The sequence below is a fragment of the Serratia proteamaculans genome, from assembly GCF_004684015.1.
Taxonomy (GTDB): domain Bacteria; phylum Pseudomonadota; class Gammaproteobacteria; order Enterobacterales; family Enterobacteriaceae; genus Serratia; species Serratia proteamaculans_F.
This window is the reverse complement of sequence record NZ_SRIA01000010.1, coordinates 401,287-458,957: the sequence shown is the minus strand read 5'-3', so window position 1 is coordinate 458,957 and position 57,671 is coordinate 401,287. Positions and strand designations below refer to the sequence as shown.

At 54.9% G+C, this 57,671-nt stretch carries 45 protein-coding genes (2 of these 45 only partly in view); 13 read left to right on the top strand and 32 right to left on the bottom strand.

Annotated features, from left to right (window positions below; genetic code table 11):
- Positions 1–1,329: the 3' portion of a 2-oxoadipate dioxygenase/decarboxylase HglS gene (gene hglS, locus E5C26_RS08750; protein ID WP_135315932.1), read on the top strand. The gene continues 78 nt to the left of window position 1, outside the view; 1,329 of the gene's 1,407 nt are visible here — the last part of the coding sequence; the start codon falls outside the window, past its left edge; the stop codon is at positions 1,327–1,329.
- A 1-nt stretch (position 1,330) separates the two neighbouring features.
- On the opposite strand, the gene lpxK is transcribed toward hglS, so the two are convergent.
- From lpxK to ansB, 9 genes are all read right to left on the bottom strand, one after another.
- Complete coding sequence (gene lpxK / locus E5C26_RS08745; protein WP_135315931.1) at positions 1,331–2,311, bottom strand: tetraacyldisaccharide 4'-kinase; 981 nt, start codon at positions 2,309–2,311, stop codon at positions 1,331–1,333.
- Positions 2,311–4,059, bottom strand: a complete 1,749-nt coding sequence (gene msbA, locus E5C26_RS08740) for a lipid A ABC transporter ATP-binding protein/permease MsbA (protein ID WP_135315930.1) — start codon at positions 4,057–4,059, stop codon at positions 2,311–2,313. The genes lpxK and msbA overlap by 1 nt, the downstream gene beginning before the upstream one ends.
- Before the next feature lie 35 nt (positions 4,060–4,094).
- Entirely contained in the window at positions 4,095–6,359 is a 2,265-nt protein-coding gene (locus E5C26_RS08735) for a ComEC family protein (protein WP_206194247.1), read from the bottom strand.
- A gap of 277 nt (positions 6,360–6,636) precedes the next feature.
- A complete protein-coding gene (ihfB, locus tag E5C26_RS08730; protein WP_004942652.1) occupies positions 6,637–6,921 on the bottom strand; it encodes an integration host factor subunit beta in 285 nt (94 codons plus the stop codon).
- Between the two features lie 62 nt (positions 6,922–6,983).
- Positions 6,984–8,663, bottom strand: a complete 1,680-nt coding sequence (rpsA, locus tag E5C26_RS08725) for a 30S ribosomal protein S1 (protein WP_012006139.1) — start codon at positions 8,661–8,663, stop codon at positions 6,984–6,986.
- 181 nt (positions 8,664–8,844) lie between these two features.
- Positions 8,845–9,534: a (d)CMP kinase gene (gene cmk / locus E5C26_RS08720; protein ID WP_012006138.1), complete on the bottom strand. Its 690-nt coding sequence runs from the start codon at positions 9,532–9,534 to the stop codon at positions 8,845–8,847.
- A 276-nt stretch (positions 9,535–9,810) separates the two neighbouring features.
- A complete protein-coding gene (gene aroA / locus E5C26_RS08715; RefSeq protein WP_135315928.1) occupies positions 9,811–11,097 on the bottom strand; it encodes a 3-phosphoshikimate 1-carboxyvinyltransferase in 1,287 nt (428 codons plus the stop codon).
- Between the two features lie 115 nt (positions 11,098–11,212).
- Positions 11,213–12,298: a 3-phosphoserine/phosphohydroxythreonine transaminase gene (gene serC, locus E5C26_RS08710; protein ID WP_135315927.1), complete on the bottom strand. Its 1,086-nt coding sequence runs from the start codon at positions 12,296–12,298 to the stop codon at positions 11,213–11,215.
- Positions 12,299–12,580: 282 nt separating this feature from the next.
- On the bottom strand, positions 12,581–13,627 hold the full coding sequence (gene ansB / locus E5C26_RS08705) for an L-asparaginase 2 (RefSeq protein ID WP_135315926.1): 1,047 nt from the start codon (positions 13,625–13,627) through the stop codon (positions 12,581–12,583).
- Positions 13,628–13,775: 148 nt separating this feature from the next.
- Here ansB and ycaO point away from each other — a divergent pair, with 148 nt between their 5' ends.
- The 4 genes from ycaO to pflA all read left to right on the top strand — a co-directional run bounded on the left by ycaO (position 13,776) and on the right by pflA (position 20,237).
- On the top strand, positions 13,776–15,539 hold the full coding sequence (ycaO, locus tag E5C26_RS08700) for a 30S ribosomal protein S12 methylthiotransferase accessory factor YcaO (protein ID WP_135315925.1): 1,764 nt from the start codon (positions 13,776–13,778) through the stop codon (positions 15,537–15,539).
- 461 nt (positions 15,540–16,000) lie between these two features.
- Positions 16,001–16,861: a formate transporter FocA gene (gene focA / locus E5C26_RS08695; RefSeq protein ID WP_135315924.1), complete on the top strand. Its 861-nt coding sequence runs from the start codon at positions 16,001–16,003 to the stop codon at positions 16,859–16,861.
- Positions 16,862–16,915: 54 nt separating this feature from the next.
- Positions 16,916–19,198, top strand: coding sequence for a formate C-acetyltransferase (gene pflB, locus E5C26_RS08690; RefSeq protein WP_135315923.1), 2,283 nt, complete (start codon positions 16,916–16,918; stop codon positions 19,196–19,198).
- 298 nt (positions 19,199–19,496) lie between these two features.
- Positions 19,497–20,237 carry a pyruvate formate lyase 1-activating protein gene (pflA, locus tag E5C26_RS08685; RefSeq protein WP_012006131.1) on the top strand — a complete coding sequence of 247 codons (741 nt, stop codon included), beginning with the start codon at positions 19,497–19,499 and terminating at the stop codon, positions 20,235–20,237.
- Positions 20,238–20,288: 51 nt separating this feature from the next.
- Here pflA and E5C26_RS08680 read toward each other — a convergent pair whose 3' ends face one another.
- The 19 genes from E5C26_RS08680 to lrp form a co-directional block, all read right to left on the bottom strand.
- Complete coding sequence (locus E5C26_RS08680; protein ID WP_135315922.1) at positions 20,289–21,434, bottom strand: MFS transporter; 1,146 nt, start codon at positions 21,432–21,434, stop codon at positions 20,289–20,291.
- Positions 21,435–21,649: 215 nt separating this feature from the next.
- On the bottom strand, positions 21,650–22,576 hold the full coding sequence (locus tag E5C26_RS08675; protein ID WP_135315921.1) for a pseudouridine-5'-phosphate glycosidase: 927 nt from the start codon (positions 22,574–22,576) through the stop codon (positions 21,650–21,652).
- On the bottom strand, positions 22,573–26,409 hold the full coding sequence (locus E5C26_RS08670; RefSeq protein ID WP_135315920.1) for an amino acid adenylation domain-containing protein: 3,837 nt from the start codon (positions 26,407–26,409) through the stop codon (positions 22,573–22,575). Before E5C26_RS08670 ends, E5C26_RS08675 begins: the two co-directional genes overlap by 4 nt.
- Before the next feature lie 392 nt (positions 26,410–26,801).
- On the bottom strand, positions 26,802–27,497 hold the full coding sequence (locus tag E5C26_RS08665; RefSeq protein WP_135315919.1) for an HAD family hydrolase: 696 nt from the start codon (positions 27,495–27,497) through the stop codon (positions 26,802–26,804).
- 20 nt (positions 27,498–27,517) lie between these two features.
- Positions 27,518–27,742, bottom strand: coding sequence for a tautomerase PptA (gene pptA / locus E5C26_RS08660; protein WP_135315918.1), 225 nt, complete (start codon positions 27,740–27,742; stop codon positions 27,518–27,520).
- Between the two features lie 23 nt (positions 27,743–27,765).
- Positions 27,766–28,416, bottom strand: coding sequence for a uracil phosphoribosyltransferase (upp, locus tag E5C26_RS08655; RefSeq protein ID WP_135315917.1), 651 nt, complete (start codon positions 28,414–28,416; stop codon positions 27,766–27,768).
- A gap of 127 nt (positions 28,417–28,543) precedes the next feature.
- Positions 28,544–28,960: an NUDIX hydrolase gene (locus tag E5C26_RS08650; RefSeq protein ID WP_135315916.1), complete on the bottom strand. Its 417-nt coding sequence runs from the start codon at positions 28,958–28,960 to the stop codon at positions 28,544–28,546.
- Positions 28,961–28,972: 12 nt separating this feature from the next.
- Positions 28,973–30,154 (bottom strand): questin oxidase family protein, encoded by a 1,182-nt coding sequence (locus E5C26_RS08645; protein WP_135315915.1) that lies wholly within the window; start codon positions 30,152–30,154, stop codon positions 28,973–28,975.
- Complete coding sequence (locus E5C26_RS08640) at positions 30,144–30,587, bottom strand: DMT family transporter (RefSeq protein WP_012006122.1); 444 nt, start codon at positions 30,585–30,587, stop codon at positions 30,144–30,146. The genes E5C26_RS08645 and E5C26_RS08640 overlap by 11 nt, the downstream gene beginning before the upstream one ends.
- Positions 30,588–30,598: 11 nt before the next feature.
- Positions 30,599–31,057 carry a DMT family transporter gene (locus tag E5C26_RS08635; RefSeq protein WP_012006121.1) on the bottom strand — a complete coding sequence of 153 codons (459 nt, stop codon included), beginning with the start codon at positions 31,055–31,057 and terminating at the stop codon, positions 30,599–30,601.
- 252 nt (positions 31,058–31,309) lie between these two features.
- A complete protein-coding gene (dmsD, locus tag E5C26_RS08630) occupies positions 31,310–31,927 on the bottom strand; it encodes a Tat proofreading chaperone DmsD (protein ID WP_135315914.1) in 618 nt (205 codons plus the stop codon).
- Positions 31,928–31,976: 49 nt separating this feature from the next.
- Positions 31,977–32,837 (bottom strand): DmsC/YnfH family molybdoenzyme membrane anchor subunit, encoded by an 861-nt coding sequence (locus E5C26_RS08625; RefSeq protein WP_135315913.1) that lies wholly within the window; start codon positions 32,835–32,837, stop codon positions 31,977–31,979.
- Between the two features lies 1 nt (position 32,838).
- Positions 32,839–33,456: a DMSO/selenate family reductase complex B subunit gene (locus tag E5C26_RS08620; protein WP_135315912.1), complete on the bottom strand. Its 618-nt coding sequence runs from the start codon at positions 33,454–33,456 to the stop codon at positions 32,839–32,841.
- A 10-nt stretch (positions 33,457–33,466) separates the two neighbouring features.
- Positions 33,467–35,920, bottom strand: coding sequence for a selenate/tellurate reductase subunit YnfE (gene ynfE / locus E5C26_RS08615; RefSeq protein WP_135315911.1), 2,454 nt, complete (start codon positions 35,918–35,920; stop codon positions 33,467–33,469).
- Between the two features lie 269 nt (positions 35,921–36,189).
- Positions 36,190–37,482, bottom strand: coding sequence for a serine--tRNA ligase (gene serS / locus E5C26_RS08610; protein ID WP_135315910.1), 1,293 nt, complete (start codon positions 37,480–37,482; stop codon positions 36,190–36,192).
- Between the two features lie 110 nt (positions 37,483–37,592).
- Positions 37,593–38,936: a replication-associated recombination protein A gene (locus tag E5C26_RS08605; RefSeq protein WP_135315909.1), complete on the bottom strand. Its 1,344-nt coding sequence runs from the start codon at positions 38,934–38,936 to the stop codon at positions 37,593–37,595.
- A gap of 7 nt (positions 38,937–38,943) precedes the next feature.
- On the bottom strand, positions 38,944–39,555 hold the full coding sequence (gene lolA, locus E5C26_RS08600; protein WP_135315908.1) for an outer membrane lipoprotein chaperone LolA: 612 nt from the start codon (positions 39,553–39,555) through the stop codon (positions 38,944–38,946).
- Positions 39,556–39,915: 360 nt separating this feature from the next.
- Positions 39,916–43,491 carry a DNA translocase FtsK 4TM domain-containing protein gene (locus E5C26_RS08590; protein WP_135315906.1) on the bottom strand — a complete coding sequence of 1,192 codons (3,576 nt, stop codon included), beginning with the start codon at positions 43,489–43,491 and terminating at the stop codon, positions 39,916–39,918.
- Between the two features lie 120 nt (positions 43,492–43,611).
- Positions 43,612–44,106 (bottom strand): leucine-responsive transcriptional regulator Lrp, encoded by a 495-nt coding sequence (gene lrp / locus E5C26_RS08585; RefSeq protein ID WP_004928318.1) that lies wholly within the window; start codon positions 44,104–44,106, stop codon positions 43,612–43,614.
- 667 nt (positions 44,107–44,773) lie between these two features.
- Here lrp and trxB point away from each other — a divergent pair.
- From trxB to infA, 7 genes are all read left to right on the top strand, one after another.
- A complete protein-coding gene (trxB, locus tag E5C26_RS08580; protein ID WP_135315905.1) occupies positions 44,774–45,745 on the top strand; it encodes a thioredoxin-disulfide reductase in 972 nt (323 codons plus the stop codon).
- A 79-nt stretch (positions 45,746–45,824) separates the two neighbouring features.
- Positions 45,825–46,712 (top strand): LysR family transcriptional regulator, encoded by an 888-nt coding sequence (locus tag E5C26_RS08575; RefSeq protein WP_135315904.1) that lies wholly within the window; start codon positions 45,825–45,827, stop codon positions 46,710–46,712.
- A gap of 96 nt (positions 46,713–46,808) precedes the next feature.
- Complete coding sequence (gene gstA, locus E5C26_RS08570) at positions 46,809–47,426, top strand: glutathione transferase GstA (protein WP_135315903.1); 618 nt, start codon at positions 46,809–46,811, stop codon at positions 47,424–47,426.
- 176 nt (positions 47,427–47,602) lie between these two features.
- Positions 47,603–49,369, top strand: a complete 1,767-nt coding sequence (cydD, locus tag E5C26_RS08565; RefSeq protein WP_135315902.1) for a heme ABC transporter permease/ATP-binding protein CydD — start codon at positions 47,603–47,605, stop codon at positions 49,367–49,369.
- A 2-nt stretch (positions 49,370–49,371) separates the two neighbouring features.
- Entirely contained in the window at positions 49,372–51,108 is a 1,737-nt protein-coding gene (cydC, locus tag E5C26_RS08560) for a heme ABC transporter ATP-binding protein/permease CydC (protein ID WP_135315901.1), read from the top strand.
- Positions 51,109–51,138: 30 nt separating this feature from the next.
- Positions 51,139–51,864 carry a leucyl/phenylalanyl-tRNA--protein transferase gene (aat, locus tag E5C26_RS08555; RefSeq protein WP_135315900.1) on the top strand — a complete coding sequence of 242 codons (726 nt, stop codon included), beginning with the start codon at positions 51,139–51,141 and terminating at the stop codon, positions 51,862–51,864.
- Between the two features lie 106 nt (positions 51,865–51,970).
- Complete coding sequence (gene infA / locus E5C26_RS08550) at positions 51,971–52,189, top strand: translation initiation factor IF-1 (RefSeq protein ID WP_002211347.1); 219 nt, start codon at positions 51,971–51,973, stop codon at positions 52,187–52,189.
- Between the two features lie 212 nt (positions 52,190–52,401).
- Here the strand turns inward: infA and clpA are convergent, their stop codons facing one another.
- Together clpA and clpS are read right to left on the bottom strand one after the other, a co-directional pair.
- Positions 52,402–54,681, bottom strand: a complete 2,280-nt coding sequence (gene clpA, locus E5C26_RS08545; protein WP_012006106.1) for an ATP-dependent Clp protease ATP-binding subunit ClpA — start codon at positions 54,679–54,681, stop codon at positions 52,402–52,404.
- Between the two features lie 27 nt (positions 54,682–54,708).
- Positions 54,709–55,029: an ATP-dependent Clp protease adapter ClpS gene (clpS, locus tag E5C26_RS08540; RefSeq protein WP_004928347.1), complete on the bottom strand. Its 321-nt coding sequence runs from the start codon at positions 55,027–55,029 to the stop codon at positions 54,709–54,711.
- A 359-nt stretch (positions 55,030–55,388) separates the two neighbouring features.
- Here clpS and cspD point away from each other — a divergent pair, with 359 nt between their 5' ends.
- Positions 55,389–55,610 carry a cold shock-like protein CspD gene (gene cspD, locus E5C26_RS08535; protein ID WP_012006105.1) on the top strand — a complete coding sequence of 74 codons (222 nt, stop codon included), beginning with the start codon at positions 55,389–55,391 and terminating at the stop codon, positions 55,608–55,610.
- A gap of 74 nt (positions 55,611–55,684) precedes the next feature.
- Here cspD and macB read toward each other — a convergent pair whose 3' ends face one another.
- Both macB and macA read right to left on the bottom strand, forming a co-directional pair.
- Positions 55,685–57,631, bottom strand: coding sequence for a macrolide ABC transporter ATP-binding protein/permease MacB (gene macB / locus E5C26_RS08530; RefSeq protein ID WP_135315899.1), 1,947 nt, complete (start codon positions 57,629–57,631; stop codon positions 55,685–55,687).
- On the bottom strand, positions 57,631–57,671 hold the 3' portion of the coding sequence (macA, locus tag E5C26_RS08525) for a macrolide transporter subunit MacA (RefSeq protein WP_240775937.1). The gene runs 1,075 nt beyond the window's last position; 41 of the gene's 1,116 nt are visible here — the last part of the coding sequence; its start codon lies beyond the right edge, outside the window — the gene reads right to left on this strand; the stop codon is at positions 57,631–57,633. Before macA ends, macB begins: the two co-directional genes overlap by 1 nt.

The following is a 57,671-nucleotide window of genomic DNA, read 5'->3' as shown; positions in this document are numbered from 1 at the left end:
GAGGTACCTTTGTATGGCGATTTGCTCGAACTGGTGGCGGAAACCAACCGACAGGTCCTGCGCGAAGATGCCGCATTGGCGCATCAATTACAAATTACCGGCGAAGTCGAACGACTGGCCATGGAACGCCACGGGGCTATTCGGGTTGGCACCGCAGAGGAACTGTCCACCCTGCGACGGCTGTTTAACGTGATGGGCATGTCTCCGGTGGGCTATTACGATCTGGCCGTGGCCGGAGTTCCTGTTCACTCTACCGCATTTCGGGCAGAACATGAGGATGCGCTACAGATCAGCCCATTCCGGGTATTCACCTCTTTATTACGGCTGGAACTGATTGAAAACCCGGAACTGCGCGAACTGGCGCAACGCCTGTTGGCTCGTCGCCGTATCTTTACTGAACGGGCACTTGAACTGATCGCTTTGCAAGAAGCTCAGGGCGGACTGGACGACAGTCAGGCTGATGAGTTTGTCGAACAGGCACTGGAAACCTTCCGTTGGCACAGCCGGGCGACGGTTAGCGCGGCCGAATATCAGCAGTTGCACGACCAGCATCGTCTGATCGCCGACGTAGTGGCCTTTAAAGGCCCGCATATCAACCATCTGACGCCACGCACTCTCGATATTGACCGTGTCCAAATGGCCATGCCCAGCCGAGGGATCACCCCCAAAGCCGTGATTGAGGGCCCGCCGCCACGTCGTCGCCCTATTCTGCTGCGCCAGACCAGTTTCAAAGCACTGGAAGAAAACGTCGACTTTGTTGAACATGATGGTAGCGCCGTCGCCGGGCACCACACTGCGCGTTTCGGCGAGATAGAACAGCGCGGTGTCGCGCTGACAACCAAAGGCCGTGCACTCTACGATCGCCTGCTACAGGCTACCAACGATGCTTTGCAGGCACCGCCGAGCGAAAAAAATGCCGATATCTACAATCAGTTGCTGGCGGAAAATTTCCAGGCGTTTCCCGATGACTATGCCACCTTACGTGAGCAGCAGTTGGCCTGGTTTCGCTATTTTCCGACCGAGTGTGGTCTGGCGGCCAAGGAAACCCTGGATCAACACAGCACACTGGAACAGCTGATAGCTCAGGAATATATTCGCTTTCAGCCGCTGGTGTATGAGGATTTTCTGCCGGTCAGTGCCGCAGGCATTTTCCAATCGAATTTGGGCGACAGCGGGCACACGCAGTATAACGCAGCCTCAAGCAGGGCGGCATTTGAACTGGCACTGGGCGCAGAAGTGATCGATGAATTGGCGCTATATCAGCAAACGCAACAGCGTTCGATAGATGCCTGCGCGCAAGCTCTGGGGCTTCACGCGCTGGCGGTTTGATTTACTTTCTCAGCAGGGTTTCAATGCTGTGCAGCAGTTGCTCAGCCTGCTCGGGGGGAAGTACCGCATCAACCGGTAAATACCACCAGTTGGGCTGGGCAAAGGCGCGGCATTTAACCGCATCTTTCTCAGTCATCAACAACGTTTGCCCTGAAGAGACCAGTGCCGCCAATGGGCCATGCTGATATTCCTGATGATCGGCAAACGCCACTTCCTTTTCGACCTCTACACCCAATTTTTCTAACGTGGCGAAGAAACGCGGAGGATGGCCGATACCGGCCATGGCCACTACATGCGGCAGTTCGACTGCCGGCCGGCGCTCACCGCTGGCAACATTGACCGCGTCGCGCGCCTGCAATCGCATAGCGATTTCACCGGGCTGCGCCACTCCCCCATTGGCAATCAGGGCATCAACGCTGTTTAGCCGCGAAGCGCGTTCGCGCATTGGCCCTGCCGGCAACCACCACCCATTGCCAAAGCGGCGAACACCGTCGATCACCACCAGTTCAAAATCACGCTGCAGGGCGTAATGCTGCAGGCCGTCATCGGTAATCACCACGTCAAGTGGCTGCTGTTTAAGCAGTGCTTGTACCGCTTCAGAACGCTTTGGTGAAATTGCCACTGGCGCAGCGGTACGCTGATAAATCAGCACCGGCTCATCACCCGCCTGCTGGGTGGTCGTGCTCGCGTCAAGTAACAGCGGATAAGCCTCTGCTTTGCCACCATAACCACGAGAAACCACGCCCACTCGGTATCCGCGTTGCTGCAACTGCTCCACCAGCCAGATCACCATCGGGGTTTTGCCGTTGCCACCGGCAGTGAGATTCCCTACCACCACGACCGGTACCGGTGCGCGCCAGCTTTTACGCAGGCCGCAACGGTAGCTAAGCCGAATCAGGCCGCTGACCAGGCCATACAGCCAGGACAGCGGTAACAACAGCAAGTAAACCAGCGAACTGCCTGACCAGATGCGCTCGATCATTATTGACCAAACTGCATGCGGTGGAGTTGGGCATAAGCCCCCTGCTTTTCGATCAATACCGCATGTTCGCCACGTTCAACAATACGGCCATCCTCAACCACCAGGATTTCATCAGCCTTCTCAATGGTCGACAGACGGTGCGCAATCACCAGTGAAGTCCGGTTTTTCTGTAACTCATCCAGCGCCGCCTGAATAGCACGCTCCGATTCAGTGTCCAGTGCCGAGGTGGCTTCATCGAGGATCAGTATTGGGCAGTCGCGCAGCAAGGCGCGGGCAATAGCGATACGCTGGCGTTGACCACCGGACAGCATCACCCCGTTTTCACCGATCACCGTATCCAGGCCGTTCTCCATTTTTTCAATGAAGTCCATGGCATAAGCCATGCGCGCAGCCTTCTCGATCTCTTCGCGGCTATAGCGTTCTTCACGCGCGTAAGCGATGTTGTTGGCAATAGTGTCGTTAAACAAATGCACGTTTTGCGAAACCAGCGCGACCTGATCACGCAGCGATGCCAATGTGTACTCGCGCAAATCGTGACCATCCATCAGGATCTCGCCTTCCTGGACGTCATAAAAACGAGTCAGCAGATTGGCGATGGTTGACTTGCCCGAGCCGGAACGGCCCACCAGCGCCACCGTTTTACCTTCTGAAATACTCAGATTGATATCACGCAGCGCAGGGGTTTCTTTCCCTGGGTAGTAGAAAGTGACGTTACGGAATTCGATATCGCCCTTCGCTCGTGCGACTTCACGGGTACCGGTATCTTTTTCCTGTTCCATATCCAGGATGGAGAACAGGGTCTGACACGCCGCCATCCCACGCTGGAACTGGGCATTAACGTTGGTCAGTGATTTCAGCGGGCGCATCAGGGCGATCATCGAAGAGAACACCACGGTGATGGTACCGGCTGTCAGGGTAGCCATCACGCTCGGGAAGCTGGCGGCATAGAGAACGAAGGCCAGAGCCAGCGAAGCGATAAGCTGGATGATAGGGTCAGAGATCGAGGACGCAGAAACCAGTTTCATACCCTGCTGGCGCATGCGGTTGCTGACTGAATTGAAACGATCGGTTTCAACCTGCTGGCCGCCAAAAATCAGCACTTCCTTATGACCTTTAAGCATCTGCTCCGCGCTGGTCGTCACCTGCCCCATGGTGTTCTGCATGTTTTTGCTGATATTACGGAAGCGTTTGGAAACAATGCGGATAGCGATAGAGACAATCGGTGCCAGCACGATCAGGATCACCGACAACTGCCAGCTGTAGTAGAACATCATGGTGAACAGCGCGATGATCGACGCCCCTTCACGTACTACGGTCACCAGCGCGCTGGAGGAGGATGACGCTACCTGTTCGGAATCATAGGTGATGCGCGACAGCAAAGTGCCGGTAGACTGTTGATCAAAGAACGATACCGGCATTCTCATCATGTGGCCGAACAGCCGGCGGCGCATATGCATCACCACCATGCCGGATACCCATGAAATGCAGTAGCTGGAGACAAAGCCAGTCGCTCCACGTATCACCATCAGGCCAATAACTGCCAATGGCATCCACAGCAGGATACTGCTTTCCGTTTTCCCAAAACCGTCATCCAATAAAGGTTTAAGCAAAGACAACATAAAGGCGTCGCTGGCCGCGTTCAGTATCAACGCAATAGCCGCCACGATCAGCCCGGTCTTAAAAGGTGTGATCATCGGCCAGAGGCGACGGAAAGTCTGCCAGGTGGAGAGATCTTTATCATTCATCATGCAAATACCAGCATCGGAAGAAATAGCGGCCCATTTTACTCATTATCACCCTCTACGCCAAACCGCTGATGGTACCAACGGGGCATTAATTGTTCACGAAAGCCATTAATTTGCCAATCGTTGTCGAAAAAAAGTACGGATAACTGACCGGAGCGCGAAGTATCGTGCCAAATGATGTCATTTGCCAGATATCTGGCGACCACTTTAACCGCAGGTAATCGCCATTTATTGTAACGTGATGCCGAGGCTATTGCCGCCTTCGGCGCTACCGCACGTAAAAAAGGCGGGGTAGACGAGGTTTTACTGCCATGATGCGGAACCTGTAACACCGTAGCGCTTAATAAAGGACGTTGATATCTAACCAACTGTGCCTCTGTCCTTTTTTCTGCATCCCCCGTCAGCAACAAACTGTATTTCCCATCATCGATACGGATGACGCATGAATCATCATTTCCCGCCATTTTTACCGCCTCTGGCGGCCACAGTACTTGGAACTGAAGCGATTGCCATTGCCAGCGCTCTCCCGCCACGCAGGGTAAGTGGCCGGCATCAAGACGTGGACTCCTTACCGTCGCTTGTGGAAATGCACGCTGTATCTCTTCAAGACCACCGATATGATCCAGATGATCGTGGCTGATTATAATTTGTTCCACCGCTAATCCTCGCCAGTTAAGAAATGGCAAAACATTCCGCCCGGCAGCACTGCCGGTGCCCCAGCGAGGGCCGGTGTCATACAATATTGCCCGGCCGTTCTTTTCGACCACCATAGCCAGACCATGCCCAACGTCAAGCATGTCTACGCGCCAACGGTATGGCGGTTCTCTCTCACGCCACAGTACGCAACACAGCGCCAAAGTTACCAGCGCCGGCGCATAACGCAGCCACCAGTGGAAACGCCAAAAAAGCACCAGTAACCAACCGGCAATGCTGACAGCCAAGGATGCGGCACCAAGATCGACCCAACCGACTTGCAGATAGTGTAATGGGGCAAAAACCCCTGCCAACGTAAGATCCGCCAACCACCATAGTCCCGCACTCAATATCGGGAAAAGACCAACCACCACGGCCAGCAGGATCAGCGGCACCGTTATCAGTGAAACCAGAGGCACCGCCCAAAGATTGGCCGGAATGGCGCTAAGTGTCAGGCCATGAAACAATCCGGCCTGCATGGGCACCAGTAGCAACGTAATACCAAGCTGGATATGCAGCCAGCGCAATGGCGCCCAGTGCCATCCCGAACCAAAACGGGGGTTTAACGGCACCCATTCAAACCAGAAAATCAGGCAAAATACCGCGGTGGCCGATAGCCAGAAGCTGTCGGATAGTACCGCCAGAGGATCGCATACCAGAATCAAGCCAACGCACCACTGCCAAATTTGCCAGGATGAGCAATGGATGCCGCGTATGCGTAACAGCATCCACAATGTCAGCGCCAGACCCGTTCTTATCGCCGGTGGATGAGCGCCGGCCAACCAAACGTAGCCTAACGCGCCGAGCCAACTGACGATCAGCGGAAAGCGGTAGTCAATCAGCTTTGCCGGCAGAAAAAATTGCATCGCCCGCAGCAGCCCCCAAATCAAAATGGCCACCATCGCCACATGCAACCCAGAGATAGCCATCAGGTGAGCAATACCGGTTTTCAACATCAAGGTTCGTAACGCCGGTTCCAGCGCAGCCCTCTCACCAAATGCCAACGCGAGTAGCACCGCTTTAAAACGAAGAGTGCCAATATTGTTTTCGGCATAAGTGATAATCCGTTGCCGCCAACCGCAGTTTTGGTCCAGGAGGAGTGCGCTTTTCACCTGTGCCGTCAGTGGTTGACGCTGCGACATCGCCCAGCGCTGGCTGTCAAAGCCCCCTTCATTAAGATTGCCATGTATCGGCCGCAAGCGCAGTTGTAACTGCCAACGTTGCCCGGCACACAAGGGCCGGTCTTTGGGCTGCCAGAGGGTTGAGAAAGCGATGGAGGGCACCAGCCAGCGGCCATTGAGCCGTTCAATACGCATAACCGTCTGCTTTCGTGTCGCGCCAGCCAGTGCAATACTGCTAACCTGAACCACGGCGTTTACTACCGGGCCCTGGCTCAGACGATTGACTTGATTCACCAGGGTCCCGGCAGTGAATACCGCCCAAAGAAAGCCCAAAGTTCCCCAGGCCATAAACCGGCCTGCGCTGCCTCTCCCCCACAAGCAGAGGCAAAAGGGTAAGGTGACCAACAAGGCAATACGCGCATCGGGTAATTGCGGCATGAAAAGCAGCGGTAAAATACCGCAGATCCCCCCACTTACCGCCAAATCCAACGAGGTTTTGATAGGTACTCTCCCGATATAAGGCCGCTATCCAGGCAGCCAACATCACGGGATTGTTTACCTATCAACCAAAACTCGCCATTAACAATCTGAGGGTTCGCGAACGTCGCCGCACAATAGCGGCGGCCGTTGCCAGAGTGGAACATAGGTTGCGGCCTGGTACGCAGAAGCACCGGGAAAATTGGCCGAAAAAAGCAAAAAAAAACGGCGCCCTAAAGGCACCGTTTTATATTTCTTTACAAGCAACAACTCTATGGGCAGTCAGCGACTAGCCATAGATATTGGCGCGGTCACGCAGCTCTTTGCCTGGCTTGAAGTGAGGAACGTACTTGCCGTCCAACTCAACTTTATCACCAGTTTTCGGGTTGCGACCCACACGCGGAGCACGGTAGTGAAGAGAAAAACTGCCGAATCCGCGGATCTCAATGCGTTCCCCATCGGCTAGCGTAGCAGCCATATGTTCTAGCATCTCTTTCACTGCATCCTCAACGGCTTTCGCCGGTACATGAGATTGCTGGCCAGCAAGTCTTTCAATAAGTTCAGACTTGGTCATAGTTCCTCCAAGCTTTGCAGCTAAACTACCGTATCGGGGCGGTCAAAGACCGCCCCCCGTCATTACTCGCCTTTAGCCGCTTTGAAAGCTTCAGCCATTGCGTTAGAGAAGTTGCTTTCTTCTTGCTTGCTGCTGCTGTTAACAGTAGCGATTGCATCTTTCTCGTCAGCTTCGTCCTTAGCACGTACGGACAGGCTTACTACGCGGTTCTTACGGTCAACGCCGGTGAATTTAGCTTCAACGTCGTCACCCACATTCAGAACCAGAGTTGCATCTTCAATGCGGTCGCGAGAGGCTTCAGAAGCACGCAGGTAACCTTCTACGCCGCCTGCTAATTCAACTGTAGCACCTTTGGCGTCAACTGCAGTGACTTTACCAGTAACAATAGTACCTTTCTTGTTCATAGACAGGTAGTTATTGAACGGGTCTTCAGCCAGTTGCTTCACGCCCAGGGAGATACGCTCGCGCTCTGCGTCAACTTGCAGAACAACCGCTGCGATTTCGTCGCCTTTCTTGTATTCACGAACTGCTTCTTCGCCTGCAACGTTCCAGGAGATGTCAGACAGGTGAACCAGGCCGTCGATGCCGCCGTCCAGGCCGATGAAGATACCGAAGTCAGTGATAGACTTGATTTTACCTTCAACGCGGTCGCCCTTGTTGTGGGTTTCTGCAAACTGCTGCCATGGGTTGTTTTTGCACTGCTTCAGACCCAGGGAGATACGACGACGTTCTTCATCGATGTCCAGAACCATAACTTCCACTACATCGCCCACGTTAACAACTTTGGACGGATGGATGTTTTTGTTGGTCCAATCCATTTCAGAAACGTGTACCAGACCTTCAACGCCTTCTTCGATTTCTACGAAGCAGCCGTAATCAGTCAGGTTGGTTACACGACCAGTCAGCTTGGTGCCTTCTGGGTAACGTTTCGCGATAGCGACCCATGGATCTTCGCCCAGTTGCTTCAGGCCCAGGGAAACACGAGTACGCTCGCGGTCGAACTTCAGCACTTTAACAGTGATTTCGTCGCCAACGTTGACGATTTCGCTCGGATGCTTAACGCGTTTCCAAGCCATGTCAGTGATGTGCAGCAGGCCGTCTACGCCGCCCAGATCAACGAATGCACCGTAGTCAGTGAGGTTCTTAACGATACCTTTAACTTCCATGCCTTCCTGCAGGTTTTCCAGCAGTTGATCACGTTCTGCGCTGTTCTCGGATTCGATAACTGCACGGCGAGAAACTACAACGTTGTTGCGTTTCTGGTCCAGCTTGATGACTTTGAACTCAAGCTCTTTGCCTTCCAGGTGCAGAGTGTCACGTACTGGACGCACGTCAACCAGGGAGCCTGGCAGGAACGCACGAATACCATTCAGCTCTACAGTGAAGCCACCCTTAACTTTGCCGTTGATAACACCGACGACAGTTTCAGCTTCTTCGTAAGCTTTTTCCAGCGTGATCCAAGCTTCGTGACGCTTAGCTTTCTCACGGGACAGCAGAGTTTCACCGAAGCCATCTTCAACAGCGTCCAGCGCAACATCAACTTCGTCGCCTACCTGGATTTCCAGCTCGCCCTGTGCGTTTTTGAATTGCTCAGCCGGGATGGCAGACTCAGATTTCAGACCGGCGTCAACCAGTACTACGTCTTTGTCGATAGCAACTACAACGCCACGAACGATGGAACCCGGACGGGTTTCGATTGTTTTCAGGGATTCTTCAAAGAGTTGAGCGAAAGATTCAGTCATGTTTAATCTTCAGGGTTCTATAGTTTAACGTCCATTTAGCATCCCGCCGAATGGGGTTGTTTCACATACCCCGCCATTGGCTCCATGCCGACAGGGTTTAGGTTACAGGGGTAAAATTTTACCCGATATAGTTCGATACTACCATGACAAATATGACAAAAAGCCAATAACGTCGCCGTGCTTACTGCTGCGGCAACGCTAAAACTTCATGTGCATAAGTCAACGCACGCTGGATGACTTCGTCAATCGACATGCTGGTTGAATCCAGCACGAGGGCGTCAGAAGCAGGCACCAGTGGCGCGATAGGCCGATTACGGTCACGGTCGTCCCGTTCCTTTATCTCGGCTAAAAGACGTTCAAAGTTAACATTAAAGCCCTTTTCCTGCAACTGTAGCATGCGGCGGTGCGCACGCTCCTCAGAACTGGCGTCCAGGAAAATCTTGACCGGGGCATCAGGGAACACCACCGTGCCCATGTCGCGGCCATCGGCAATCAGGCCAGGGGCCTCACGAAATGCCCGCTGGCGGCGCAACAGGGCTTCACGCACGCGCGGGAAAGCCGCTGCCTGCGACGCGGTATTGCCGACGGTTTCAGTGCGGATTTCATTGCTGACATCCTCACCTTCCAAAATAACCTGCAGTTTGCCATCCTGGGCAATAAAGCGAACATCGAGATGTGCGGCCAGTGGAACCAGCGCCTCCTCAGACGTGATATCAACCTGATGATGCAACGCTGCTAATGCCAGCACGCGATAAATCGCGCCTGAGTCCAGCAAACGCCAACCAAGGGATTCGGCGAGCGCCTTGCACAAGGTGCCTTTGCCTGCGCCACTTGGTCCATCAACGGTTATCACCGGGGCTGTAGCCGTCATTTCTCTCTCCTTCAGGTAGAAAACCTCACAGGGACATAACCTGCCGCCAGCACAATGCGAAAGCATAATTAACAACGTCCCTGCCGCCCGCCCAATCGGGGCAGTCACGGTGGCGCATTATACGCTGCCAAACGACGAACTGTTACCCTGGAACTGTCTGGTTGTTGAAAATAAGCGTATGACCGCGCAAAAGTATAGCGGACGGCTCCAGGCTGCGGGCGTTAAAAACAATAAAGGCCCAGTCAAGGGCCTTAAAAGAAAGTATCTGACTGCGGATCACGCCATTTGACTGATGCGCGCCAGCTGTTCGAAGTAGTCCGGGAAAGTTTTCGCGGTACATTTCGGATCAAGAATGGTCACTGGCGTATCCGACAGTGCCACCAGCGAGAAGCACATGGCCATACGGTGATCGTTGTAGGTGCCGATATCGGCAAACTTCAGCTTGGCCGGCGGTACGACGTGAATATAGTCTTCACCTTCATCTACCTCAGCGCCCACTTTCCGCAACTCGGTCGCCATCGCAGCCAGGCGATCGGTCTCTTTCACTCGCCAGTTATAGATGTTGCGAATGGTCGTTGGGCCTTCAGCAAACAGGGCAGCGGTCGCAATGGTCATCGCCGCGTCAGGAATATGGTTCATATCCATGTCGATGCCGTGCAGTTCACCACGGCTGCATTCGATATAGTCATCGCCCCAGGTTATACGCGCGCCCATTTTCTCCAGCACATCGGCAAATTTGGTGTCGCCCTGAACGCTTTTCTTGCCGATGCCGGTTACGCGTACGGTGCCGCCCTTAATCGCGGCTGCCGCCAGGAAGTAAGAAGCGGAAGAAGCATCGCCCTCCACCAGGTAGTCGCCCGGCGAACGATAGGTTTGGCGGCCATTAATGTGGAACACGCGATAATTGTCGTGGCTAACCTCAACGCCGAAGGTACGCATCAGGTGCAGCGTGATATCAATGTACGGCTTGGAAACCAGTTCGCCCTTGATATGGATATTGGTGTCCTGTTCGGCCAGAGGAGCCGTCATCAACAATGCGGTCAGGAACTGGCTGGAGACGCTGCCGTCGACGGTGACATCGCCGCCGTGAAAACCACCGCGCAGGCGCAATGGCGGATAATCGGTCTGTTCCAGGTAATCAATCTGTGCACCGCCCTGACGCAGAGCATCGACCAAATGGCCGATTGGACGCTCTTTCATGCGTGGCTCACCGGTCAGCACCACATCGCTATTGCCCAGGCACAGAGCCGCAGCCAATGGACGCATCGCGGTACCGGCATTGCCGAGGAACAGTTCAAGCGGCTGACTGGCTACCAGCGGGCCGGCAACCCCTTCAACTTTACAGGTGGTGCGATCGTCTGACAGCTGATAGCTCACGCCCAGCGCCTGCAGCGCATTTAGCATATGACGCACATCGTCGCTGTCCAGCAGGTTGGTCAGCGTCGTCGTTCCCTCCGCCAGCGCAGCCAGCAGCAGAGCACGGTTGGATACGCTCTTGGAGCCGGGTAAGTTGACGGTGCCATTGACCAGGGCGACCGGTTGTAACGTCAGGGAATCCACCATGTGAACTAAAATCTCCAAAATCTGATAAACGAAACGGCCCCGGGAAAATGCCGGAGCCGCTTTAATTCAAAAAGGACAACAGCGAAGGCAGCCCGCTCAAGGCAGGCTACCCGGCTTAACCGTGACGACGTTCGAAGTCGGTCATAAAGTCGGTTAATGTCTTCACGCCGGCCAGCGGCATGGCATTGTAAATAGAAGCGCGCATACCGCCAACTACTCGGTGGCCTTTCAGCGCCTGCAAGCCAATGGCTTCGGCTTCGCTGAGAAACACCTTGTCCAGCGCGGGATCCGCCAACTGGAAGGGTACGTTCATCCAGGAACGGTTGGCCAGCGCCACCCGGCTGCGATAGAAATCGGAGTTATCGATAGTCGCATACAACAGCTCGGCCTTGGCCTGATTGCGTTTGTGCATCTCTACCAGGCCGCCCTGCTCTTTCAGCCATTTGAACACCAGGCCGGACAGATACCAGGCAAAGGTCGGCGGCGTGTTGAACATCGAGTCGTTTTCGGCCAGCACGGTGTAATCTAGGATCGACGGCACTTCGCGGCGTGCCTTGCCCAGCAGATCTTCACGTACGATCACCAGCGTCAGGCCGGCCGGGCCAATGTTTTTCTGTGCGCCGGCATAAATCACGCCAAAGCGACTAACGTCGAGCGGGCCGGAAAGAATGGTCGAGGAGTAATCGCCGATCACCACTTTATCGCCGAAATCCGGTACTTCATCGATAGCCACGCCGTCGATGGTTTCATTCGGACAGTAGTGCACGTAGGCCGCGTCGTCGTTCAACTGCCACTCTTTCATCGGTTTGATGCCGAGCAGACCGTCAACGGAAGTTTTCACGTCGATAGTGTTTGGCGTGCAGTATTTTTTCGCTTCGGTGATGGCGCTGTGTGCCCAGTAGCCGCCGTCGATATAGTCCGCGGTGGTTTTATCACCCAGCAGGTTCAGCGGCAGCGCGGCAAACTGTGCGCGGGCCCCGCCATGGCAGAACAGGACTTTATAATTGGAGGGGATTTTCAGCAGATCGCGCAGGTCCTGTTCGGACTGCTGAGCAACTTCGATAAACTCTTTACTGCGGTGGCTGATTTCCATCACCGAGGTGCCAAGACCGTGCCAGTTGCACAACTCCTGTTCCGCACGACGCAAAACTTCAACCGGCAGCATGGCCGGACCAGAGCTAAAATTATAAACCTGAGTCATTTCCCCTCACCACATTCACTATTCGCCAATGAAACTGGCCTACCGAAATACGCCCGAACTAACCCATCGGTTTTATCACTCGCGCCCCCTGCCTGCAATGGTTATTCGCCCGACACCGGAAAACGCGTTATCCCGGCAATAACAGGCTCTGCCAAATCACCGGTATTTTTTGCAATAAAACGCTGTGACAGCGGCCAATTCAGTGGGTTAACGCGGTTTATTATGCTGTATTCAGCCAACATGGCTGGGGGCCGCGCAGGCCCCCGAATGAAGAAAAGACACTCAGTATTGATTAAACATCTGCTGAATTTGTTTGGCATCTTTGGTCTGCGTCAGCGCCAATTGCAGCAGGATCCGTGCTTTCTGCGGGTTCAGTGTGCCAGCGGCTACAAAGCCAAATTTGGTGTCATCCACTTCGGCATCCTCGGTAGTCGCCCCGGTGGGCACTCTGGAAGAACGCACCACGGCGACGCCGTTATGGGCGGCCGTCGCCAGCGTGTCGAACACCGTTTTATACAGATTGCCGTTACCGACTCCGGCACTGACGATGCCCTGATAACCTTCGGCAATCAGCGCTTTGGCCGGCGCATCGGAGGCGTTGGCATAGTTATAGATAATGCCGACTTTGGGCAACGCTGTCAGACTGGAGACGTCAAACGGCGTCTCGGTGGTGTGCTTGCGCTGCGGCGAACGTTGATAGTCAACCTTGCCGTTATGAATGTAGCCAAGCGGGCCAAAGTTGGGCGACTGGAAAGTCTGTACCGATGTGGTGTTGGTTTTTGTCACATCACGGCCATCCAGCACGCTGTCGTTCATCGCCACCAGCACCCCACGTTTGGCCGATTGCGGATCTGCCGCCGTCACTACGGCGTTATACAGATTAAACGGGCCGTCGGCACTCATCGCCGTCGCTGGGCGCATCGCCCCGACAATCACCACCGGTTTGTCGCATTTAACCGTCAGATCAAGAAAGTAGGCGGTTTCTTCCAGCGTATCGGTGCCATGGGTGATCACAAAACCGTCGGTTTTAGCGCAGTCGGCGTTGATTTTCTTCGCCAGCTTCAGCCAAACCTCATCATTCATATCCTGCGAACCGATATTCACCACCTGCTCACCCTGGACATTGGCGACGTTTTTCAGCTCCGGTACGGCATTCACCAGAGCATCAACGCCCAGTTTTCCCGCCGTATAGTTGGATTTTGTCGCCGACTCGCCGCCGCCGGCAATGGTGCCGCCGGTCGCCAGCAGGGTGATGGTAGGCAATGCCAACGCAGAACCGCTTGCCCCCGCCAGCAGTAGCGCTACAGCGCTGAGTTTCACTGATTTCATTAGGTTTCTCCATGATAGATAACCCGCTGAATTATGGCCCTTATCCCCAAAAAAACTGTGACTTTGCCACCGCTTTAGGAATACGTGGAGCTTGGGCGTAAAACCCCGTATCATTGCGCGTTTTTAGTACGCTCAAAAAGTGAAGACAATGACGCAAACTTTTATCCCTGGCAAAGATGCCGCGCTGGAAGACTCTATCGCCCGTTTCCAACAGAAATTAAGCGATCTGGGTTTTAATATCGAAGAGGCCTCCTGGCTGAACCCGGTGCCGCACGTATGGTCGGTTCATATCCGCGATCGCGATTGTCCGCTGTGCTTCACCAACGGTAAAGGCGCCAGCAAAAAAGCTGCGCTGGCCTCCGCTTTGGGCGAATACTTTGAACGCCTTTCTACCAACTATTTCTTTGCTGACTTCTATCTGGGCAAGCAGATTGCCGAAGGCGATTTCGTGCATTACCCGAACGAGAAATGGTTCCCGATCCCGGCCGATGATTCGCTGCCGGCCGGTATTCTCGATGAACGTCTGCATGCGTTCTACAATCCGGATCAGGACGTTAACGCCAGCGATCTGATCGATCTGCAATCCGGTAATGGCGAACGCGGTATTTGCGCCCTGCCGTTTTCCCGTCAGTCAGACCAGCAGACGGTTTACATCCCGATGAACATCATCGGTAACCTTTATGTGTCCAATGGCATGTCTGCCGGCAACACCGCCAACGAAGCCCGCGTACAGGGCTTGTCTGAGGTGTTCGAGCGCTATGTGAAAAACCGCATCATCGCCGAATCCATCAGCCTGCCGGAGATCCCGGCTGAAGTGTTGAACCGCTATCCGGGCGTGGTGGAAGCCATCGCCAAGCTGGAAGAAGAAGGTTTCCCAATCCTGTCCTACGACGCCTCACTGGGCGGCAACTACCCGGTAATTTGCGTTGTGCTGTTCAACCCGGCTAACGGCACCTGTTTCGCCTCGTTCGGCGCCCATCCTGATTTTGGCGTAGCGCTTGAGCGTACCGTCACTGAACTGCTGCAGGGTCGCAGCCTGAAGGATCTGGACGTGTTCACCGCACCAACCTTCGACGACGAAGAAGTGGCAGAACACACCAACCTGGAAACCCACTTTATCGATTCCAGCGGTTTGATCTCCTGGGATATGTTCAAGCAGGACGCGGATTACCCGTTTGTCGACTGGAGTTTCAGTGGCAGCACGCAGGAAGAGTTCGCCACGTTGATGAGCATCTTCGATAAAGAAGGCGCGGAAGTGTATATCGCCGACTACGAGCATCTGGATGTGTATGCCTGCCGTATCATAGTGCCGGGTATGTCCGACATCTATCCTGCGGAAGACCTGCTGCTGGCCAACAACAGCATGGGTGCGCACCTGCGAGATCTTCTGCTGGCGCTGCCGGGCAGTGAGTGGGAGCCACAAGAATATCTGGCGCTGATTGAACGCTTTGACGACGAAGGCCTGGACGATTTCACCCGCGTGCGTGAACTGTTGGGCATTGCCTCCGGTAAAGACAACGCCTGGAATACCCTGCGCGTGGGCGAACTGAAATCAATGCTGGCGCTGGCAGGCGGCGATATGGATCAGGCGCTGATTTGGGCCGAATGGACGCAGGACTTCAACGCTTCGGTATTGAGCCCGGCACGCAGCAACTATTACCGTTGCCTGCAAACCCTGCTGCTGCTGACACAAGAGCCAGAACGCGATCCGGCGCAGTACTACGCGGCCTTCGTGAAAATGTACGGTCAGGAAGCGGTGGATGCTGCCTCTGCGGCCATCAGCGGCGAAGAGCGTTTTAACGGCCTGTTCGCGGTCGATAGCAGTCTGAAAGCCTTACCGGCTCATCAGGCACTGTTGGCGGCCTACGAGAAACTGCAGAACGCCAAGCGCCGCTATTGGGCACAGGCATAATCTCAGTACCTTGGCGCCGGCGGCTCTCTGCCGGCGCTATACCCCAGAATCTCTGCTCAAAAATATCAACCTCTTATTTTGATGGTTAAATAAGCGCGTTTTCTGTTTATTTTTTTCGCCTCATTACGCACTTATCAGCAAACAAGACAAATAAAACGGCAATTGTTACTGACTGGTGAAATAATAATTAACCGATTATTGAACCCTACCACCTGAAAAGTGACAATATACGTTAAAATTTAACCTTGCCGAGGCTGTCACGACCGTCTTTTCAAAATTATTTGCAAACATTAAAAAATAGTTTTACCATTAAATTCAATATGTTAACTCAATAAACCTTGCGATTTATCTGGTTTTCGACCGCTTTAGTTTCTCGCCTTATGATCCAAATCAATTTTTACCCTATACTGCTTTGTTAGTATCTTATTGCGTTGTTTTAACCCTTAAAAGCGAGAGTTAGTGTGAAAGCTGACAACCCCTTCGATCTGATATTACCTGCAGCAACGGCGAAAATCGCTGAGGATGCAGGTGTGTATAAAGCCACCAAGCACCCGCTGAAAACATTTTATTTGGCGATTACTGCCGGTGTCTTTATTTCAATCGCATTCGTATTTTATATCACTGCGACTACCGGCACTGCCGGTGTGCCTTTCGGCCTGGCAAAACTGGTCGGCGGCATCTGTTTCTCTCTGGGGTTAATGCTGGTGGTGGTTTCGGGCGCCGACCTGTTCACCTCCACCGTGCTGATTGTCATTGCCAAGGCCAGCGGCCGCATCAGCTGGTATCAGCTGGGGGCCAACTGGCTGAATGTCTATATCGGCAACCTGATTGGCGCCCTGTTCTTCGTGGCACTCATCTGGTTCTCTGGTGAACACATGGTCGCCAATGGCCAGTGGGGCCTGAACGTCCTGCAAACCGCGGACCACAAGCTGCATCACACCTTTGTTGAGGCCGTCTGCCTCGGCATCCTGGCTAACCTGATGGTCTGCCTGGCGGTATGGATGAGCTACTCCGGCCGCAGCCTGATGGACAAAATGTTCGCCATGATCCTGCCGGTCGGCATGTTTGTCGCCAGCGGTTTCGAACACAGCATCGCCAACATGTTTATGATCCCTATGGGTATCGTGGTTAAAAACTTCGCCACGCCAGAATTCTGGCAAGCCGTAGGGGCAACACCTGAGCAATTTGCTCATCTGACCGTAAGCAACTTTATCATCGACAACCTGATCCCGGTCACCATCGGTAACATCATTGGTGGCGGTCTGCTGGTTGGGTTGACTTACTGGGTAATTTATCTGCGTGGTGGTGAACAACAGCACTAAGCTGTTAGTTACCGCGCGCCGAGTTAGAACTCCACAATTAAAGGTAGGTGTATAATGACCGAACTTAACGAGAAATTAGCCAAAGCCTGGGAAGGTTTCAGCAAGGGTGACTGGCAGAATGAAGTCAACGTTCGTGACTTCATCCAGAAAAACTACACTCCTTACGAGGGTGATGAATCCTTCCTGGCTGGCGCAACTCAGGCCACCTCCACCTTGTGGGACAAGGTTATGGAAGGGATCAAACTGGAAAACCGCACCCATGCGCCAGTTGATTTCGACACCAACGTTGCCGCTACCATTACTTCTCATGACGCGGGCTACATTGCCAAAGAGCTGGAAACCATCGTTGGCTTGCAGACTGATGCACCACTGAAACGCGCGCTGATCCCATTCGGCGGCATCAAAATGGTGGAAGGTTCTTGTAAGGTCTACGGCCGCGAACTGGATCCACAGCTGAAGAAAGTGTTCACCGAATACCGCAAAACCCACAACCAGGGCGTATTCGATGTTTACACCAAAGACATTCTGAACTGCCGTAAATCCGGCGTGCTGACTGGTCTGCCTGATGCATACGGCCGTGGCCGCATCATCGGTGACTACCGTCGCGTAGCACTGTACGGCATCGATTTCCTGATGGCCGACAAGCTGAACCAGTTCAAGTCACTGCAGACCAAGCTGGAAAACGGCGAAGATCTGGAAATGACCATCCAACTGCGTGAAGAAATTGCTGAACAGCATCGCGCTCTGGGTCAAATCAAAGAAATGGCGGCCAAATACGGCTGCGATATCTCTGGCCCGGCGACCACCGCACAAGAAGCCGTACAGTGGACCTACTTCGGCTACCTGGCCGCAGTGAAATCCCAGAACGGTGCAGCCATGTCCTTCGGCCGCGTGTCCACCTTCCTTGACGTGTTTATCCAACGCGACATCGATGCGGGCAAACTGAACGAAGAACAAGCGCAGGAACTGATTGACCACCTGGTGATGAAACTGCGTATGGTTCGCTTCCTGCGTACCCCTGAGTATGATGAACTGTTCTCCGGTGACCCAATCTGGGCGACTGAATCCCTGGCAGGTATGGGTGTTGACGGCCGTACTCTGGTTACCAAAAACAGCTTCCGTTTCCTGAACACCCTGTACACCATGGGGCCGTCTCCGGAACCGAACATGACCATCCTGTGGTCTGAAAAACTGCCGTTGAACTTCAAAAAATACGCTGCGAAAGTGTCTATCGACACCTCCTCCGTACAGTATGAAAACGACGACCTGATGCGTCCTGACTTCAACAACGATGACTATGCCATCGCCTGTTGCGTCAGCCCGATGATTGTCGGCAAACAAATGCAGTTCTTCGGTGCCCGTGCCAACCTGGCGAAAACCATGTTGTACGCCATCAACGGCGGCGTTGATGAAAAAATGAAAATCCAGGTTGGCCCGAAAGAAGCGCCAATGATGGATACCGTGTTGGACTATGACAAAGTCATGGAACGCATGGACCACTTTATGGATTGGCTGGCCAAGCAGTACGTGACCGCGCTGAACATCATTCACTACATGCACGACAAGTACAGCTATGAAGCTGCACTGATGGCGCTGCATGACCGTGACGTTTATCGCACCATGGCTTGCGGCATCGCCGGTCTGTCGGTTGCGGCTGACTCCCTGTCCGCTATCAAATACGCTAAAGTGTCCACCATCCGTGACGAAGACGGCCTGGCCGTAGACTTCAAAATCGAAGGTGAATACCCGCAGTTCGGTAACAACGATGCTCGCGTAGATGACATCGCCTGTGACCTGGTAGAACGTTTCATGAAGAAAATTCAGAAACTGCGCACCTACCGTAATGCAGTAGCAACTCAGTCTGTACTGACCATCACCTCTAACGTGGTTTACGGCAAGAAAACCGGTAACACCCCAGATGGCCGCCGTGCAGGCGCTCCATTCGGTCCAGGTGCCAACCCAATGCACGGCCGTGACCAGAAAGGTGCCGTAGCCTCCCTGACCTCCGTAGCCAAACTGCCGTTTGCCTATGCGAAAGACGGGATCTCCTACACCTTCTCCATCGTGCCAAACGCGCTGGGTAAAGATGACGACGTGCGTAAAGCCAACCTGGCAGGTCTGATGGACGGTTACTTCCACCACGAAGCCTCTATCGAAGGTGGCCAGCACCTAAACGTTAACGTGATGAACCGTGAAATGCTGCTGGACGCGATGGAAAACCCTGAGAAATATCCTCAGCTGACCATCCGCGTATCCGGTTATGCCGTTCGCTTCAACTCGCTGACCAAAGAACAACAGCAAGACGTAATTACCCGTACTTTCACTCAGTCGATGTAATTGCCCCATCCGGGCGGGGTTTCCCGCCCGGTGGTTAAGCTGAACCCCGGGGCCGGATCTTTCCGGCCTTTTTAATAATGCAGTCCCCTGACTCAGCGCGAGTCTGTTTTGCCAGATGGCTATACTCAATGGAATGGCTATCCGGCAAAACAGTTATCCGGCGTAATAACCGGCCAACAGGAATCGTTCCACCCCAGTCGTCGGGCCCTGCCCGCTTGCTGCATCGCTGATCCCTGCTGGCGGTTACAAGCCTACTTTTAGACTGCGTTTGACAGTCAATATTGGAGAGAACCCCGCAATGTCAGTGAAAGGTCGCATCCACTCCTTCGAATCCTGTGGCACCGTAGACGGCCCAGGGATCCGCTTTATCGTTTTCTTCCAGGGCTGCCTGATGCGCTGCCTGTATTGCCACAACCGTGATACCTGGGATACCCACGGCGGGAAAGAAGTCACCGTGGAAGAGCTGATGAAAGACGCCGTCTCTTATCGCCACTTTATGAACGCTTCCGGCGGCGGCGTTACCGCTTCCGGCGGCGAAGCGATTTTGCAGGCCGAATTCGTCCGCGACTGGTTCCGCGCCTGCCATGAAGAAGGGATCAACACCTGTCTGGACACCAATGGTTTTGTCCGCCGTTACGATCCGGTAATCGACGAACTGCTGGATGCCACCGATCTGGTGATGCTGGATCTCAAACAGATGAATGACGATATTCACCAAAATCTGGTCGGCGTTTCCAACCACCGCACGCTGGAATTTGCCCGCTATCTGGCGAAGCGTAATCAGCGCACCTGGATCCGTTACGTCGTGGTGCCGGGTTGGTCGGATGATGACAAGTCGACGCACCTGCTGGGTGAGTTCACCAAGGACATGACCAACATCGAGAAAATCGAATTGCTGCCTTACCACGAACTGGGCAAGCATAAGTGGGTAGCGATGGGGGAAGAGTACAAGCTGGACGGCGTCCATCCACCGAAAGCGGACACCATGGAACGCGTCAAAGGCATTCTGGAAAGCTACGGCCACAAAGTGATGTACTAAGGCCTTGGCTACAACAAAAAACCCGGCGCACTCTGGCCGGGTTTTTTATGCTCAGGCGGCAGCGAACGGGGTGTGTTGAGGATCTGGCTTTTTCAGCAGCATCATCAGATAGACCAGTGCTACGGCGGCAATCATCACAAACAGCGATTGGTCGGAATAATTTTGCATCAGCAGCGCCGTCATCGACGGGCCGAGCAGACTGCCAATGGTGTAGCTCATCAACAGTGCCTGATTCATCGCCACCAGCTCATGCGGCATCGCCTTCTCACAGGCCCAGGACATCGCGACCGGATACAGGGTAAACCCGGCACAGCCGAGAATGAATAGCGCCGGAGCCATGGCGGAGTGACTGAGCATCGCCATACTGGCGAGGATCACCACAAATACCTGAATCCGCAGCACCAGCAGGCGGCCATAGCGGTCAGCCAGACGCCCCACCGGCCACTGGCCGACAATGCCTGAACTGACCAGTAATGCCATCCAGTAACCGACGTTGGCGTCGCTCATCCCCTGATGAGATAAATACAGCGGCATCAGGCCATACAACGAGCCGAGAACAATCCCGGAGATAATACAGCCATTGATGCCCAGTCGCGCGCTACGGCGTTTCAACATCGGCCAAACCGCGGCGTGTTGGGGTTCGTCATGCTGGCTGTTCACCCGGGCAAACAACATCGGCAACATGGCGCTGATCACAATCGCCGTCACCCAGGGCACCACGTTCAACAGTTCGGTAGACACCATACTCAGCAACAGTTGGCCGACCACCGTCCCCAGGTAGTAAACCATCATATAGGCCGCCAGCAGTTGCCCACGGTTGGAAAGGTTTCCGCTGCGCAATAAGGCGCTCTCAACAATCACCCAAATCCAGGCGCAGCCGATACCGGCAAAGAAACGCCAGCCCATCCAACTCCAGAAATCGAGCGACAATGCCATACCGGCAGTCGCCACGGCGAACACCACGCAGGCAAGATGATAGCTGCGGGTAAAGCCAATGCGCTGGATCAGTTTACCCGCCATCAGCGTGCCGAGCAGATTGCCGGTAAAGTAAGAGGAACTTACCATTCCCACCTGTCCGGTTGACAACTGAGCATGGGTTAACCAAAGAGGAACTAACGTATTCAATACGGCAATAGAAACCGTGAGCAACAACAGGCCACAGAGCAGCAGAAGCACTGGGCGGGAATATGCGGACATAGTGAGATTGAAACCGAACACGCAATGAGAGTGCGCGCATCATGCCACTGGCGATAAAAAAGTCAATCGACTCTTATCAGTGGATCGCACGATTTGTTTTTTGCCTCCGTAGCGCCGACTAGCATCATCAGGAAACGGGCTCCCAATGACCGCTTCATGCGTGCTCCAATGGGGTTTCGGCGTCGCCCCTTCCTTATAGACGACGCCAAACTTTCTTAACGCGGCCGGTGATAAACCATCGCCAACTGGCCCGCAATTTCTGCGGTATTCACCAAGACTGCTGCATTGGCCATGGCCGAACGCCCCTGGGTTGCCTGCTCGACCGCTTTCATAATGAATTTGGTTACCTGGCTGCCAGTCACGCCTTCGGCGGCCGCGTCCTTGATCGCCGTCTGGATCGCTGCCTGAACGTCACGGCTGTCAATCGCATCCTCCGGTTTGGTCGGGGCTGCCACCACCATCGCCGCACTACCCGGTAATGCGCGGTTAATATCAATCGCCTGGGCAATCTCCTCCAGGCTGTCCAGCCGTTGCGGACTGCGATAACCGCTACTGCGGCAATAGAAGGCCGGGAAATCGTCCGTTTGATAGGTCACCACAGGAACGCACTGGGTTTCCAGAAACTCCAGCGTACGCCCGATATCAAGGATATTTTTGGCACCTGCGCACACCACCGTCACGTTAGTGCGGGTAAATTGGATCAAATCGGAAGAGATATCCATGCTGTCCTCTCCCCCGCGATGAACACCGCCAATGCCCGCAGAGGCAAAGAAACCAATACCGGCCAGTTCGGCCAGCATCAGCGACGAGGCCACCGTGGTGGCCCCCATGCCTTTTTGCGCCAGCACAAAAGGCAAATTGTTGCTGGATACTTTCGCGATACCGGACGTGGTGGCGAAACGTTCGATCTGTTCGCGATGCATGCCCACCAAAATTTCGCCATCGCAGATACCAATGGTTGCAGGAACCGCGCCGCTGCGGCGTACTGCCGCCTCCACCGCCAGCGCAGTCTCCACATTGGCAGGATAGTTCAGCCCGTGGGTAATAACGTTTGATTCCAGCGCAACCACCGCGCGGCGGCTTTCCAGGGCGGCCTTCACTTCAGGATGAATAACCAAAGGCAGTAAATTAGCTTGCATCATGACTCACTTATCATATTGGCGGAAACAGAGGGAAACAGCGCCGCTTGCAGTTGCGCGACACCTTCAGGCTGCAGCAATTGGTAATGGTCGACCGCCAGTTGGATCACCCGTGGCGGATTAACCTGCAGAGCCGGTGAGTTTTCAAGTTGGGAATAATGGTCGCCGGCCGCTTTAATAACGGTCACCGGCGCCCGAACCTGGCGTTGCTGCAGTTCCTCGAAGTTATAGCCGAAGGCATAGGTTTGCTTGACGATCGCAATGATCCGCACCACCAGCTCCACCTGAAGCTGTGGGAAACAGCGGCAAATAAAACGCACAAAGTCCCCCTCTTCGCGGCACTCTGCCAGACAGCGCTCAAGCAATGGCCCCTCCACCTGGCGGGCAAAAACGGAAAATAAAATCGCCACAAACACCGGGTTGGTAAAACTGATCTGTTGGTTACCCTCTTGCTCTCGGTCAAATTGCGTTTTTGGCGAGCCGGGAGCAATCAGATACAGCGCCTCCACTTCCTGGCCTTCAGCCTCCAACTGGTAGGCAGACTCGAAAGCCACGCGTGCGCCGAACGAGTATCCCCACAAGGTATAGGGCCCGTGGGGCTGCAAACGTCGGATTTGCGCGATATCGGCCGCCGCCATCTGCTGAATGGACTCCAGTGGCCGCTCACCTTCGTTAATGCCCTGCGCTTGCACGCCATAAAAGGCACGCTCCTGGCTCAGACTCTCTCCCAGCGCTTTCAGACTCAGCGGATAACCTCCCAGTCCTGGCCAGCAAAAAATCGCCGGTGCCTGCTGCCGAGTAAAAGGCACCAGGCGCGACAACTGTGGCGCGAGACAGGCATTGCGTTCTATCCAGTCGGCCAAAGCAACGATGTTTGGCGTTTGGAACAGGATCTGCATCGGCAATTTAATATCGAGCGCTTTGTTTACCTGGTTGATAAACATCACTGCAGTGAGTGAGTTCCCCCCGCTTTCAAAGAAATCATCGTCTGAAGAGACCCTTTCCCACTTCATGACCCGGCACCAGATTTCGGCCAAACGCTGTTGCAATTCGCCCTCTGGAGCCAATAGAGGCTTTTCGGTATTCAGTTGGCAAGCATACATACGATTAAGCGTTTGTTGGTCAACCTTACCGTTGGCCATCAGCGGCAGCTTGTCCATGACCAGCACGCGGTTGGGGATCATGTATTGTGGCAACTGCGCGGCTAAATCGGCTTTCAGCATTTCAGTTGGCCCTTGCATATGCACCCGGTCCTCATCCATACCGTCATGGCACAGCTGCGACTGGCTGAGCGGGCCGCCGATACAGAAATAACAGCTCTGCATTGGCAATCCGTGGCGGCTCAACAGCGCCCGCATCGCCTTTGCGGCAGGCAAGTCGTGCCCGCTTTTCGAGCTATAGCCGGCCGACATCATCCCCAGCCCCAACGGATTGGCCTGCAGGCGATGCAGCGCACGCCCCAGCATAATGTAATGTCCCTGAGCATCGGCATGGTTGTTCACCAGCATGATGCCAAAGCCCGCACGCTGATAGACCTGCTGATTAATGGCGATAACGTGATGGCGTGCCAGGATCTCCTCATCCATAAAATGCAGCGATCCCTGGCGATAGTGATACAGCCCAGGAGACATATCGGCGACGCCCTGCGCATGCACCTGGACAAAAAACTCTGGATGCTCGACAACTGCCTCCCTATTGGCTGGCTGAAGGCGATAATCACCAAAATAATAGTCAGTTGCGGCGCCGTCATACCACTGCGGCAACGCCCCCGGGTGGGTGCCAGCGATGGCCTGCAGGCCATATTCCGGCAGCAGTTCATCGAACAACCCCAACATATGACCCGCCTCCATCTCCAGAACCTCTTGAATATTGTTCTGATAAACCTGATCGATGGCCGCACGTTTGCCGACAAAATGGATTTTAAGACTCGCCGTTGCCTGTTCAGGCAGTTCGCATAGGCGATACAGACGGTGGTTAACAGGGTGGTAATAATAGATCCCCGCCGGCCAGTCAAACATGCGGTGCAGCTCGAGATACATCTGAACCGAATACAGCGCCCCCGGTGATGCGTAGGCGTATTTGGGCAACAAACGTTTTTCACTGGCGAACTGGCCAAAGTTACGCAGCAGCGCGCCAAAATCCTCCGCCGACAGCGCCTGCAGCTCACTCGCTAATACGGCGCGCGGGCTGCGCCCCAGGATCGACAATAATTGCGCCTCGGTGACCCGCGTCGTCCCTTCAAAGAAACGGTAACTTTTGCGGCTGAAAGCCCGATAGCTTTGCTGCGCGGTAGCCTGTGCACCGGCAAGCGCGATCGCGGGCAATGCCCGGCACTCCTCCTCGCTGCGGCACCCCGCATTGGACAGCTGCGCCTTGACCTGCTGCCTGCTGGCCTTGGACTGATGATGCTCACCGTGAACACCCTGATCCATCAACACCGCATGCTGCGAGTCCAACTCGACACAGGCGATCAGGTTTTGATAGTGGGTTCGCTCATCTTCATTGACCATCACCGCCGCCCTTTTCACCCAGAGGTGACGCTCAATGGCCAGGCGAATTTCATCGAGTTCGATGCGGTAACCGCGCAGTTTAATCTGGTTATCGGCCCGACCGGCAAAGTGATAGCTGCCGAGGCTATCCCGGTAAACCACATCGCCGGTGCGATACATACGCGCATGTTGTGCCGCAGCGGTAAATGGATTCGTCAGAAATCGTTCGGCCGTCAATTCGGGGCGCTGCAAATAGCCATTGGCCACCTGCACACCGGAAATGTACAGCTCGCCTTTTTCACCTTCGGCCACCGGCTGACGGTGCGCATCAAGCACATAAAACTGGGTATCATCCACCGGCCGGCCTATCGAAACGGCGTCCGGCGACTGTTCCAGCCCGTCTTTCTCAACCTCATGCACCGAGGCATTAATGGTGCATTCCGTTGGACCATACAGGTTGACCAGGCTGGCCTGCGGCAGACACTGAAAGAACTGCCGCGCCAGGTTGCGCGTCAATATCTCACCGCCACAAAAGACCTGCGTTAACGCCTGGCAATCCTGTAACAGCGGCTGCTCGACCAGCGCCTGCAGCAGCGTCGGGACGCATTGCAGGCTGGTGATTTGATGACGCAGTAACGTCATCACCATCATATCCGGATCGCGGTAGCAATCCTTCGGGGCCATCACCAGCGAACATCCCATCGCCGGCGCCAGGATCTCCCACTGCGCCGCATCAAAGCTCATGGGCGTTTTCTGCAAAATTTTGCTGTGTGCGCCAAAAGCGAAACGACCGGTCAGGTAATGCATATGACGGGAAATATTAGGGTAGCTGACCATTACGCCTTTCGGTTTGCCCGAACTGCCTGAGGTGTAAATCACATAGGCCAGCCGCGCGGTATCGCTGGCATCAGCAATATCAAAAGCCACTTCGGGTAAGTCAGAAAGATAAGGAATGTCATTGTCGGTGATAATCGTGACGTCAGGCCCGATCAGCGTTTGCAATTTTTCTTTGAGATGATATTGGCAAAAAATAACTTTTACCGCTGAGTCGGCAATCATATAACGCAGCCGCTCATCGGGATATTCTGGCGCCAACGGTAAATAAGCATAGCCGCTGGCCAAAATCCCCCAGGCGCCGCTGACCAGAGTAGTAGAAGGCTCGCAGAATAAACCGATACAAATGCTGTCTGTCCTAACCCGCTGCCGCAAACAGGAAGAAATACTGAAAACATGGTGGCAGAAGTCGCGATAATTCAGTACGCCGTCCGCGTCCTGTACCGCAATGGCTTCGGGTTGCCGGCTGTAGTGTTGAGCCAACTGTTCAAATAGTCCCGCCGAAATATCCATTTTTACTCTATGAACGCCTCACATTTGCAAGGATCCCGGTAGGGCTGTAATGACGACGTGCTTTAGCAGCACTTCCCATTCAGGGAAATGCCCGACCTTATCCCATTAGGGTATATCTGACGTTGTCATTACTGTCGTTATCCATACAGCTTTTCGGCACTCACCCTCTTTCAGAGTTAATAGTTGCCAGTTGGCAGATGACAACTGACGTCATTTTTTTCGCAGGCAGGAGCCTGAGCGACTTTTGCCCATTTCCTTTGGATCTATTTATTTGTCATGGCGCTAATTGCGTTATCAGTGTAAGCATGGCGATATTTATCGCCCCTAAACTTTCACCGCTAAGAAATAGCGCTGTCTGCGGCCCTGAATAACCCGTAATTCTTTTGCTGTTGCTAGCCTGCTGCTGCGCGGCTAACGTCTCTGTGACGGCACCAGTCAACCACGGCGGCAAAAGAGCTTACAATAATGCTGGGCTCGGCCGCGGCCAGCACCTGCCGATTTTGGATACCATAATCCACCGCGATCACCGGGCAGCCAACCTGATGAGCCATCAATATGTCGTGCGTAGTATCCCCCACCATCACTGCCTCTTGAGCCCTGACCTGATAATGCTCCAGGATTTTGTTGCCGGACTCCGGCGCCGGTTTTTTCTCCGTTACCTGGTCGGCGCAAACCACCACATCAAACAACGGGGCAATGCCCGCCGCCGCCAAGAGCGAATTTGCACTGCGTGCGAACTTATTGGTGGTCACCGCCAGATGAAAACCCGCACCTTTCAACTGTTGCAGGCCCGCGGCGACACCAGGAAATAACAGCGATGCCGCCATCGGTAAAATCAGCGTCTGAAACTGCCGTTGATACTCCGCCACACAGTCAGTCACTGCCCGGCCATCGGCCTCCTGAGCCAGCAATTGGGCAAAGGCACGCTCCAACGGCAGGCCTATCGTTTCACGGATCAGTTCATCATCAGCCGGCTGGGGTAATTGCAGCTGTTGAAAGGTGGCACGAAAGGCGGACACAATCGCTTTCGCCGTATCAAACAGGGTGCCGTCAAGGTCAAACATAATGACCCGGAGTTCAGGTTTCATCGTTGTCACCTTCTTGAGGGTCAGTAATTAGGGACTTTAATTAAGCAGTCTTTTTTATTTTCTATTTCCGGGCGATAAACCTGCGTCTGCCAGTCATCGGCAGACACCTGCTCTATTGCAATGGAAACGACGCCGGCATCGCACTGTAATGCTTGCGTAATAACCCGCGTGATCTCCTCTGCCAATGCATGCTTGGCGCTTTGGGAAAGTACCTGCGGAAAGTGCTGAATTTTCACGTGCGGCATGTTTTTTCCTTTGTAGAGTTTAATTACCCGTGACGGGTACCAAAATAACGGTCACCGAAGTCGCCGATCCCCGGTTTCATAAAGGCCTGATCCGAGAGTCCCTGTTCAATGGACGACGTCACCAGTTGGATGGCCGGGAAGCGGGTAAACAAACGATCGACCCCTACCGGCGATGCCAATACATTAACAACATAGATATTTTCCACCGGCACACCTTGTTCCAACAGCGTTTCGATTGCCATGATCAGCGATCCGCCCGTGGCCAGCATAGGTTCAAATAGCAACACGGCGCGTTCGGCAATATCGTCGGGAAAATGAGAGTAGAAATATTTGGGTAGCTTGCTTTGCGGATTGCGTTGAATAAGTATTTTGCCTATCGGCTGGCCGCTAAACATTCTGCGGTACTCACCCTCAAAACTTTCCCCGGCGCGGATCACCGAAACACCGCAAATACCACGGGCAAGTTTTAGCCCCGTGTAGGTTTCGCCAATAGGCGTAATCACCTCATGTTTTTCATACGGCAGTAAAGCGGCAGCCTGCACCAACAGTTGGCGCAGCAGTTGATCGCTATAATATTCAAAGCAGGCATGCTCCGCCTGTTTATTACGGATTTGAGTGTGCAAATAAGTAAGATAATGACTTGGGGCCAGAAGATGAATATTAGAAAGTTTCATAACCTTTTTCTTTTAACAGAGTAATAGATGCATAAGCACCGCCCTTCACCGGGTTGGGTGAAAGGAAGGCTTATATCGATTAAAAATAAAAGTCAGTCTGTAACTTATCAATATCAACAGGTAATAATTAGTCGATAAGATGCATTTCCTTTAACGCGTCCAATACTTTTACTGCAACGGCAGAACAACGATGGCTGTCCGCATGGGTCAACCAGGATATTTCTTCTATTTCGGCACTGGCTTTTACTTCGCCACTAAAGTCGGCAGAAAAACAATGTATCTTCACCATCACGCCTGCCGGTTTACCGTCGGCCTGTCCATGGAATTCGCCCAGTGAAATAATACTGTCATTAATTAAGTCGACGGAAAGTTCTTCTTTAATTTCTCGGGTCAGAGCTTCTCGATCGTTCTCTCCTGTTTCCCGTTTGCCGCCGGGAATATAAAACGTCGTCTTGTTATACGAACGAGCCATCAGGACTTTTTTATCCTGGATATAAACCCAGCCTAATTTATCAATGAACTTTGCAGCAGGATTGTTATTCACTCTGTTGACCTCTCACTCCAGATTAGGTGCATGTTCAAACGACGGTGGCAATTGGGGAGTTGTGGTGAACTGATGTGCGGTGGCACGATACAAGGTGCATTTGGTACGCAACCATAGCAGTTTCATCACATAAACCAGTTTTGGGTTATGCTCCTCTTCCTCCTCCACGGCTCGCGCGGTGAGCTGCCGCCACTCGCGTTCCCATAACGGATCGCGGATATCGTCGTATTCATCGGCATAAAGATGCTGGAGAGATTGTAACTTATCGGGGTGAGCCAAACTATCGGTAGCAAACAACATGCACTGCATCCCGACCCAGTAGCTGCAAAGCACGTCACGCGCCTCTTGCTCAGGTAAATGCCCGGCGATTTGTTCCATGGCCAACAAAGACGTCAACAAGTGCAGCAGCAGAAAATTCCCCGGAGTGGTCAGGTAAATTAATGTGACCGTCTGATAGAGTTGCGCCCAGGTCTGCTCGAGGCTCTGTTGCGTCAGCCACTCCGGCTGGCGATAAATTTCCTCATGCCCCTGATGCAACACGCAGGCAATACGATATTGCAGACCGGAACGCTGTAATTCAGGATGTATACGCGCGGTGATTTCCTCAGCCGGCGTTTCAATCACTGCGCTCTGCCAGGCCAGCATCTCTTCCCGCCGTTGCTGCCAGCAGTTCGCCAAACGTAACACCGAGTCGAAGGCCGTTGGCTCCCCAAGGCTCGGGTCATGTCGGGAACGCTGGTGATGACAGGGAACGTATGAGTAGGCCATATAGGCCAGCCCCTCGACGATCATTCCTTCATGCTCGGCCAGCAATGCCCAGCCCAAATGAATGGTGCCATGCGTCAACGAGCCCACCCAACCGTCGATCAGCTCCGGCAGGTAGCTGGTGAGCACCGGTTCAAGACCCCGCTCGCGTATTTGCTGCCGGAAAAAGTCGCAATAGGCACTGAAACTGCTGCGTTTGCCCAGCAGGCTGCGCCAGTTCGCTTCGTCAATCTGATACCTGGCTTTTCTTGGCGGTTCCAACCCCATGCCGTAAGGCGTCATGGCGGCATAGCGGCGGTAATACCAAAGGATACGTTCATCCGGCACGCCCAACCCCGCCAAGGCGATAACGGCATGTTTGACATGATTGGTGAGATGCCCGTTAAACTCTATGTCGTACCGCTGATCATCTAACAGTTCATTTATCATGATGATATTTCTCGAGTGTCGATAGGATGATCCCAATGGTGATCAGCGCCACTCCCAATAGCTGAATGAGATGACTGCGCCCACCTTGATTAATCACATCAAACAGCACGGCCGAGAACATCTGACCGCCAATAATTAATACCGAAGTATTCAGCGCCCCCATTTTGGGGAACACGTAGCTGCTGGTTGCCACGAACAGTGCGCCACACCCGCCACCCACCCAGGCGTATGCCGGAACCTGCGCCCAATGAAACTGCCCCAGCTGTTGCCAATAAAACGCCGCCACCAGCAGGGTCAGAAATAAGAAACCCACCGAGTGATTCCATAAGGAGGTACGGAAGGCGCCAATAGAGGCGCTCAACTGGCCATTAATCACCCGGGCAGAGCTAATAATCATCCCGTTTAACAGGGCAATAAAAATAAGCGTATCCACGTCATCGCTCCCTAAAGGCTATAGATAATAAGAAAACAGCCGGAAATAATCAGAGCAGAGATATAAAGGCTACTGCGTGTCATTTTTCGTTTTTGTGAGCCGAATAAACCAAAGTGATCTGAGACAAAACCGAATAATAATTGCCCAACCAAACCAAGAGAAATTGTGCTGGAGAGAGGGATGCCACCGTTAATTGCCATCGTCGCCAAAATGACGGTAAAGGCGCCGGGAATGCCGCCAAGATAGAGCCACCAGGATCGTTTCTGTGGTTTATTATTCGATTCCTGAGGATTTTTTTTAACAAATAATAAAATAAGCAACAATGAACTCAACATGCCAATACCGTGAGCCACCCACGAGGCGACGACAGAAGAGGTTTGTTCAGACAGAGCGCTGTTGGCTTGAAACATTAAGGTAAGAAAAAAACCGCTAAGAATAGCGATAAAAATATTTTTAAAATTGCCAATCATAATGTGTAACCTGCGCATTAAAAAACCACTAAGGTGATTTTACAATCCTTGTACAGCAAAGCTTAAGAACGATGCCAAGAAGCTTTTACTCATATAATCCGCAAAAAAAACTACACCCATCGATAAAGCATGTCAATGGAATGTTAAGAATGCTTTAATAATTCATTAAAGTTAAACATTAGAGAAATGGATTGATGTGACAGAGGGGGTCAACCAGGAACGGCCGCCTACTTTGGCGGCCGCTCCTTTGTATCAGAAATGCAGCTCTAAAGTTTCAACTTCAGCAGAGCATTCGGCAGCCCAGGCGCTCAGAGTGATCTGCGCCAATTGCGCCAGCCCCTGATAGAAAGGATGTTGCGCATTCGCCTGCAGCAGTTCCAGATAGCGCGGTGCCCAAGGCAGCAAATGTTTGGTCAGCAATTGCTCCACCAACCCACCCTGACGCTCTTCGGCTAACCATGCCACCATCATCAACAAGGTACCGATGTGATCTTCCGGCTCGTTGCGATCGTGTTGCGCGTCGATACCATTGGAACGCAACCACCTGCGCAGGCGCAAAGTGGAATTGCCAAACAGCACGTTCTCTTTGTCCAGATACACCGAACCCCATAACGGAGCCGGTAAGGTGTCAGGCCCGACAAACAGACGTTGGTAAGCCTCTGCCAACGACTCTTCCTGTTCATCTTCAATGCCGGTGGCGATCAGTGCTGCCGCCGTCTGCAACTGCTCGGCGTCGCCATACGGCCACTCTTTGACCCACTCAGATTCAGACAAGGTTGCCAACAGCTGCTGGCCGTCTTCACTTTCTGGCGGTGCATACAACAACACACCCAGCACCCGGCCCGTTAAAGCGATATTTTCAAGCGTCATAAATCAAGGATCCTGTTAAGGGCACAGCGAACTGTGCCTGACTACAATATTAACCGGCTACCGCCATGCCAACGGTCATATGCAGGCCGTAGAACACACCACGGCCTACCAACTCACCGGCGATAACCAAAATCAAACCTAAACCCATCCCCATTACGCTCGCGTTACCCCGGCGCAACAGTGGGCAAATCCAACAGCCTAAACCTGACACCACCAACACCAGCCGCCCAACCATTAACTGGCCGTATTGCGGGATCAGCGTGGAGGCCTGCTGTACCGAGCTGTTGATACTGGCCAACTCATAGCCTTGCATCATCACTGCGCACAGGCTGGCCAACAGAGCCACCACGCTAAGAATAGCCAATGAATAGCGGGCTGATACCGCTAATCCAGCCGCACGCAGCAGTAAAACGCCCAGCAACGGCCCGCCGATCAGCGTCGTCAGGAAAAAGTTCAGCGTAGTGTAACCGTTATGCCAGGTTGGCACAGTATCGATTTGATACACCCGCGTCATGGCGTAAACAAAGACCACGCCCAGCGCCATGGTCACCCACAGCCATATTTTGCCCAACGCCGTCGGCATTCTGCCCAGTATCGCCAGCAGCCAATAAAAACCCCCGACGGCAAAGAACAACGCGCCACTGGCAATTTCGTTGCTCAACGCCGAAGCGCCAACGCGGTTTAACGAGTTGAACGCGCGTAACGGTGACCCCAGGTGTAGTGTAGAAGCGACAAAAGCGATGCCCATCAGCAACCACAAACAGAACATTGAGCGATGAACCGCCCGGCTCTGCTGCTCATTCAGATTGCCACCGATCACCGCCCCCGCCATAACGATGGTCGCTCCCACCACTGATTGCCCCAATACGGTAAACAGCATCAGCGGCCATTCATGCCATCCCATGCCCATATTAAACCTCCTTCGGATTGGCCAAATAGCCCGTGGTATCGCCACATGGCCGGCTATTGGCATTGGGTTTCAGCACTATGCTGGGCCGGGTAAAATGCGCCGCCGGCAGCGGGGCCACCTGCGCCAGGGTGCCGTGCTGCTGCCGCAATTGTTCGATGGGACCAAAGTCCAATGCCCGCAGCGGGCAGGACTCCACGCAAATGGGCTTGTTGCCCTCCGCCACCCGTTCATGGCAACCATCGCATTTGGTCATGTGCCCTTTGGTCGCATTGTATTGCGGCGCACCGTACGGGCAGGCCATGTGGCAATAGCGGCAACCGATGCACACCTCTTCATTCACCACCACAAAGCCGTCCTCCCGCTTATGCATCGCGCCGGTCGGGCACACTTTAGTGCAGGCCGGATCTTCGCAATGGTTGCAAGCGATCGACAAGTAATAGGCAAACACGTTTTGCTGCCAGCCATCACCATCCTGTAACCAGTCGCCTCCGGCATATTCATAGACGCGGCGGAAGCTGACGTCCGGCGTCAGGTTTTTATAGTCTTTGCAGGCCAGTTCGCAGGTTTTACAGCCGGTGCAACGACTTGAATCGATAAAGAATCCATATTGCTGAGTCATTGGCTACCCCTTATACCTTTTCGATTTGGATCAGATTGGTATGCTGCGGATTCCCCTTGGCCAACGGCGAAGGCCGGTGGGTGGTCAGGGTATTCATGCAGGCGCCGTGGTCGACCCGATCGCCGCTCATATCGGCCTGATGCCAGGCTCCCTGTCCCATAGCCACCACACCCGGCATGATGCGCGGCGTCACCCTGGCTTCGACACGGACTTCACCACGGCCATTGAATACCCGTACCTTGTCGCCGGCGATGATCCCCCGAGAGTGAGCATCCAGTGGATTGATCCACACTTCCTGACGGCAAGCCGCCTGCAGAACATCGATATTGCCGTATGAGGAGTGAGTACGTGCCTTGTAGTGGAAACCAAACATTTGCAGCGGGTAGGTTTTACGCAGCGGATCGTCCCAACCTTCAAAGGTCGAGGCATAAATCGGTAACGGGCTGATGGTTTCGTCTTTCTCCAGTTGCCAGTCGTTGGCGATCTCGGCCAGCCTGCCGGAATAGATTTCTATCTTGCCGGACGGCGTTTTTAATGGGTTGGCTGCAGGATCCTGGCGGAACTTTTGGTAAGCCACGAAATGACCATTGGGATCTTTGCGCTTGTAGACTCCCATGCTGCGCAACGCTTCATAGCCCGGCAACAGCGGATCCCTCGCCTGCATTTTGGCGTATAAATGTTGCAGCCATTGCGCCTGGGTGCGCCCTTCGGTGAATTTCTGATGTACCTCTGGCCCTAAACGGCGCGCCACTTCACTCAACACCTCATAGATGCCCTTTCGTTCAAACTTGGCGGAGGTGGCCGGTTGAATAAAGATCAGGTAGCCCATGTTACCGGCGTAGTCGTTGGGAATAATGTCTTCCTGTTCGACCGTCATCAGATCCGGCAGCAGGATATCGGCATATTTCGCCGACGAGGTCATAAAGTTTTCCAGCACCACTATCATTTCGCATTGAGAATCGTCCTGCAAAATATCGTGGGTTTTATTGATGTCAGAGTGCTGGTTGATGATGGTATTACCGGCATAATTCCAGATGAACTTGATCGGCACGTTCAGTTTATCCTGACCACGAACCCCGTCCCGCCTGGCGGTCATCTCCGGACCCCGTACAATGGCATCGGTCCAGCTAAAGCAGGAGATATGCGCTTTCACCGGGTTGCTCAGTACCGGCATACGTTCAATGGTAATGGTATAAGTCGACTCACGCGCGCCGCTGTTACCGCCATTAATGCCGACATTGCCGGTCAGAATCGGCAGCATGGCGATAGCCCGCGAGGTCAGTTCACCGTTGGCCTGCCGCTGCGGCCCCCAGCCCTGGCAGATATAGGCCGGTTTAGCCGTGCCGATTTCCCGCGCCAGTTTAATAATGCGCTCTGCCGGAATACCGGTAATTTTAGCCGCCCATTGCGGCGTTTTTTCAACGCCATCTTCACCCAGCCCAAGAATGTAAGCCTTGTAGTGACCATTTTTCGGGGCGTCGGCGGGTAAGGTTTTTTCGTCGTAGCCAACGCAATACCGATCCAGAAAAGGCTGGTCGACCAGGTTTTCGGTGATCAATACATGCGCCAATCCGGCCACCAATGCCGCATCCGTGCCTGGACGAATCGGGATCCACTCATCTTCACGCCCGGCGGCGGTATCGGTATAACGCGGGTCGATAACAATCATCCGCGCATTGGAACGTTCGCGCGCCTGCTCCAGATAATAGGTAATGCCAGCCCCACTCATCCGCGTCTCGGCCGGGTTGTTACCGAACATCACCACCAGTTGGCTGTTTTCAATATCCGAGGTGCTGTTACCTTCATTGCTGCCATAGGTGTAAGGCATGGCGCAGGCGATTTGTGCGGTGCTGTAAGTGCCGTATTGGCTGAGGTAGCCGCCGTAGCAATTCATCAGACGGGCGACCAGTGAGGCATTCGGTGATGAACGGGTAATATTGCCGCCGACAATGCCTGAGGTGTAATTGATATATACCGCTTCGTTGCCGTATTGCTCGACAATGCGTTTCAGATTGTTGGCGATAGCGCCATAAGCCTCGTCCCAACTGATGCGTTTGAACTTGCCTTCGCCACGTTTCCCGACGCGTTTCATTGGGTAGTTCAAGCGATCAGGATGGTTCATGCGGCGGCGAATAGAGCGGCCACGCAAGCAGGCTCGAATCTGATGGTCGCCATATTCATCCAGACCAGTGTTATCGGTTTCAACCCAATACACTTCGTCGTCGCGGACGTGTAAACGCAAGGCACAGCGACTGCCACAGTTAACCGAACAGGCGCCCCAGACCACTTTATCCTGCGCGGCTTGCAGCACGCTTTCACTGATTGACTCCGCTAACGCGCGGCGACTAAATGGCAATGCTATGCCACCGACGGCCAGTGCCAGCCCGACGATACCGCCAGATTTCACCAACGTACGGCGGCTGAATCCCCCAGACTCCTGACGGTTTGTTTTGTTTTCCGACATAACTCACTCCACGTTTTACCTGGTATTGATAAACGTCATATGCCTTGACCCAAGGCGACGAACAGAGGAGGCAGATTCGATGTCTGTTGATAAGCCCGAATAAAAACCCTCCTCTCTGAGAGGATATTACTCAGAAGTGAGTAGTTAACTTTGTCTGCTATCAATAAAGCGGGGGAAGTATCTGAAAGAAAAATGGCTTTCGAACAAAGGGGGAATAAATTTCTTAAAAAAAAAGCGCCCGCAGGCGCTTTTCATCGAACAACTGTTCTTTAACCGATATATTCCAGGCCACCCATGTATGGGCGCAATACTTCTGGTACCTGAATTCGGCCATCGGCCTGCTGGTAGTTTTCCAGCACCGCCACCAGCGTACGACCTACCGCCAGACCAGAACCGTTCAGCGTATGCACCAGGCGCGGCTTCTTCTCGGTTTTGCTGCGGCAACGGGCCTGCATGCGGCGTGCCTGGTAATCCCACATGTTGGAGCAGGAAGAGATCTCGCGGTAAGTGTCCTGCGCCGGCAGCCACACTTCCAGATCGTAGGTTTTGCACGAGCCTGCGCCCATATCACCGGTACACAGCAGCATTTTACGGTATGGCAGGTTCAGCAACTGCAGCACTTTCTCTGCATGACCGGTCAGCTCTTCCAGCGTAGCCATCGAGTCTTCCGGACGGACGATCTGCACCATTTCAACTTTGTCGAACTGGTGCATGCGGATCAGACCACGGGTGTCACGGCCATAAGAACCGGCTTCGGCACGGAAACATGGCGTATGCGCGGTCATCTTCAGCGGCAGAGATTCCTCTTCCAGGATTTCGTCGCGCACCAGGTTGGTCAATGGCACTTCTGCAGTCGGGATCAGCGCGTAGTTGCTGCTGTCGGATTCTTCTTCCAGCGGTTTGGTGTGGAACAGGTCTTCACCAAATTTCGGCAACTGGCCGGTACCGAACAATGTGGCATGGTTAACCAGGTAAGGAACGTAAGTTTCCTGGTAGCCGTGTTGTTCGGTATGCAGATCCAGCATGAACTGGGACAAGGCACGGTGCATGCGGGCAATTTGCCCTTTCATCACCACAAAGCGTGAACCGGTCAGTTTTACCGCAGCGGCAAAGTCCAGACCACCGGCCATTTCGCCCAGATCGACGTGATCGCGTACCGGAAAATCATACTGGCGCGGTTCGCCCCAACGGCTGACTTCCAGGTTATCGCTGTCATCTTTGCCGTCTGGTACTTCATCGTCAGGCAGGTTCGGGATCGCCAACGCATAGTCACGGATTTCAGCCTGCAGCTGATCCAGCGCGGCCTTGGCCGTGTCCAGCTTGTCACCCAGTTCGTTTACTTCGCGACGCAGCGGCTCAATGTCTTCCCCGCGCGCTTTGGCCGCGCCGATGGATTTCGATCGGGAGTTACGTTCTGCCTGCAGCGTTTCGGTTTCTACCTGCAGAACTTTGCGACGCTCTTCTTGAGAACGCAGCAGATCCAGATCGAGTTTAAAGCCTCGGCGAGCCAGTTTGACGGCGACTGCGTCTAGCTCATTACGCAGCAGATTGGGATCGAGCATGCTAATCCTGTGCTTATTGTTATTGAAAGAAAATTTGATGTTTTATTCGGCTGAATTTAAAGCCGTATAAAGGAAGAGTGATACCCGCTAACCTTACCGCAACGGCAACGCTAGCGGTAGCGTTTTGTCTGGCTATTTTGATCCTGCTCAGCAAGCCATGCCAGCTTTTCACCGATTTTACCTTCCAGCCCGCGCGTGGTTGGATGATAGTAACGCGTCCTGGCCATTTCGGGTGGAAAGTACTCCTCGCCAGCGGCATAGGCATTGGGTTCATCGTGAGCGTAACGGTATTCTGCACCCAGCCCCATTTCCTTCATCAGCTTGGTTGGCGCATTGCGCAGATGTTCGGGGACGTCATAATCAGCCATCTCTTTGGCATCACGAATTGCCGCTTTGAAGGCCGTGTAAACCGCGTTGCTTTTTGGCGCACAGGCCAAATAGACGATAGCCTGAGCAATCGCCCGTTCGCCTTCGGCCGGACCGACGCGGGTAAAGCAGTCCCAGGCAGCGATAGCGACCTGCATGCCACGCGGGTCGGCATTACCCACATCTTCAGAAGCAATCGCCAGCAACCTGCGCGCCACATACAGTGGATCGCCCCCAGCGGTAATAATACGTGCATACCAGTACAACGCCGCATCCGGCGCGGAACCCCGCACCGATTTATGCAGCGCCGAGATCAGATCGTAAAAACGGTCGCCTTTATTATCGAAACGCGCACTGCGTTCGCCGGAGACTTCTTTCAGTAACTCCGGCGTCAATACGCGAATACCTTTGGCGTTGATCTCCGCCATGTCCGCCATCATCTCCAGGCTGTTCAGCGCCCGGCGAGCGTCGCCGCCGACCAACTCTGATAACATGCGGCGCGTCTCTTCCGGCAGTTCGATATTCTGGCCGCCAAAGCCCCGGCTGCTGTCCTGCATCGCCTGATCCAGCACCTGGCTGATATCTTCGGCGGTCAGCGCCTTCAGCAAATAAACACGGGCCCGTGACAACAGCGCCGAGTTAAGCTCAAAAGACGGGTTTTCGGTGGTGGCGCCGATAAAGGTGATGGTGCCGTCTTCAATATGCGGCAGGAAGGCATCCTGCTGGCTTTTGTTGAAGCGATGGACCTCATCGACAAACAGAATAGTGCGGCGACCGGCGTCACGGTTTTGGCGTGCACGCTCGATCGCCTCGCGGATCTCTTTGATCCCGGACGTGACGGCAGAAATACGCTCGACGTCTGCCTGGCCGTAACGGCCGATCAATTCTGCCAGCGTCGTTTTCCCGGTGCCCGGTGGCCCCCACAGAATCATCGAATGCAGTTGTCCCGCCTCGATAGCACGCGGCAAAGGCTTACCGGCGGCCAGCAGATGTTGCTGGCCGATATACTGTGCCAACGTGGTCGGCCGCATCCTCGCGGCCAACGGCTGGAACTCATTCTGGGAAAAATCGAGCGACATATTACTCACGCGGACCTCACTGGCGCTGGTCGTCCAGCGTCACCCCCTTCGGCGGGGTAAATTTAAATTTGCTGGCATCGGCAGCAACGTTCTGCTGGCTTTTCAGCGCGTACGAGCTACGCTGGCCGTCCTGCTCAACCGCGGCAAAACTGCGGATAGTGCCGCTGTTGTCCACGCTGATGGCGAACTGTTTCAGGTTGCCGCTGCTGGATTTTGGCGTCAGCTCAAAATCATTGCCCTTCTGTTTAACGTTGTACTGTTTCCAGTCATTGGCATTATTGCGGGTGATCAGCATAAACGGCGTATTGCCGGTGGCATTTTTCAGCCAGGTGGCGGTCACCTGCTCAACAAAGGGGTTGTAGAACCACAGGGTCTGACCGTCTGACACCAGCACGCTCTCGTCTGGCGAGGTCATATGCCAATTAAACAGGTTTGGACGTTTCACCCAAAGTTCACCTTCACCCTGCTGTACCGCAGCGCCATCGCTGCTGGTCACGGTCTGGGAGAAGCTGGCATGGAAACTGTTCACTTTCGCCAGGCGACTTTGCAAATCCTGCGCGGCGTCGGCCAGCACAGAGGTGGAAGCAAATCCCGAAAGCAGACAACAGGCAACTAACAGTTTTTTCATTATTCCAAATACCTTATGAAATGCGTTAACCGCAAGGCAGTGCCGTGCGGGTCAAATTAACCCTTACGCCCCTCACTCTACCCGAAGCCATTCGCCGGCAGATAGGCCAATGTTCCGAGAAGCCGATGGGTTTACGCTTCTTTGCACAAGGGCCGCTAAGCGGCCCTTTTATGTTGCTGACAAAGCAGGAAAAAGCGTGGTTTTTCCTGCTTTGTGGAGATCAGCCGAAAATCAATAAATTGATTTTCCTTGTTTTTTATTTATCGAACTCTATTCGCTCTGTGCAGGAATGAGGTTTGTCATCAGTCTGAAGGGCCGCTAAGCGGCCCTTTTAATTAAATAACAACGATTAAAACTTCATCAGTCATGCCGTGGCGGTGCCAGCACCTCGCGGTTGCCGTTGTGCCCCTGCTCGCTGACGATGCCCTGCGCTTCCATCTGTTCGATGATACGCGCGGCGCGGTTATAACCGATGCGGAACTGACGCTGTACGCCGGAGATAGAGGCGCGGCGTTTATCCACCACAAACTCCACCGCCTGATCAAACAACGGATCCAGCTCTTCGTCACCGTCCAGACCGCCGCCAGTTCCACCCTCACCGTCGTCACCAGCGCTGAGGATACCCTCTTTATATTGAGGTCGCTCACGCGCTTTCCAATCCTTAACCACCGCATGCACTTCCTGATCGCGCACAAATGCACCATGCACACGGACCGGAATCGAGGAGTTAGGGGCCAGATACAGCATGTCACCCATCCCCAGCAGGGATTCAGCACCGCCCTGATCGAGGATGGTACGGGAGTCAATCTTGCTGGACACAGTAAAGGCGATACGGGTCGGGATGTTGGCCTTGATAAGACCAGTGATCACATCCACCGACGGACGCTGGGTTGCCAGCACCAGGTGGATCCCCGCCGCACGCGCTTTCTGCGCCAGACGAGCGATCAGTTCCTCAACCTTTTTACCGACCGTCATGATCAGATCGGCAAATTCGTCGACCATCACCACGATATAAGGCTCTTTCTCCAGTACCGGCGGCGTCATGTCCATGCTGTCGGTCGGTTTCCAGAACGGATCCGGGATCGGACGTCCCATGGCTTCGGCCTGATCGACGCGTTCGTTATAGCCGGCCAGGTTACGCACACCGAGCGCAGACATCAGCTTATAGCGACGCTCCATCTCGGCGACGCACCAACGCAGGGCGTTAGCGGCGTCTTTCATGTCGGTGACCACATCCGTCAACAGGTGCGGAATACCTTCATAAACCGACAGCTCCAGCATTTTCGGGTCGATCATGATAAAGCGCACTTCTTTCGGCGTGGCCTTATACAAGATGCTCAGGATCATGGCATTGACCCCAACCGATTTACCGGAGCCGGTGGTCCCTGCCACCAACAGATGCGGCATTTTCGCCAGGTCGGCCACCACCGGTTCGCCAGAAATATCTTTACCCAGGACGATCGCCAGCGGCGACGGATTATCGCGGAACGCCGGGCAGTCCAGCACTTCGCGCAGATAGACCGTCTGACGTTTGACGTTAGGCAGTTCCAACCCGACGTAAGGCTTGCCGGGGATCACTTCAACCACACGTACCGCCGAGGTTGACAGTGAACGCGCCAGGTCGCGCGACAGGTTGGAAATGCGTGCAGCCTTGACGCCCGGAGCCAAATCCAGCTCGAAACGGGTGATGACCGGACCTGGCAAAATATCTACCACGTCGGCTTTCACCCGATAATCGGCCAGGCTGGCCTCCACCAAACGCGCCTTTTGTTCCAACGCGAAGGAATCTACCGGCTCCACCTCTTTCGGGGCTTCGGTCAGCAAATCCAGCGTCGGCAATGGCGTGGTCGGTTTTTGCAACGGCATATCGTTGCGCATCAGGAACGGGTGGATCAGGCTGTCCATCGCCGGCTGCTGCGCAGCGGCAGGCTCCGGTTGCGCCACAGGCTGCTGATAGGCTGGCGGCTGTTGCTGCACGACCGGTTGCTGCTGCGGCGATTGATAAGCCGGCTGCGCAGGCTGGTAGGATTGTTGTACCAGCGGGGTCTGAGGCTGAGCCGACGCGGCTGGCTCAAACTGACCGAAAGGCACGTCATCTTCACGCTCGCTTTGCAGCTCAATACGTTCTTCCAGCTGCGGCGACAGGGTGAACAGTGGCTCAACCGGGCCATCATCCACCAAATCATCCATCGGCGAGAAACCGAACGCATTGCGGGTATCTACCGGCGTAGTGGGTGCCACCGTTGGAGCGGCTTCTGGCTGGCCATAGCGCTGGCTTTGCTGGGCGGCAAATGCCTGACGCAACGCGGCTTCCTGCAGAGCAGCTTCATCATCCAAATTATCCGACGCAGACTCCTCACCATAACGCTGGCTTTGCTGCTCGGCAAACGCCTGGCGCAACGCCGCTTCCTGCAGGGCTTCATCATCTGGTGAAGGATTATCAGACTGTTGCAATGGCTCGTCGTCCTCACGGGTGCGCTGTTCCTGTTCGGCCATACGCTGCGAAGGCAGCTTGATGCCGTAGGAAGCCAGTTCACGCCGGGTCGGAATGCGCACCGGGTTCGGACGCGGCAATTCCGGGCCGAGGCCTTGTTTCACCTGCGAGTTCGCGTCACTGGTAGCGGTAAAGGCCGGCATAAAGGTATTAGCGGCAACAGCACCGGCAATTGCCGTCGCTGCGGCAGGTGCCTGAGGTTTCACGCTGCCAAAGGGTGAAACGGCAGGCTCGGCGGCACTGAAGCCAGCCGGAGCAGTGACATCAACATGATCACGTTGGGCGGCAGAGAAATCAAATGGAGAGCGGTCTTGCGACGGCGAGACAGCCGGAGCATCCCAATTACCCATACGCGGCTCGTCGTCGTCCTGGTAAGGATCGATCGGACGCGTCGTCTTCGGCGTTGGTGTCTCTTCAGGGATCTCAAACGAGTACAGTGGCGGCGCAGTGTTTTCCGCTACCGCGCTCATCGGATGCTGGTTCACCGAAGCCGGAGCCGCGGGTGCCGCAGTAACCGACGGGGCCTGAGCCACAACCGGTGCAGCCGTGGCCGGCGCGCTGGCTGGCGCTGGCGCAACAGGTGTGATATCCGCATCATCGTCATCATTAGCCCGCAGGCCGCTGAGCAATGGGTCTTCGGCATCTTCCGCCGCCATTTTGGCGGTTTCCGTGACCGAAGGTGCAGAGAACAATACGTCATCTTCCGCTGCATTGGCCGCCGTCGCCGTCGCAGCCGCAGCAAGCGCGGCTTCCTTGTCTGCATCTGCAGACTCGGGTTGCTCTTCGACGTAGCGGTCGTCATCGTCGTGATAACGGTCTTCACGGCGTGAACGGTTGGTCATAAAGGTCGCCGTCCCCAGCACCACGCCGCCGATACGCTCGGCGATCACCAGCCAGGACCAGCCGGTAAACAGCGTCAACCCCGCAGCCCAAACGCACAGCAGCCCCAGGGTGGCACCAATGCCGTTAAACCACGGCAACATGGCGTTGCTCAGCAAACTGCCGATCACACCGCCGGATGCGAAGTAATAGAGATCGTCGACATTCAATGCCGCCAGGCCACATGAAGTGAGCACCAGCGCCAACGTGCCGATCAAGCGCAGTGAAAGCGCGAAATAGTCGATGTATTCGCCGCCGCCGCGCTGGCGATAAGCTGCCCAGCACAACACCAGCATGATCGGTGGTATCGCATAGGCGAGTACCCCGAAGGTGAAGAACAATGTGTCGGCCATCCAGGCCCCGACGCCACCGCCCAGGTTATGAATTGGCTCATGCCACGCGGTCTGCGACCAGCTTGGGTCAGATGGATTGAAACTGACCAAGGCAGCCATGAGGTAAATGGCAAAAATGGCTACCACAATCAACACAGCTTCGAGCAAACGGCGGCCGCTGCTGAGTTTTCTCAAGGTAACTTCTTTATCTTCTGTATATTCCTGGCTCAAGAAAGGCTCTCCAGGTTCCTGTTAGCTGACATAGCAACAGCGCCGAGAAGCTTCCCCGGCGCCGAAACTGTATGAATAAACAGGAGTGTAACCAATTTAATCAGGTTTTGCACCTGCACCCTACCGTGTTTTGATAACCAGACGGTTACTCTGTTTCACTTCTTCCATTACCACGTACGTACGGGTGTCATTAACCCCCGGCAGACGCAGCAAGGTTTCACCGAGCAACTTACGGTAAGCCGACATATCCGGCACGCGGGTTTTCAACAGATAGTCGAAATCACCGGACACCAGATGACACTCCTGAATTTCTTCAAGTTTCTGTACTGCCGAGTTGAATTGCTCAAACACATCCGGCGCACCGCGGTTCAACGTGATTTCTACGAAGACCAGCAGGGACGCATCCAGATAATGCGGGTTGAGCAAAGCGGTATAACCATGAATAAAACCCTGGCGCTCGAGGCGGCGCACACGTTCTAAACATGGGGTTGGGGATAACCCCACGCGCTTGGAAAGCTCAACGTTCGAAATACGCCCATCCTTCTGCAGTTCATTCAGGATGTTGCGGTCGATACGGTCGAGATCTTTCCCCGGGCGTTTCTTATTGTCTGCCATTATTATTGTCTCTCTTATTTTCTTCCCTGCACTTGCCACACCCTAACCAACGTCAATGTGTAAGGGTTCGTTCCAAGCGAAGACCCAATGCCTGTCATATGCTTCACTACCATCATTTCCCCTGGTGCAGCCTGTCTGTCAAACCCTGCACCGGGTAGTTAAATGACGTTATCGCAAGAAGAACTCCCCCGCTTGCGCGCTGTCCCCTCACCTGCCACACGAAGCTTCAGCAACGGCGCAAAATTCTGCACCAACGCTGTAAATACGTACGATTTCCTGCAGGGACAGGGATAATTTCTTCTTCCTATGATGTTTTCGCAAATGCGCAGCGGATTGTCAAAGTAAAAGAAGCAAAATCAGAAGAACGTACCGTCATGAAAAGTTAGCACCCCGTTTTTAGTTATGAATCGCTGGCTTGAAAAGCCCGCTGGGAAGGTGCTTAAACCCGCTTAACGGGCTGTTTCCGGTCAATTGAATAGAGAGCGCCAATGAGTGGCTTCCATAAGTTAAATTGCTGCGTTTTACGCTCGCTTTAGCAGCAATTTAATAATTAATAGGTAATGGCTATCAAACAAATCGTTAACAACATCCCCTGGCGCTTTTTTTAATGCTGCGTTTTCCCTACAATCGGATCCATTGTCCGCCATTGTGGGAAAAGAGGGTATTCATGGGCACGGCTAAACACAGCAAATTATTGATCCTGGGCTCCGGCCCGGCTGGTTATACCGCCGCAGTTTACGCAGCGCGCGCCAACCTGAACCCGGTGTTGATTACCGGTATGGAGCAAGGGGGTCAGTTGACCACCACCACCGAAGTGGAAAACTGGCCGGGTGATGCCGAAGGCCTGACCGGCCCGGCGCTGATGGAGCGTATGCGCGAGCATGCTGAAAAATTCCAGACCGAGATTGTGTTTGACCACATCAACAGCGTTGATTTGCAGAACCGTCCGTTCCGCCTGTTTGGCGACAGCGGCGAATACACCTGTGATGCACTGATCATCGCCACTGGCGCATCGGCTCGCTACCTTGGCCTCCCTACCGAAGAAGCTTTCAAAGGCAAAGGCGTGTCTGCCTGTGCCACCTGTGACGGTTTCTTCTACCGTAATCAGAAAGTCGCAGTGGTCGGTGGTGGCAACACTGCTGTGGAAGAAGCACTGTATTTGTCCAACATCGCGGCCGAAGTTCACCTGATTCACCGCCGTGACAGCTTCCGTTCCGAGAAGATCTTGATCAACCGGCTGATGGAGAAAGTGAAAAACGGCAATATCGTGCTGCACACCGACCATACTCTGGACGAGGTGCTGGGCGATCAAATGGGCGTGACCGGCGTACGTATCCGTAGCACCAAAGCGGAAAACCAAACGCAGGAACTGGCACTGGCCGGCGTGTTTATCGCCATCGGTCACAGCCCGAATACCAGCATTTTCGGCGGTCAGTTGGAACTGGAAAACGGCTACATCAAGGTGCAGTCCGGTATTCACGGCAATGCCACCCAGACCACCATTCCTGGCGTATTCGCCGCCGGCGACGTGATGGACCATATCTACCGCCAGGCGATCACCTCTGCCGGGACCGGTTGTATGGCGGCGCTGGACGCTGAACGTTATCTGGACGGCATCGCCGGCGCAGAAGTGCTGTAACGGCATCCTGCATCATCCTGAAAAGCGGCTATCACAGCCGCTTTTTTTGTACCTGGCAGTTAAACCCGGCGGTTATTCGATGCACAATCTTCTCCACTGGCGTCTGTTGGTTGCGGTGGCCGACAGCGGTAAAATCACTCACGCGGCGAGTCAATGTGGCATGACCCAGTCCGGTGCCAGTCAGGCCATAGCACAGTTGGAAGACCAACTGCAAACTCTGCTGCTGGTTCGCCTGCCGCATAGCGTGGTGCTAACCCAGAGCGGTGAACAGATTGTCACGCGCGCGCGGGCCATGCTGGCCGAGCTGGATGCAATCCAACACTACGCACAGCAGGCCAAAAGCGCTCACGTTGGCAAAATACGCCTGGCCAGCTTCCCTTCTGCGTTTTCCCTGTTGCTGCCACCGTTATTACGTCAATTCCGTCGACGTTACCCCGCCATTGAGCTGGTTCAGTTGGAAGGCACCGATCTGGAAGTCGAAAACTGGCTGGCGCTGGAGACCGCCGACGTCGGCGTGGTATTGAACCCGGAGCCAGAAAGGCAAAGTTACCCGCTGGGGCAAGACCGCTGGCTGGCTGTCACCGCCAGCCAGCATCCATTGGCCAGGAGCCGACAGCCGGTAGAATTCAGTACACTGGCCAAACTGCCCTTTGTGCTGGCTACGGGCGGCTGCTATCTCAATGCGCAACTGTTGGCGCAGCAGGCCGGGTTGGCACTGGCAGATGTACGCGCAACCGTCAGTGACTGGAGCACCGCGCTGACATTGGTGCGTGAAGGGATCGGCGTATCGCTGATACCGGCGTCGGTCATACCGACCGACACGCCTGGCATCTGTACCCTGCCGCTATCTGCGCCGCTATACCGTCACTTTGGCCTGGTCTGCTCATTCAGCGGTGCAAGTTCAGCACCGGTGCAAACCCTGTTGCAGTACCTGCAGGATCGTCTGGCGCTGCCCGTCATTAGCTGAGCTGATAGCAGGTTTCTGGCATTCTAATTTTTCTGACGGCGATAACGGCGGCATTCTGACGATCAAGCGATTTCGCTTCTTAGCGCAGGAACTGCCATGAAACTCTACTTTGCACCCGATACCTGTTCACTCTCGCCACATATCGTTTTACGGGAATTGGGGTTGCCGTTCGAACTGATCCGGGTCAATAACCGCACCAAACGCAGCGCCGACGGCCAGGACTTTTATCAGGTGAATCCCAAAGGCTACGTCGCCGCCCTGATGCTGGATGACGGACGGGTGATTACCGAAGGTGCTGCCATCGTACAATATTTAGCGGATCTGCGACCCGATACCCTGCTGGCCCCTCCTGGTGAGTCTTTCGAACGGGTGCGTTTACAGGAATGGCTGAACTTCATTACCAGTGAGATCCACGCAGGTTCCAGCCCGTTGTTCAACCCGGCGCTGCCGGAAGCAGTCAAGATGCTGTTTCGCGACAAGCTGCGTCGCCGCCTCGATTATCTTGCCCAGGCGCTGAACGAACACCCTTTCCTGCTGGGTGAGTGTTTTAGCGTAGCGGATGCCTATTTATTTACCGTGCTGCGTTGGATGGCCCGGTTTTCTATCGAATTAAAAGACTGGCCATCGCTGACCCGTTATATGGCGTTGATCGTCCGGCGTAAATCGGTACAAGCCGCCCTGGCTGCGGAAGCCGCCAGCCTGGAAGTGAAATAACCCGCTAGCCGCCGTCTGTTATAGCAATATTTGACCGCTTTATTATTTTCAGTCTGCCGGGTGAAGAGGTAACATTGGCCTTCGCTTGTTCGCTTCAGGTTGGGGCAAACACTTTTTTTAACAGTACGTTAACCTTGTCTGTAACAACAGACACCGGCGACGCAGACTCATATCTGATGAAAAAAACCAGACAGCAACAGTTAACCCGTTGGCTCAAAACTCAGAGCACCCTGGCGCAGCGTTGGCTGCGCCTTTCCATGTTGTTGGGGCTGATAAGCGGCGTTTTGATCGTCGCACAGGCATGGCTGTTGGCCGCCCTGCTCCACGCCCTGATTATCGAACACGCCCCACGTGAACAACTGATCCCCTCGTTTATCTGGCTGGCTGCCACCTTCGCACTGCGTGCAGTATTGAGTTGGCTGCGTGAGCGCGTCGGTTTTATCTGTGGGCAGGTGATCCGCCAGCGTATGCGTCAGCAGGTGCTGGATAAACTGCAACAGCTCGGCCCGGCCTGGATCCAGGGTAAACCGGCTGGCAGTTGGGCCAGTATCATCGTCGAGCAAATCGAAGATATGCAGGATTACTACTCCCGCTATCTGCCGCAGATGTACCTGGCGGTGTTTATCCCGGTACTGATCCTGATTACCGTCTTCCCGATCAACTGGGCCGCCGGTCTGATCCTGTTGACCACCGCCCCATTGATCCCGATGTTTATGGCGCTGGTCGGTATGGGTGCCGCCGATGCCAACCGTCGTAACTTTGTGGCATTGGCACGGCTGAGCGGTAATTTCCTCGATCGCCTGCGCGGGCTGGATACGCTGCGCCTGTTCAATCGGGCCGAAGCGGAAACCGCGCAGATCGCCAAATCGTCCGAGGACTTCCGCAGCCGCACCATGGAAGTGCTGCGGTTGGCATTCCTGTCCTCGGCCGTATTGGAATTCTTTGCCTCTATTTCCATCGCCGTGGTGGCGGTCTATTTTGGTTTCTCCTTCCTGGGCGAACTTAATTTCGGCAGCTACGGCACCGGCATCACGCTGTTTGCCGGTTTCCTGGTGCTGATCCTGGCGCCAGAGTTCTTCCAACCCCTGCGCGACCTGGGGGCTTTCTACCATGCCAAGGCGCAGGCGGTGGGCGCAGCAGAAACGCTGGAAACCTTCCTCAACGCCGAAGGCGAGCAAATGGGCAGCGGCACACAACGGCTTGATACCGATGCGCCGCTGGAACTGCAGGCGCAGAATTTGGAGATCCTGTCACCGAATGGCGTGCTGCTGGCCGGCCCTCTAAACTTCAACTTGCCCGCTCATCAACGCATCGCTTTGGTCGGGCTGAGCGGAGCCGGTAAAAGCTCGCTGCTGAATCTGCTGCTTGGCTTTCTGCCCTATCGCGGTTCATTAACCGTTAATGGAACCGAACTGCGGGAGTTGGCGGCCGAAGGCTGGCGTCAGCAGCTTGGCTGGGTGGGGCAAAATCCGCATCTGCCGGCTCAGACGCTGCGGGCCAATATTCTGCTGGGGAACCCGCAGGCCAGCGAAGCCCAGTTGCAACAGGCGGTGGAACAGGCCTATGTCGGCGAGATCCTGCCGCATCTGCCACAGGGATTAGAGACCGAAGTCGGCGATAACGCCGCCCGCTTATCCGTCGGTCAGGCTCAACGCGTGGCGGTTGCCCGGGCGCTGATCAGCCCGCGCCGTTTACTGCTGCTCGATGAACCGGCCGCCAGCCTTGACGCCCACAGTGAACGGCGGGTGATGCAGGCGCTGAATGTCGCCTCGCACCAGCAAACCACCCTGCTGGTCACCCACCAGTTGGAAGATACCGAAGATTACGACCAGATTTGGGTGATGGAAGGTGGGCAGATCGTTCAGCAAGGCGATTACGCCACGCTGAGTGCTCAACCGGGTCTGTTTGCCAATCTGATCGCACACCGCAGCGGGGATCTCTAATCATGCGCGTTTTGCTGCCGTTTCTGGCGCTATACCGTCGTCACAGCCTGCTGATTTGTTTGGGCATCGTGTTGGCCATCGTCACGCTGCTGGCCAGCATCGGCCTGCTGGCGCTTTCCGGCTGGTTCCTCGCCGCGTCGGCCCTGGCCGGGCTGGCCGGTTTGTTTACCTTCAACTATATGCTGCCGGCCGCCGGTGTCAGGGGTGCCGCTATTTTCCGCACCGCCGGGCGCTACGCCGAACGCGTGGTCAGTCACGATGCCACTTTCCGCGTGCTGTCTCATCTGCGGGTGTTTACCTTTAAAAAGATCCTGCCGCTGTCACCGGGCGGCATTGCGCGCTTCCGCCAGGCCGACCTGCTTAATCGTCTGGTGGCGGATGTCGATACGCTGGATCATTTATACCTGCGGGTGATCTCACCGCTGGTCAGCGCCGCCGCCGTGATTGTGGTGGTGACCTATGGCCTGAGCTGGCTGGACACCACGCTGGCCCTGACGCTGGGCGGCATTCTGCTGTTGTTGCTGCTGTTGGTGCCACCGGTGTTTTATCGTGCCGGTAAACCGATTGGCGGTCAGTTGACCGCACTGCGCGGTCAGTACCGTACCGATTTGACCGCCTGGCTGCAGGGCCAGGCCGAGCTGGTGGTGTTCGGTGCCGTTGAAAGCTTCCGTACCGATCTGGATGCCACCGAGCAGCGCTGGCAGCGCCGCCAATGGCAACAGGCTTCGCTGGGTGGCATGGCACAGGCACTGATGATCCTGGCCAGTGGCCTGACGGTCACTTTGATGCTGTGGCTCACCGCGGCGGGCGTCGGCGGTGATAGCCAACCCGGCGCGCTGATTGCGCTGTTCGTGTTTGCCGCGCTGGCCTCGTTTGAAGCGCTGATGCCGGTGGCCGGTGCCTTCCAGCATCTGGGTCAGGTGATCGCTTCCGCCACGCGGGTGAAGCAGGTCATCGACCGGCAGCCGGAAGTGACCTTCCCGCCCCATGGCCCGGCGGCCGAGGGCGTTGCCACGCTAAGCCTGCAACAGCTCACTTTCACTTACCCAAACCAGCCGCTGCCGGTATTGCAGAATGTCACACTGGAGATTGCCGCCGGCGAACACATTGCTCTACTCGGGCGCACCGGCTGCGGCAAATCGACCCTGCTGCAGTTGCTAACCCGCGCCTGGAATGCCGACAGCGGCCAGGTGCTGCTCAATGGCCAGCCACTGAGCGCTTACGATGAAACCACGCTGCGCCAGATGACCACCGTGGTCAGCCAACGGGTGCATATTTTCAGCGATACGCTGCGTGAAAACCTGCGCATCGCCGCGCCTGCAGCGACCGATGAGCAATTGCGCAAAGTATTGCAGCAGGTCGGCCTGGACAAGCTGCTGGATAACGAAGGGCTGAACGCCTGGCTGGGGGATGGCGGTCGCCAGCTTTCCGGCGGTGAGCAGCGCCGTCTGGGCATTGCCCGCGCGCTGTTGCATCAGGCACCGTTACTGTTGCTCGATGAACCGACCGAAGGCCTGGACGCCGAAACCGAACAGCAAATCCTGGCGCTGCTGCGCCGGCACTGCCAGGGGAAAACGCTGATCCTGGTGACCCACCGTCTGTATGGGCTGGAGCACCTGGATCGCATCTGCGTGATGGACGGCGGCCAGATTGTCGAACAAGGCGATCATCTCACCCTGATGCGTCAACAGGGGCGTTATGCCCAGTTCCGCCAACGTATCAGTGGCATACCGCTGTAAAATGGCCTGTAGAGGACGCTGAGACCTTTTATGCGTATAGTTAAGCTGTCACCGCATTCACTGGCTTTCCCCTCTCCTGAGGGCGCGCTGCGCGATCCTAACGGTCTGCTGGCTATTGGCGGCGATTTGACTGCGCCGCGCTTGCTGGCCGCTTATGAACGCGGTATTTTCCCCTGGTTTTCACCGGGGGAAGCCATTCTGTGGTGGTCACCTGACCCGCGCGCTGTATTGTTCCCGGCCGAGCGCCATATCAGCCGCAGTCTGAAACGCTTTCTGCGCAGTAACCCCTTTCGCGTGACGCTGAATCACGACTTTGCCGCGGTGATCGCCGCCTGCGCCGATCGACCGGAAGAAGGCACCTGGATTGGCCCGGAAGTACAGCGCGCTTATTTGCATCTGCACCGCCTTGGCTTCGCCCATTCAATCGAGGTATGGCAGGGTGACGATCTGGTCGGCGGCATGTACGGCGTGGCTCAGGGCGCGCTGTTCTGCGGCGAATCCATGTTTAGCCGTACCACCAACGCCTCCAAGTGCGCCCTGATGACTTTTTGCCGTCATTTTGCCGCTTATGGCGGAGAATTGATTGACTGTCAGGTGCTTAACGCTCACACTGCCACGCTGGGAGCGAAAGAGATCCCCCGAAGAGAATTTTTGCAGCAGCTCAGCCAACTTCAGCGCAAGCCATTAGCGCCAGAATGCTGGGCACCGCAAGTGTTACCCCCACAGCAGGTTGAACCACCCTCCCCAACAAACTAATTTTGCGGAAACGGTGCAATGTTCACCGACACTTCTTTACATAATGTGGGTTTTTCGGCATTATCTTGCCGGTTAAAAACTAAGGTAGTTAGACCTAGAGGATTCGATGGCCAAAGAAGACAATATTGAAATGCAGGGCACCGTTCTTGATACGCTGCCGAACACCATGTTCCGCGTTGAATTAGAAAACGGGCACGTGGTAACCGCACATATCTCCGGTAAAATGCGCAAGAACTACATCCGCATCCTGACGGGCGACAAAGTCACTGTAGAGCTGACCCCGTACGACCTGAGCAAAGGCCGCATTGTCTTCCGTAGCCGTTAATCGGCTCACTCGTCGCCAGCCGATGGCGGCACCGAGGATGTAATGCCTCCGGAGCCCTTTCCGTTTACCCCCGTAGCAACGTTCAACATCGAGTTGCAGGTGCGCAGGTAAACTGAGAGGGCTCAATCATTTCTGTTGTGGTGATGATTTTCACCCATAAAAAAAGCGATGCCGAAGCATCGCTTTTCCTTTATCTGAATCTGACCCCAGACTTAGTGCACCGCACCTTCGTCCGCCTTGCGCATTGACGCGCTGATAAATTGATAAGTCAGTTTCTGGTTTTCCTTGTCCAACTCGACCTTCACCGAGCCACCGTCCACCAACGAGCCGAACAGCAGTTCGTTGGCCAGCGGTTTCTTCAGGTTCTCCTGCATCACTCGCGCCATTGGACGAGCGCCCATCGCACGGTCGTAGCCTTTCACTGACAGCCAGTCACGCGCTTCGTCACTCACTTCCAGCGACACGCCCTTCGCATCCAACTGCGCCTGCAGTTCGACGATAAACTTATCGACAACCTGCTGGATCACCTCGGTCGACAGATGGTTGAACCAAAGAATGTTGTCCAGACGGTTACGGAATTCCGGCGTGAACACTTTTTTGATCTCTTCCATCGCGTCGGTGCTGTTGTCCTGCTGGACCAGGCCGATCGATTTACGTTCAGTCTCGCGCACCCCGGCGTTGGTGGTCATCACCAGGATCACGTTGCGGAAGTCCGCCTTACGGCCGTTGTTGTCGGTCAGGGTACCGTTGTCCATCACCTGCAGCAGCAGGTTGAACACGTCCGGATGCGCCTTCTCGATTTCATCGAGCAGCACCACCGAGTGCGGATGCTTGAGCACCGCGTCGGTCAGCAGACCACCCTGGTCGTAACCGACATAGCCCGGAGGCGCACCAATCAGACGGCTAACGGTATGACGTTCCATATACTCGGACATGTCAAAACGCAGCAGTTTGATATCCATCGCCTTCGCCAGCTGTACTGTAACTTCGGTTTTGCCGACCCCGGTTGGCCCGGCAAACAGGAAGGAACCGACCGGCTTGCGATCGTGGCCCAGACCCGCACGGCTCATCTTGATGGCCTCGGTCAGCGCTTCAATCGCCTGATCCTGGCCAAATACCAGCATTTTCAGACGGTCGCCCAGGCTTCTCAACACATCGCGATCGCTCGCCGACACGGTTTTTTCCGGGATACGTGCAATACGTGCCACCACCGACTCAATGTCGGAAACGTTAACGGTTTTCTTGCGCTTGCTGACCGGCATCAACCGGCTGCGAGCCCCCGCTTCGTCGATCACGTCGATAGCCTTGTCCGGCAGATGACGGTCGTTGATGTATTTCACCGACAGCTCAACCGCAGCACGCACCGCTTTGGCGGTATAACGCACATCGTGGTGCGCTTCGTACTTGGTTTTCAGGCCATTGATGATCTGAATGGTCTCTTCCGGCGTCGGCTCGATAATGTCGATTTTTTGGAAGCGACGGGCTAAAGCGCGATCTTTTTCAAAGATGTTGCTGAATTCCTGGTAAGTGGTCGAACCGATGACCCGGATCTTGCCGCTGGAAAGCAACGGTTTGATCAGGTTGGCGGCATCGACCTGCCCACCGGAAGCCGCACCGGCACCGATGATAGTGTGGATCTCATCGATAAACAGAATGCTGTTCTTGTCCTGCTCCAACTGTTTCAGCAGGGCCTTAAAGCGTTTCTCGAAGTCGCCGCGGTATTTGGTCCCCGCCAGCAACGAGCCGATATCCAGCGAATACAGTGTGCAGTCCGCCATCACTTCCGGGACGTCGCCCTGCACGATGCGCCAGGCCAGCCCTTCGGCAATGGCGGTTTTACCCACGCCGGACTCCCCCACCAGCAGCGGGTTATTCTTGCGACGACGGCACAATACCTGAATGGCACGCTCCAGCTCGGGACCGCGGCCAATCAAGGGATCGATACCGCCCACCCGGGCCAGTTGGTTGAGGTTGGTGGTGAAGTTTTCCATACGGTCTTCCCCTCCGGACTGCTCTTCATTCACCGGGTTTTCCGCATTCGGCGCTTGGCCCGGCTCGTCTTTACGTGTGCCATGTGAAATGAAGTTCACTACGTCAAGACGACTGACGTCGTGTTTGCGCAGCAGGTAAGCCGCCTGCGACTCCTGCTCGCTGAAAATTGCCACCAGCACGTTGGCGCCGCTGACTTCACTGCGGCCGGAAGATTGGACATGGAATACCGCACGCTGCAGTACGCGCTGGAAGCTGAGCGTCGGCTGAGTGTCGCGCTCTTCTTCGCTGGCGGGCAGCGTCGGCGTGGTTTGTTCGATAAAGGCTTCGAGTTCCTGGCGTAATGCGGCCAGGTCCACCGTGCATGCCTCAAGCGCTTCCCGCGCGGCAGGGTTGCTGAGTAACGCCAGCAACAGGTGCTCCACGGTCATAAACTCGTGTCTGTGCTCACGCGCTCTGGCGAAAGCCATGTTGAGACTGAGTTCCAGTTCTTGATTGAGCATAAGCACCTCCCCAATAGATTGCCTTATTCAGGCTTTTTCCAGCGTACAAAGCAACGGATGCTCGTTCTCCCTGGCATAACGGTTCACATGCACGACTTTGGTTTCCGCCACCTCGGCGGTAAATACACCGCAGATCGCCTTGCCTTGATAGTGGACCGTGAGCATCAGTTGCGTTGCGCGTTCAATATCATAAGAAAAGAACTTTTGCAGAACGTCAATCACAAATTCCATCGGTGTGTAATCGTCGTTGTTAAGTATAACTTTATACATAGACGGCGGTTTTACCGCATCGATTTGTTTTTCTTCGGCCAAGTGTTCAAAATTTAGCCAATCGTTGTTATTGCCCATCGCTGCTCATCTTCTCTGCTCTGTCCTTTAATATGGGGACAGGTTCCGGTTATTCAAAGTGGGGTATCCATACTATTTTATCATCTTCGCCGACATCCCGCCGCACTGGAACGTGCGCAAAAATCTCTGATGAATTGTTACCAAACAATGTCAATAGCGTTACCTGCTTCAAACTTTGATGAACTGCTCCCTGCCGACAAAAGCCGATCCCTTGACGTGATGATCATTTGCTCTAGAGTGTAAATTCATGGGCTGGTGGTGTTTTAACCACTCTCGGGCTCATCTGCCGCCTGCCATTGGCGGGTGCGAATTCAGTTATTCATCTCACCTAAAAATAGCGTTGCGAGGGATGTAAAAGCATGGAGACGGGTACTGTTAAATGGTTCAACAACGCCAAAGGGTTTGGGTTTATCTGTCCTGAAGGCGGTGGCGAAGACATCTTCGCTCACTATTCTACGATTAAGATGGACGGGTACCGGACACTAAAAGCTGGCCAACAGGTCAGTTTTGACGTGCACCAGGGGCCAAAAGGGAATCATGCAAGTCTTATTGTGCCAGTGGAAAGCGAGGCGTTGGCCTAAACGCTTCCACCGAGTCAGTCTGAAACAACGAAAAGATGCCAGCCGCCGTATGACTGGCATTTTTTATGGGCTTGTTATTCGCGTGCCAGCGCGTCAATCGGGTTAAGCCGCGCCGCGCTGCGTGCCGGCAGATAGCCGAACACCACGCCGATGGCGGTAGAACAGACAAACGCGCTCAACAGCGCCGCCGGAGGGAAACTGATTTGCCATCCCGGCAGCACTAACTGCACCAGCAGGCCGATGGCGAAAGACAGCATAATCCCCAGGGCACCGCCCACCAGACACACCAGTACCGCTTCAATCAGAAACTGCTGCAACACGTCCCCGGAGCGAGCGCCTACCGCCATACGAATGCCGATTTCGCGAGTGCGCTCCGTCACCGACACCAACATGATGTTCATCACGCCGATCCCGCCAACCACCAATGAAATCACCGCCACCAACGTCAGGAACAGTTGAAGCGTGCGGGTGGTTTTTTCTGCGGTCTGCACCAGGCTGTCCATGTTATAGGTGAAGACGTCTTTCTTGCCGTGGCGCAGCGTCAGCAAACGCGTCAACTGCTGTTCCGCTTCCTGGCTATTGTAGCCCTCGCGGATACGCACGGTGATAGAGTCAAAATAGGCGTTGCCCATCAGCCGGTTGGCCATAGTGCTGTAGGGCACCCAGACGTTCAGTGTCTTGCTGCTGCCGAACATCGACTGCTTCTCTTTCGCCACACCAACCACCGTCGCCGGCATATTGCCCACCAGGATCACCTGGCCCACCACGTCCTTTTGGTGTGGAAACAACCGGCGCTGAGTATTGGCGTCGATGACCACCGTTTGCGACTGCGATTGCACCTGCAGCTGATCAATACCGACGCCCTGAGTAAAGGTCATGCCGTAGACGCGGAAAAACTGTTCGCTGACCCCGGTGACATTGGCCGCCACATCGACGTTACCCAGCCGCAGCCGCATGCTGCTGGCAATAGAGGGCGACAGCGCATTGACGTAAGGTTGCTCGCGCAGTGCCTCAAGATCGTCGTATTTCAGCGCCTGTCGGAAGGTCGGATCGTCGTCACCGAAGTCCTTGCCGGGATAAATATCGACGGTGTTGGTCCCGATGGATTTAATATCCGCCAGCACCATCTGTTTGGCGGCGTCACCGATCACCAGGATCGACACCACCGAGGCAATACCGATAATAATGCCCAGCATGGTCAGCGCGGTGCGCATTTTACTGGCCGCCATCGCCCGCCAGGCCATCACCAATGCCTCACGAAAACGGCCGGTTGTTTGCTGCCAGGACGGCGCCGGTGTCACCATCTCCAGCGGTTTAGCGTTAGGGTTGCCGCGTTGATCCGGACGCGAATCGGCAATGATCGACCCGTCGCGAATTTCAATGATCCGCTCAGCCTGCCTGGCCACCGCCGGATCGTGAGTGACAATAATCACCGTATGCCCCTGCTCACGCAGTTGCTTGAGGATGGTCATCACCTCCTCGCCGGAATGACTATCGAGGGCACCTGTAGGTTCATCCGCCAGGATCACCTGGCCCCCGTTCATCAGCGCACGGGCAATACTGACCCGCTGCTGCTGGCCGCCGGAAAGCTGGCTTGGCCGGTAGCTAACGCGTTCTCCCAGCCCCAAACGTTGTAACAACGCAATCGCACGCTCGCGCCGGGCCGCCTTGCCCAGTCCGGCATACACCGCTGGAACCTCAACGTTATGCGCCGCGCTCAGATGAGGCAGTAAATGATAACGCTGGAAGATAAAACCAAAATGCTCACGCCGCAGCCGGGCCAGCGCATCGCCATCGAGCGTCGCCACGTCCTGCCCAGCCACCCGATAAATGCCGGCGCTGGGTTTATCCAGACAGCCAAGAATATTCATCAGCGTCGACTTGCCGGAGCCGGAGGCGCCCATGATCGCCACCATTTCGCCGGCTTCGATGCTCAGGCTGACGTCCTTCAGCACCGCCACCGTCTGGTCACCCGACTGATAGCTGCGGCTGATGCCGCTCAGTTCCAACAACGCGGCCATCAGAGAGCCTCCGCGCCGCCGCGACTGACAATCACTTCAT

What these genes read in the sequence shown, in the direction of transcription:
- lpxK (WP_135315931.1), bottom strand. Translation starts at nt 2,311, where the DNA reads ATGATCGAGCGCATCTGGTCAGGCAGTTCGCTGGTTTACTTGCTGTTG.
- msbA (WP_135315930.1), bottom strand. Translation starts at nt 4,059, where the DNA reads ATGATGAATGATAAAGATCTCTCCACCTGGCAGACTTTCCGTCGCCTC.
- ihfB (WP_004942652.1), bottom strand. Translation starts at nt 6,921, where the DNA reads ATGACCAAGTCTGAACTTATTGAAAGACTTGCTGGCCAGCAATCTCAT.
- rpsA (WP_012006139.1), bottom strand. Translation starts at nt 8,663, where the DNA reads ATGACTGAATCTTTCGCTCAACTCTTTGAAGAATCCCTGAAAACAATC.
- cmk (WP_012006138.1), bottom strand. Translation starts at nt 9,534, where the DNA reads ATGACGGCTACAGCCCCGGTGATAACCGTTGATGGACCAAGTGGCGCA.
- aroA (WP_135315928.1), bottom strand. Translation starts at nt 11,097, where the DNA reads ATGGTGGATTCCCTGACGTTACAACCGGTCGCCCTGGTCAATGGCACC.
- serC (WP_135315927.1), bottom strand. Translation starts at nt 12,298, where the DNA reads ATGACTCAGGTTTATAATTTTAGCTCTGGTCCGGCCATGCTGCCGGTT.
- ansB (WP_135315926.1), bottom strand. Translation starts at nt 13,627, where the DNA reads ATGAAATCAGTGAAACTCAGCGCTGTAGCGCTACTGCTGGCGGGGGCA.
- ycaO (WP_135315925.1), top strand. Translation starts at nt 13,776, where the DNA reads ATGACGCAAACTTTTATCCCTGGCAAAGATGCCGCGCTGGAAGACTCT.
- pflB (WP_135315923.1), top strand. Translation starts at nt 16,916, where the DNA reads ATGACCGAACTTAACGAGAAATTAGCCAAAGCCTGGGAAGGTTTCAGC.
- pflA (WP_012006131.1), top strand. Translation starts at nt 19,497, where the DNA reads ATGTCAGTGAAAGGTCGCATCCACTCCTTCGAATCCTGTGGCACCGTA.
- E5C26_RS08680 (WP_135315922.1), bottom strand. Translation starts at nt 21,434, where the DNA reads ATGTCCGCATATTCCCGCCCAGTGCTTCTGCTGCTCTGTGGCCTGTTG.
- E5C26_RS08675 (WP_135315921.1), bottom strand. Translation starts at nt 22,576, where the DNA reads ATGATGCAAGCTAATTTACTGCCTTTGGTTATTCATCCTGAAGTGAAG.
- E5C26_RS08670 (WP_135315920.1), bottom strand. Translation starts at nt 26,409, where the DNA reads ATGGATATTTCGGCGGGACTATTTGAACAGTTGGCTCAACACTACAGC.
- E5C26_RS08665 (WP_135315919.1), bottom strand. Translation starts at nt 27,497, where the DNA reads ATGAAACCTGAACTCCGGGTCATTATGTTTGACCTTGACGGCACCCTG.
- pptA (WP_135315918.1), bottom strand. Translation starts at nt 27,742, where the DNA reads ATGCCGCACGTGAAAATTCAGCACTTTCCGCAGGTACTTTCCCAAAGC.
- upp (WP_135315917.1), bottom strand. Translation starts at nt 28,416, where the DNA reads ATGAAACTTTCTAATATTCATCTTCTGGCCCCAAGTCATTATCTTACT.
- E5C26_RS08645 (WP_135315915.1), bottom strand. Translation starts at nt 30,154, where the DNA reads ATGATAAATGAACTGTTAGATGATCAGCGGTACGACATAGAGTTTAAC.
- E5C26_RS08635 (WP_012006121.1), bottom strand. Translation starts at nt 31,057, where the DNA reads ATGATTGGCAATTTTAAAAATATTTTTATCGCTATTCTTAGCGGTTTT.
- dmsD (WP_135315914.1), bottom strand. Translation starts at nt 31,927, where the DNA reads ATGACGCTTGAAAATATCGCTTTAACGGGCCGGGTGCTGGGTGTGTTG.
- E5C26_RS08625 (WP_135315913.1), bottom strand. Translation starts at nt 32,837, where the DNA reads ATGGGCATGGGATGGCATGAATGGCCGCTGATGCTGTTTACCGTATTG.
- E5C26_RS08620 (WP_135315912.1), bottom strand. Translation starts at nt 33,456, where the DNA reads ATGACTCAGCAATATGGATTCTTTATCGATTCAAGTCGTTGCACCGGC.
- ynfE (WP_135315911.1), bottom strand. Translation starts at nt 35,920, where the DNA reads ATGTCGGAAAACAAAACAAACCGTCAGGAGTCTGGGGGATTCAGCCGC.
- serS (WP_135315910.1), bottom strand. Translation starts at nt 37,482, where the DNA reads ATGCTCGATCCCAATCTGCTGCGTAATGAGCTAGACGCAGTCGCCGTC.
- lolA (WP_135315908.1), bottom strand. Translation starts at nt 39,555, where the DNA reads ATGAAAAAACTGTTAGTTGCCTGTTGTCTGCTTTCGGGATTTGCTTCC.
- lrp (WP_004928318.1), bottom strand. Translation starts at nt 44,106, where the DNA reads ATGGCAGACAATAAGAAACGCCCGGGGAAAGATCTCGACCGTATCGAC.
- trxB (WP_135315905.1), top strand. Translation starts at nt 44,774, where the DNA reads ATGGGCACGGCTAAACACAGCAAATTATTGATCCTGGGCTCCGGCCCG.
- E5C26_RS08575 (WP_135315904.1), top strand. Translation starts at nt 45,825, where the DNA reads ATGCACAATCTTCTCCACTGGCGTCTGTTGGTTGCGGTGGCCGACAGC.
- gstA (WP_135315903.1), top strand. Translation starts at nt 46,809, where the DNA reads ATGAAACTCTACTTTGCACCCGATACCTGTTCACTCTCGCCACATATC.
- cydD (WP_135315902.1), top strand. Translation starts at nt 47,603, where the DNA reads ATGAAAAAAACCAGACAGCAACAGTTAACCCGTTGGCTCAAAACTCAG.
- cydC (WP_135315901.1), top strand. Translation starts at nt 49,372, where the DNA reads ATGCGCGTTTTGCTGCCGTTTCTGGCGCTATACCGTCGTCACAGCCTG.
- aat (WP_135315900.1), top strand. Translation starts at nt 51,139, where the DNA reads ATGCGTATAGTTAAGCTGTCACCGCATTCACTGGCTTTCCCCTCTCCT.
- infA (WP_002211347.1), top strand. Translation starts at nt 51,971, where the DNA reads ATGGCCAAAGAAGACAATATTGAAATGCAGGGCACCGTTCTTGATACG.
- clpA (WP_012006106.1), bottom strand. Translation starts at nt 54,681, where the DNA reads ATGCTCAATCAAGAACTGGAACTCAGTCTCAACATGGCTTTCGCCAGA.
- clpS (WP_004928347.1), bottom strand. Translation starts at nt 55,029, where the DNA reads ATGGGCAATAACAACGATTGGCTAAATTTTGAACACTTGGCCGAAGAA.
- cspD (WP_012006105.1), top strand. Translation starts at nt 55,389, where the DNA reads ATGGAGACGGGTACTGTTAAATGGTTCAACAACGCCAAAGGGTTTGGG.
- macB (WP_135315899.1), bottom strand. Translation starts at nt 57,631, where the DNA reads ATGGCCGCGTTGTTGGAACTGAGCGGCATCAGCCGCAGCTATCAGTCG.